Origin of the sequence: Flavobacterium collinsii (assembly GCF_902804485.1) — a bacterium.
Lineage (GTDB): Bacteria > Bacteroidota > Bacteroidia > Flavobacteriales > Flavobacteriaceae > Flavobacterium > Flavobacterium collinsii.
The window spans coordinates 1-57,671 of sequence record NZ_CADCST010000119.1; the positions used below are offsets into that span (position 1 = coordinate 1).

The window sequence follows — 57,671 nt, forward strand, 5'->3', positions numbered from 1 at the left end:
AAATATAGAAAGCCTTATTTTTCGAAACCTTACGCTACAAGCACCACTATCCTGTTTTGACCTATAATTTATATTATGTAAAATAGAAAATTCAGGTTACTGCTCTAAGCTGATAGATTCTCAGTTAAAGAATTTCTGAATAATTCCATGAAACGCTTTAAAATGAGTTGTTTGTAATATTATGTACTCTTTGCATTCTAAATCAACTATCAAAAACAAATCAAAATTGTGTTTTTGAATCGTAATAAATCATTTTAAAGCCTTTAAAACGACAATATTTAACATTTCTTTAAAATAATTATATTCTGACTAAGATGCTTTCATTGTACCATATTATTTTATTATTTTTACATTCGATACTTTAAAAAAATTATCAAACATATGAATACAATTGCTGAGCATATTGCAGATTTTTTAAAAGAATACCCGCCATTTGATAATTTAACTTTTCAGGAATTATCTGATATTGCAACGAACATTCGTGTTATCAATTTAGAAAAACATGCAGTATTGTTTCAAAACAATGACCTGCTTCACGATAGCTTTTATGTTGTGGCTTCAGGTATTGTAAATCTGACTACAATTGCTGATGCTGAGGAAACTATTATAAACAAATGTCATGAAGGTGATATTTTTGGTTTACGCCCGTTTTTTGCCAAGAATAATTATATGATGACAGCTAAAGCACGTGAGGAAAGTATTATTTATGCTATTCCAATTGCTGTTTTTAGACCATTTGTTGCGAATAATTCAGATGTTTTGAATTTTTTACTTGAGAATTTTGCTATAAATTCAAGACATGCAAAGGATAATGTACATTCTAATGGAAAATTGATTTCTGATACTGCTTTTTATGTAGATCAGCAATCAGAAATGCAGTATATTCAATCCTTAGCTTATAACAATTCGCCTTTAACAACAGAATCTAATCATATTATAAAAGATGTTGCCATTTTGATGACTGAATCAATGGTAGATAATATTGTGATTTGTGAAAAGAATAATCCGATTGGTATTGTAACCAATGCCGATTTATCGTCAAAAATTGCTACAGGCCGCTATCCTATTACAGAAACGATCGATAAGATTATGTCTTCGCCGGTAGTTACCGTTATTGAAAATGTGTCGTTGGCTGAAGCACAATTGTTGATGTTAAAACATAATGTTACTCATTTATGTGTTACCAAAGATGGTACTAGTAAATCTGCGGTAAAAGGAATTATTTCTGAACATGATTTAATTGTAGCACAAGCCAGTAACCCTGGTGTTTTAATTAAAGAAGTGAAGCGTTCGCAGTTACCGAAAGATCTAAAACAAATACGAGATCGTTTGTCAGATTTGATTCAGAATTCGATTCAGAAGAATATTCCAATTTCACATGTCAGTAATATTGCCAGTGAAATTAATCTGGCCATTATTAAGCGTGCGGTAGAGCTTTCTATTTTAGATTTGGGCTCCCCTCCTGCTCGTTTTGCATGGTTAAGTATTGGTAGTCAGGGGCGAAAAGAACAGCTTTTGCTTACCGATCAGGACAGTATTCTGATTTTTGAAGATGTAGCTCCTGATAAATACAGAGAGGTTAAAGATTACTTTTTAAGGCTGGCTAAAAGAACGACTTCGATCCTTGAAAAAGTAGGTTACGAACTTTGTCCAAACGGACATATGGGGAGCAATATGCTTTGGTGTAAGTCATTGACTGATTGGACAAAACAGTACAACAGCTGGATGAATACTCCAGGTGAAAATAGTAACGATCTGAGCAGTATTTTCTTTGATTATGAGATTGTTTTTGGGGAACCAAAAATTGAAGAAGTTATCGAAAATGTGATCTTTAAAAATGCGGTAAACAATACTTTGTTTTTTGACTTTTTAGGGAATGACGCTTTAAAACGTAATTCTCCTTTAAGTTTTTTCAAAAAATTTATTGTTGAAGAAGAAGGACCACATAAAACAAAATTTGATATTAAAACCCGTGCATTAATGCCTTTGATTGATTCAGCTCGTTTGCTGATTTTAAATGCTAATATAAAGGGGATTAAAAATACTTATTTGAGATTCAAACAATTGGCTATTACAGATTCTAAAAATGCCGAAATTTATTTAAGCTGCGCTGAGGCCTTTTTGACCTTGTCAAAGTTTAGAACTGTTGAAGGTTTGAAGAATGATGATTCCGGACAATATATTAATTTAAGGGAATTGTCTAAGACAGACAAAGAAAAGTTAAAAAATGCCTTAACCCCAATGAAAGACCTTGAGGAATTAATTAAGAGTAAATTTCAACTTACACAATTCTCATAAAGTATGCTAGACTGGATTAAAAATATCAACAAAGAGTATCCGGACTTTTGGAAGGAGTACTTGACGAAATTTGAAGTTAAACCCAACAGGTTTGTGGTGTTGTCTACAGAGACTTCCGGATTAAATCCTAATAAAGATGTTATTCTGTCTTTGGGGGCTTTTTCGGTTATTGATGACAGCATTGTGATCAAAGACAATTTTGAGGCTGTTTTACTGCAATATAAATTTTTGCAGGATAACGGACTCTCGAATGAATTTATCATTGAGAGCAAAATGATGAAGATGCCGGAACCTGATGCGATGGAGGCTTTGATTAATTTTATAGGAAATTCGATTCTGGTTGGGCATCATATTAATTTTGATATTGAAATGCTAAATGCAGCATTAGAACGTCTGGATTGTGGAAGATTAAAAAACGAAGCTTTGGATGTTGATATGATGTACCGAAAATTAATGGATATTAACGACAAGCAATTTTCTCTGGATGATTTAAGCGAGATTTATAAAATTCCAAAAAGCGACAGAAATTCTTCTGCAGAAGATGCGTATAAAATTGCCCTATTGTTTCTGAAACTAAAATCGAGATTGGGAATTAAATAGGAAGTTTGATTCACCATAAATAATTGTTGGAGTAAAACGGATTTAAATTTTGTTTTATAAGTATTGGGCAATGAATCAAAACCATAACAAAAAGAAAAAAGGAAATCACTGAAAAGTATTTCTTTTTTTTTGGCTAAACATATCTGGTCTATCAGACATAAAGGATAATTAATAAGTATTGTAAATCCGACAATCCCGAGGCTTTGGGATTGTCGGATTTGTTATTTTAAAGATTTTTAGTTTTGTAAGCCTTTGATTTTGTTTGTTTTTTGTGGCGGCAAAAAGAAATGACGTAAATGCCCCTATTGTTGTCATTTACGTACAGTATTGTCTTTTGTAAGTAATCGCATCTTTGTCTTGTTAGTTTAATTAAAAATTAACAGAAAAAGTAGAACAAAATGACCACTGTAAATTCTTATCTGGCTTTCAACGGTAATTGTCTTAAAGTAAAGACGTTCTGTAGAAAATGTCTGAACAGTCAGATTATATTTCAAGTGATTGGTGAATCCCCGGGATGTTTACTTCGCGGCAAATAAAAATTAGCAATAAATACAAAGACCTTTTTAATTAACCAATTTAACAAAAATGAAAATGATATTCGTAAAAATAATAACGGTATTGGTAGCTATAGTTTCAATAGCTCTGGTAGTAGCGATGTTTACTAAAAATAAATATACTATAAGAAGAGAAATAATCATCGATAAACCCAAAGCGGAAGTTTTTGATTTTATAAAATTGAATCGAAATCAAAAATTGTACAGTAAATGGCTATTGCTGGATCCGGCTACAAAAATCGAGATAACAGGTACTGACGGAACTGCGGGTTCTGTTCTGACTTTTGAAAGCAAACACCATAAGACTGGTAAAGGAGAATGGGAAATAAAAAAAGCAGAGAATGACAGAATCGATTTTGAACTTCGTTTTCTGGCGCCTTATGTATTTACGGCAAATGGGCATATGGAAACAAAAAGTTTAACCGGAAATCAAACAAAGCTAATCTGGATTTATAATAGCGGAATGAACTGGCCTAAGAATTTTATGCTTATTTTCTTTGATATGGATAAAATAATTGGAGCTGATATAGAAGAAAGCCTAACGAACATAAAAACGATTGTAGAAAAATAAACGATAACCATTAAAATTACAAAATTATGTCATTTCAAGCTTATTTAACCAATATTAAAACAAAGACAGGAAAAGGTCCTGATGATTTTAAAAAACTTTCAGATGAAAAAGGATTTTCAGTCAGTGGAGAATTAAAACCTGAAGTAAAAGCAACCGAAATTGTGAGCTGGCTAAAAACAGATTTTGATTTAGGTCACGGACACGCAATGGCAATTTATGCGCTTCTTAAAGGATTAAGGAAGTAAAGAAATAATTGATATAAAAAAAGCTGTCGAATGGACAGCTTTTTTTGTGAAGATACTAGATCTTTCCTTTTGTAATTTCTTCTACAATTTCAGGGTTTAGCAGTGTTGACGTATCTCCAAAATTTGAAAGATCGCCTTCGGCTATCTTACGCAAAATTCTACGCATAATTTTTCCGGAACGTGTTTTTGGTAAACCAGAAACAAACTGAATTTTATCCAGTTTTGCAATTGGTCCGATGTGATCAGAAATATACTGATTGATCTCTTTACTAAGATTCGACCTGTCTCTAACTTCTCCTGTCTCTTTCAGAATTACAAAACCATATAATGCATTTCCTTTAATATCGTGAGGGAATCCAACAATCGCAGATTCAGCTACTGCAGGATGCTCGTTGATTGCATCTTCAATTGGAGCTGTTCCTAAATTATGACCGGATACAATCACAACATCGTCTACTCTACCAGTGATTCTGTAGTATCCAACTTCGTCTCTTAAAGCACCATCTCCTGTAAAATATTTTCCGGGGAAAGCAGAGAAATAAGTGTCTTTGTAACGTTGGTGATCTCCCCAAATAGTTCTGGCGATCCCAGGCCATGGAAATTTAATACATAAACTACCAACAACCTGATTTCCTTCTATTTCATTGCGTTTTTCATCCATTAATACTGGCTGGATTCCAGGTAATGGCAAAGTCGCGTAGGTTGGTTTTGTTGGTGTTACAAATGCAATTGGCGAAATCATAATTCCACCAGTTTCCGTTTGCCACCAGGTATCGACCACCGGACATCTTTTGTCCCCAACGTGATCATTGAACCAGTGCCATGCTTCTTCGTTGATTGGTTCTCCAACGGATCCGATTACTTTAAGTGATTTTAGAGGATATTTTTGGATATAATCTAAACTTTCTTTTGCAAGCGAACGAATTGCAGTTGGTGCTGTATAGAATTGTGTGATTTTATGTTTTTCGATAATGTCCCAAAAACGGCTGAAATCAGGATAAGATGGAACTCCTTCAAAAATTACAGTGGTTCCTCCGTTTAATAACGGTCCGTATAAAATATAAGAGTGTCCTGTAATCCATCCAATATCCGCAGTACACCAGAAAATATCATTTTCTTCGTGATTGAAAACATTTTTAAAAGTATAGGCGGTGTAAACCATATATCCGGCTGTGGTATGTACCATTCCTTTTGGTTTACCTGTCGAACCTGAAGTGTAAAGAATAAATAACGGATCCTCAGCGTCCATTATTTCGGCTACACTATTGTCCATAGCGCTATCTAATAAAGGTTGTAACCATTCGTCACGACCTTCTTTCATTTTGATTTGAGTATTGGTTCTTTTTACGACCAAAACTTTAGTAACTGACGGACAGGTCTCTAATGCCTCGTCAACGATTCCTTTAAGGTCAATGTTTTTATTACCTCTGTATCCTCCATCAGATGTAATAACCATTTTACATTCGCAATCATTTATTCTGGCAGATACAGCAGAAGCTGAAAATCCAGCAAAAACAACCGAGTGAATGGCTCCAATTCTGGCGCAGGCTAATACTGCCACAGCCAGTTCAGGAATCATTGGTAAGTAAATACAAACTCTGTCTCCTTTACGAACACCCTGCTCACGCAAAACGTTCGCCATTTTTGAAACTCTTTCGTATAATTCATTATACGTTATGTGTAAGGCGTTTTCAGATGGATCGTTCGGTTCAAAAATGATAGCCGTTTTTTCTCCTCTTTTGCTTAAATGCCTGTCAATGCAATTTTTGGTAATGTTAACTTTTGCCTCCGTAAACCACTTTACTTCTGCATCCCCCATATTAAAGTCAACTACTTTTTCCCATTGTTGGTACCAGGTAAAATTTTCCTCAGCTATTTTCCCCCAAAATTTCCTAGGTTCCCTTATAGACTTATTGTAATGTTTAAAATATTGTTCTAAATTTTCAATTTTATAATAACTCATACGTTTTTGGAATTTTTTTATAAATGTATTAAATATCAGTGTATTCTTAAAATTATTTAATTCATAAATAATAGTAAAAAAAAACACATATTAAAAAAAATATTGCTTTTTAATAGGTATAATTTAAAAAATAGCTTTTTGAAGAAAAAAAGCATATTTGCGAAAAAGGCACGATAAATGAATACCATGCCTTTTCAATTTTAACAATTTCAATAACAATTAATTTTGTACTTCTGGTGTGACAATGTTCTGTCATATTTTGAAAATAGTAGCAGCTTTATTAATTAAAATGAAACTTTCAACAAGTATATTTAGTGTCAAATATACTCCCCTTCATTAGGGATTAGCTTCACTTAACTAACATACTTACTTACGGAAGTTAAGTGAATGCAATATGCATCTATATCCATTTTTCTTAATAAGTGCTTACTAATTCAAAATATTACATAGAACAGAGATACAGTGCAAATTCCACAATCAAATATGTGGTAATTCCCAATTTATTATCCAATTTTTTTCATTGCAGTCATTGATTCTCTCAACCATGCTCCTACTTCTTCGATAGGATGTTGACGAACTTCTTTGTTTACAGCAATTAATATAGCATTATCTACTCCGTTTGAGGTAGAGAATGGTTTTCCGATTACGTTTGTTTCTACAGTTTTCATGAACTCAGTCAATAACGGTTTGCAGGCATGGTCAAATAAATAACAACCATATTCAGCTGTGTCTGAGATAACACGGTTCATTTCGAATAATTTTTTTCTTGCAATAGTGTTTGCGATTAAAGGCAATTCGTGTAATGATTCGTAATAAGCTGACTCTTCGATAATTCCTGCTTCTGTCATTGTCTCGAAAGCTAGTTCAACACCTGCTTTTACCATGGCAATCATTAGGACTCCATTATCAAAATATTCTTGTTCTGAAATTGGAGCTTCTTGCGGAGCTGTCTTTTCAAAGTTTGTTTCGCCTGTTGCAGCTCTCCATTTCAATAAGTTTACATCATCATTAGCCCAGTCAATCATCATGGTTCTGGAGAATTCTCCTGAAATAATATCATCTTGATGTTTTTGGAATAATGGTCTCATGATGTCTTTTAATTCTTCAGCAATTTCGTAAGCTTCGATTTTTGCAGGATTTGAAAGACGGTCCATCATATTGGTAATACCACCATGTTTCAAAGCTTCTGTGATGGTTTCCCATCCGTATTGAATTAATTTTGAAGCATATGCTTTATCGATTCCTTTCTCCACCATTTTATCAAAACATAAAATAGAACCGGTTTGCAATAATCCACAAAGGATGGTTTGCTCTCCCATTAGATCTGATTTTACTTCAGCAACAAATGACGATTTTAATACTCCTGCTTTGTGACCTCCTGTGGCTACAGCATAAGCTTTTGCCTGATCTAAACCAAAACCGTTTGGATCATTCTCCGGGTGAACAGCGATAAGTGTTGGTACACCAAATCCTCTTTTATATTCTTCACGAACTTCAGAGCCCGGGCATTTTGGAGCGCACATAATTACAGTGATGTCTTTACGAATCTGCATTCCTTCTTCCACAATATTGAATCCGTGAGAATACGATAAAGTTGATCCGTTTTTCATTAAAGGCATAATGGCAGTAACTACAGCAGTGTGTTGTTTGTCTGGTGTTAAATTACAAACTAAGTCAGCAGTTGGAATTAATTCTTCATAAGTACCTACTTTAAATCCGTTTTCCGTAGCATTTTTATAAGATGCTCTTTTTTCAGAAATTGCATCTGCACGTAACGCGTATGAAATGTCTAAACCGGAATCTCTCATGTTTAAACCCTGATTCAAACCTTGTGCTCCACAGCCTACAATGACAACTTTTTTTCCTGCTAGTGCCGAAATTCCATCTGCAAATTCTGATTGCTCCATAAATTCGCAAACTCCTAATTGCTCTAATTGTAATCTAAGTGGTAATGTGTTGAAATAATTTGCCATTTTTTTTTATAATATTTAATGAATGTTGTAATTTAATAATTGATTAATAGATGGAACGCTACTATTTGAATGTTTCTAATAGCGTTGAAATTTCCATTTTTTCTTTTGATACCGATATTCTGCCGGAACGTACAAACTGCATGATGCCGTAAGGTTTGAATTTTGAATATAATTCTTCAATTTCAGAACGTCTTCCGGATTTCGAAATCACAAAGAAGTCACGAGATACCGTTACAATTGTAGACTGACTGTCCTTGATAATGTTTTGAATTTGCTTTTCATCAAATAACAAACTTGAAGCAATTTTAAACAAAGCGTTTTCTAAATAAATGGTTTCTTCATCGGTGTGATAGAATGCCTTTATAACTTCGATTTGTTTTTCAATTTGTCCTACGATATTTTTGACCCATTTTTCTGTTGTTTCGACCACAATAATGAATCTGGAAACACTGTCAATTTCTGATTCAGAAACGTTTAGACTTAATATGTTGATGTGACGCTTTAAGAATATTCCGGATATTCTGTTTAATAACCCCACATTATTTTCTGAGTATACCGATATGGTAAATGTTCTGTTTTCCATTTGTTTTTTTAGTTTATTTTGTTTTAAGTTTCATGTTTCAATTTGTTGAACCTGAAACCTGAAACTTGAAACCTGAAACTTTTTCTTTAGCTTAATCTAATTTCAGAAACACATGCTCCCGTTGGAATCATTGGGAATACGTTGTTTTCTTTTTCTACCATAACTTCTAAGAAATAAGAATCTTTTGAAGCCAGCATTTCTGCGACGGCAGCATCTAAATCCTCTCTTTGTGTTACTTTTTTAGATTTGATATAATACCCTTCAGCAATAGCAACAAAATTTGGATTGATCATTTTTGTTGATGCGTATCTGTTGTCAAAAAACAATTCCTGCCACTGACGTACCATCCCTAAAAATTCATTGTTTAAGATGACAATTTTTACGGGCACCTTAGTCTGAAAAATCGTTCCCAGTTCCTGAATGTTCATTTGAAAACCTCCATCACCAATAATAGCCACTACCTCTCGATCTGGTTTTCCCATTTTAGCGCCGATGGCTGCAGGCAAAGCAAATCCCATGGTTCCTAATCCTCCCGAAGTGATGTTGCTTTTGGTCGAATTAAATTTGGCATAACGACAGGCAAACATTTGGTGCTGTCCAACATCAGAAACGATAATGGCATCCCCTTTCGAGTGTTTGTTAATCATTTCAATAGTTTCACCCATTGAAATTCCTTTATTATTGGTTGGATTTAATTCTTCTTTAATAACAGAATCATATTCAATTTTCTGTAGTTCTTTAAATTCGTTATGCCATAAATCGTGTGATTTTGACTCTATTAACGGCAATAAAGCAACTAACGCTTCTTTCACATCTCCAAGAACGGCTACTTCTGTTTTTACGTTTTTGTCAATTTCGGCAGGGTCAATTTCAAAGTGAACTACTTTTGCCTGTTTAGCATAAGTATTTAGGTTTCCGGTTACACGGTCGTCAAAACGCATTCCGAGAGCGATTAAAACGTCACATTCGTTTGTTAGTAAATTTGGTCCGTAGTTTCCATGCATTCCTAACATTCCCACATTTAAAGGATGATCTGTTGGAAGGGCCGAAAGACCTAAAATAGTCCAGGCAGCCGGAATTCCAGATTTTTCAACTAAAGCTTTAAATTCGGCTTCAGCCTGACCCAGAATTATTCCCTGACCAAACACGATAAAAGGTTTTTTAGCGCTATTGATTAAAGCAGCGGCCTCTGCCACTTTGTCTAATTTTAGTTTTGGAACGGGTGTATAACTTCTGATTCCAGTACATTTTTCATAGCTAAAATCAAATTTGTCAAACTGCGCGTTTTTAGTGATATCAATTAATACAGGTCCCGGACGTCCGGAGCGTGCAATGTAGAATGCTTTTGCGATGATTTCAGGTATCTCCGCAGCTTCGGTAACCTGATAGTTCCACTTTGTTACCGGAGTCGAAATCCCGATAATATCGGTTTCCTGAAAAGCATCAGATCCTAACAAATGTTTTCCAACCTGACCTGTAATACAAACCATTGGTGTTGAATCGATTTGAGCATCGGCAATTCCCGTAACCAGGTTTGTTGCTCCCGGTCCTGAGGTTGCAATAGCTACCCCTACTTTTCCCGTCGCTCTGGCGTATCCCTGAGCGGCATGTGTAGCACCTTGTTCGTGGCGTACCAAAACATGGTGCAGTTGATCCTGAAATTTATATAATTCATCGTAAACTGGCATAATTGCTCCTCCCGGATAACCGTAAAGCAAGTCCACACCTTCTTCTAACAAACATCTTATAACGGCTTCAGCCCCTGATATTTTCATAGTATATTGTTTTTTCAATGTCAATAATCAATTTCAAAATTTAATGGCAATGTTAAAATCAATTTAAAACTGATTCTTTATTTTTCTACTTTTTATTGCAATTGAACTTTGTTATTTTATTGATATTGTCATTGTTTTTTGAAATTGTTATTGTAAAATTATTTATCGGTAACGCAACCTGTTGAAGCGCTTGAGACCGATCTGGCGTATTTAAGCAAAACTCCTTTGTTTACTTTTAAAGGAGGCTGAATCCAATTCTCTTTACGAGCCGCAAATTCTTCGTCAGATATTTTCAGGCTGATCGTATTCTTTACAGCATCAATAGCAATTAAATCACCATCTTTTACCAGTGCAATACCACCACCATCATAAGCCTCTGGTGTAATGTGTCCTACCACAAAGCCATGTGAACCTCCAGAGAACCTACCGTCTGTAATAAGAGCACAGCTGCTTCCTAATCCGGCTCCAATAATGGCCGATGTTGGTTTTAGCATCTCAGGCATCCCCGGACCACCTTTTGGTCCACAATACCTAATGACGACTACATTACCGGGTTTAATTTTTCCGGCTTCAAGACCAGGAATTACTTCAAACTCACCTTCAAAAACAACTGCAGGGCCTTCAAAGTACTCTCCTTCTTTTCCGCTGATTTTTGCAACAGCACCTTCAGAGGCGAGATTTCCATACAACACCTGAATGTTTCCGGTTGGTTTTAAAGCTTTTTGTATTTCATGTATTACTTGTTGTCCATCTTGTAAATCCGGAGTTGAAGCTAAGTTTTCGGCAACTGTTTTTCCGGTTACGGTTAAACAATCTCCATGAATAAGTCCAACTTTTAGTAAATATTTCATAACCGAAGGAATACCTCCTGCTTCGTGAATATCTTCCATCATATATTTACCGCTTGGTTTCATATCTGCTAGTACCGGAGTTCTGTCATTAATTGCCTGAAAGTCGTCAAGCGTAATTTCAACATCTACTGCATGTGCCATAGCTATTAAATGCATTACAGCATTTGTTGAACCTCCTAAAACTGCTACAATTGTAATGGCATTTTCAAAAGCCTTACGAGTCATAATGTCTCTTGGCTTAATATCTTTTTCCAATAAAACTTTAATGGCGGCTCCTGCAGCAAGACATTCGTCTCTTTTTTCCTGACTTAATGCAGGATTTGAAGAGCTGTATGGTAAACTCATTCCCAAGGCTTCAATTGCCGAAGACATTGTATTGGCCGTATACATTCCTCCACAGGCACCAGCGCCCGGGCAGGCATTTTGAATAACTCCTTTAAAATCTTCCGGAGTAATTTCGTTTTTCACTTTTTTTCCTAAAGCTTCAAAAGCTGAAACAATATTAAGAGATTCACCTTTCCATTTTCCGGAGTGAATAGATCCTCCGTAGACCATAAGAGACGGACGATTTAGTCTTCCCATTGCTATTAACGCTCCAGGCATATTTTTATCACAACCCGGAATTGCGATGATACTATCGTACCACTGTGCTCCCGCAACTGTTTCGATAGAATCGGCAATTACATCACGGGAAACTAACGAATAACGCATTCCTTCAGTTCCGTTCGATATTCCGTCACTTACACCAATGGTATTAAAAATAAGTCCGACCAGATTTGCGTCCCAAACACCTTTTTTAACATCTTTTGCTAAATCATTCAGGTGCATGTTGCAGGTATTACCATCGTAACCCATGCTCACAATACCGACCTGTGCTTTTTTCAAATCTTCTTCAGTTAAACCAATACCATACAACATGGCTTGCGCTGCAGGTTGTGTTTGATCTTGAGTGATGGTTTTGCTGTACTTATTTAATTCCATTATTGTGTTATTTGTTTTAATTTTTGTTCAAAAAAAAACCTTCCAGTATTTGGAAGGTTTGTAATATAGTTTTTCAATTATATTTATACCATTCCCCGTGCAGATGTGATAATCACATTTACAGTAATGACAGAAATAATAATAATTGAGTTTTGCACTTTCTTTTTTTTAGTGTGACAAAAGTATGAAAACTTAAATGACTAAAAAAACAAAATCTCAACATTTTACATACTTCTTGTTATTTATTCTAATTTTTAACAGAAAACCTTATACAATTGTTGATTGTCCGATATGAACGTTATCATTATTAAAATATAGCAAATCGTCTTTGCTGAAGATGAAATTAGAAACAAACTCCCCTACTTCGTTTGTACCGAATTTTGAATCTGGTTTTAAATCAACAGTAACTACTTTGAATTCGATCGCTTTTTCGACAGCTTTATAAATCATACTGGCTTCTTTAAACAAGCCAAAATGTTCCAGTAACATTGCTGCAGATAAAATTGACGCAATCGGATTGGCAATATTTTTTCCTTTCGCCTGAGGATAGGATCCGTGAATAGGCTCAAAAAGGGCGTTTTTCTCTCCTAAAGATGCAGAGGCCAATAAGCCGATAGATCCTGTTATGACACTCGCTTCGTCTGAAAGAATATCTCCAAACAGATTTTCGGTCAAAATCACGTCAAACTGTTTTGGATTTAGTATCAATTGCATGGCTGCATTATCCACAAACAAAAAGTCTAAAGCTACATCTGGATAACTTTGACCTACTTTTTGAACCACTTTTCTCCATAATCTGGAAGTTTCCAAAACGTTGGCTTTGTCTACCATTGTTAGTTTCTTGCGTCGGTTTTGTGCAGATTTAAAGGCTAGATGTGCAATTCGACTGATTTCTTCTTCTGAATACTCACATAAGTCTGAAGCGTGTGTTCCTTCTTCATTTAGTGTTTTTGCTCCAAAATAAGCTCCTCCTGTTAATTCTCTAAAAATAGTAAAATCAGCACCGTCGATAATTTCTCTTTTTAATGGAGAAGCATCGATGAGTGATTTATAAGGCTTTATTGGTCGAATGTTGGCAAACAATCCCAGTTCTTTACGCAGTTTCAACAATCCCTGCTCCGGACGAACCTTTGCCGATGGATTATTATCATATTTAGGATCTCCAATGGCTCCAAACAATACAGCATCTGTGTTTAAACAAAGATTTAAAGTCTGCTCCGGTAACGGATTCCCTGTTTTGTCAATGGCAATTGCTCCCATGAGCGCCTCTTCAAAAACAAATTCATGATTGTATACCTCACCAATAGCATATAAAGCTTTCTTGGCTTGTAAAATTACCTCTGGTCCAATTCCGTCTCCTGGTAAAACTGCTATTTTCAAATTCATAACGTCTCGTTCTTTATGTATTTAAATCCTTTTTTTCTTTATTCTATTCTCTTTATTCTATTCTCTTTATTCTATTTTCTTTATTCTATTCTCTTTCCTCTTTATTCTCTTTTCAACTAGTTTCGGATCAATTCTCCTTGAATTTTAGAAGCTTCGATAATTTGATGGATATCGGCATCTATTACTTCTTTTTTAATATCAGCGAATTTCAAAAATTCAATATATACCAAATCCAACTGTACTTTAGTAAGCTCGTAGCCTACTTTTTTAGCACGATAAGCGAGTGCAGCTCTTCCACTTCTTGCTGTTAATATAATAGAGGACTCATTTACACCTACATCCAACGGGTCCATGATTTCGTATGTTGCTCTGTTTTTGATTACACCATCCTGATGAATTCCTGAACTGTGTGCAAAAGCATTTGCTCCAACAATGGCTTTATTTGGCTGTACGATCATTCCCATGCTTTCAGAAACCAAACGGCTCATCTCGTTCAGTTCTCTTGTGTTGATATTGGTGTCTAGATTTAAATAAGGATGTTGTTTGAAAATCATTACTACTTCTTCAAGTGCTGTGTTTCCAGCTCTTTCTCCAATACCATTAATGGTACATTCTATTTGTCTTGCTCCGTTTATAGCTCCTGCGATTGAATTTGCAGTAGCCATTCCTAAATCGTTATGACAGTGGCAGGAAAGGATCACATTTTCGATGCCTTTTACGTTTTCTTTTAGGTATTTAATTTTTGCTCCGTATTCTTCGGGAAGACAGTATCCTGTTGTATCCGGTATGTTTAGTACAGTTGCTCCGGATTTAATGACTTCTTCGCAAACTTTTGCAAGGAAAGCATTATCAGTTCTTCCGGCATCTTCTGCATAAAATTCAACATCTTCTACATAGGATTTTGCATGAGCTACAGCAAATTTTGCTCTTGCAATAATATCTTCTCTTGTGGTATTTAGTTTATGGAGTATATGAGATTCAGATGTTCCGATTCCGGTGTGGATTCTAGGTTTTTTAGCGTGCTTGAGGGCAGCTGCAGCAACATCAATGTCATTTTTTACGGCTCTTGTTAGTCCGCAGACGGTTGCATTTTCTACAATTTTACAAATCTCAGAGACCGATAAAAAATCGCCGGGACTTGACACAGGAAAACCTGCTTCGATAATGTCAACTCCCATTTTATCAAGTCGTTCTGCGATAACTAATTTTTGTTTCGTATCTAACTTACATCCTGGAACCTGCTCACCATCGCGCAAAGTGGTGTCAAAAATTTGAACTTTCTCTCTATTCATATTCGTTTATTTAATGTAATTTCACATCTCGATAACAAATATATATTGTACTTTGCCGGCACCAAATTCATTTTACTGAAATTATACTGTTCATAAAACAATTTAAAGCAGGTTAATTAACTAAAAATCAATAAGTTATATTATTATATTTTACAATGGCTAACCATCAAAAAGATTTCTTATTTGTATTAATAAAATCACTTTCTAAATCCGAAAAAAGACAGTTTAAGATTTTTGCAAGCCGTTTAGAGACGAGTTCGAATACTAAATTCATCGAATTATTTAACATCTTAGATAAATCTGAAACCTATGATGAAAAGCTTATTTTAAAGAGCGGAATCATTAAGAAAGTTCAATTATCTAACTTGAAATCATACTTGTACAAGCAAATTTTGGTAAGTATACGTTTGAATATTCCGAGTCAGAATATTCGATATCAGTTGCGGGAGCAAATAGATTTTGCCGTTATTTTATACAATAAAGGTTTGTACAGACAGAGTTTAAAAATTCTGGATAAAACAAAACTTCTGGCTCTTGAAAATGACGAGAAATATATGGCTTATGAGATTGTAGAGTTCGAAAAACTAATCGAATCACAATATATTACGCGAAGTATTCAGGGGCGCGCAGACGAATTGGTAATTCAGGCGAAAGAACTGAATTATCGCAACACCATTTCAAGTAAATTATCGAATTTATCACTGCAGTTGTACGGAATCATGTTAAAAACCGGTTATGTAAAAAGTGATGAAGAATACAAGTATATTGATGATTATTTCAACAAACATATTTCAAAATTAGATGAAAGTAAGTTTGGCTTTAGGGAGAAATACTGGTTTTACAATGCCAATCTTTGGCGAAGTTTTCTGGTTCAGGACTTCTTAGCGAGTTACAAATATGCTTATAAATGGGTAAGATTGTTTTATGACAATCCTAATATGATTTATTTGAATCCTGTTTTTTTCCTAAAAGGGAATCATTATTTTTTGGAGTCTTTGTATATGCTGAAGTATCAGTCGAACTTTAAGAAGTATTTGACGCTATTAGAAGAGACGATCGCAGATCCTAAGTTTCCGGTAAATGATAACATTGCGTCGTTGTCTTTTTTATACGTTTATAACAATAAGTTAAATCTGCACATACTTGAAGGTACTTTTGCCGAAAGCGAATATTTGATTCCGGAGATTTTAGAAAGGATAAAGCTTCACAGTGAGCATCTTGATGAGCATCACGAGATGTTGTTTTACTATAAAATTGCCTCCATCTATTTTGGAAACGAAAAGTACAATGAGTCGATTAATTATTTAGACAAGATCATTAACAATAAGAATTTATCGATGCGTGAGGATTTAATGTGTTTTGCAAGGCTTTTGTCATTGATTGCGCATTATGAATTGGGTAAAGATTACTATCTGGAAAATCATTTAAAGAATACTTATAAGTTCTTATTAAAAATGAATGATTTACATGAAGTTCAGAAGGAGATTATCAAGTTCCTGAAGAATCTGAACAACTTCTACCCTGCCGATATTAAGAAAGAGTTCATCAAAATGCGTGCGCGTTTCATCGAACTCGAGAAAAATACCTATGAGAAAAGAGCTTTCCTGTATCTGGATATTATTTCATGGCTGGAAAGTAAAATAGACAATAGAAAGATTGCTGATATTATTAAAGAGAAAGCGAAACTGAATAGTAGATAATGATTAGATAATAAGGTAATTTGATAATAAGGTTATGACACAAAAAAATCCCAAATTCCTTTAGATTGGAATTTGAGATTTTTATATTGAACTTTATCAATTTTTTATTCGATTATATTCGAAGTTTTTACATAGAAATCTTTATCTACTTCTACTTTTCTATCTTCATTAGTGGTCTTTTCAGACTGCCATTCGGTTGTTGGTTTTAGCCACGTTTCAACTCCGTTTAATTTTACTCGAACCGGCATATCAAACTTTGCGACACAATTTGTCCAATGATATCCAAAAGTTCCGTTTTTAAACATGTATTCAAAAACCGGAATTTGAGTAGTTGTTAAATATTGAGCAAAAACTCTATTGAAATTGATTCCTGATTGCTCATTAATATAATCCTGGATTTGTTTTCCGGTAACTGTTTGATGATAAAAAGTTTTATTTAACCCTCTCAAAATTGATTTCCACTTTGCATCATCGTTTATAATCTGACGAATCATGTGCAGCATATTTGCCCCTTTTGGATACATATCGCCTGAGCCTTCATTGTTTACATCATAATGACCAATTATTGGTTTGTCATTGCTAATGCCTTTTCTGCATCCGATTATATATTCTGCTGCAGCATCTTTTCCATAGTAATACTCCAGAAACAGACTTTCTGAATAGTTAGTAAAGCTCTCGTGAACCCACATATCGGCAATATCCTTGTAGGTAATGTTGTTTGCAAACCATTCATGACCAGATTCATGAATAATGATAAAATCAAATTTTAATCCCCAGCCTGTTCCGCTTAAATCACGACCCAAATAACCATTTTTATAGCCATTTCCATAAGTTACACTGCTTTGATGCTCCATTCCTAAATAAGGCACTTCGACCAGCTTGTAACTGTCTTCGTAAAAAGGATAAGGTCCAAACCAGTTTTCAAATGCTTTAAGCATTCTTGGTACATCTTTGAATTGTTCTTTTGCCAAAGCGAGGTTGTCTCTTAAGACATAGTAATTGCAGTCTAAATCTCCTTTTTCACCTTTGTATACCTCTGAGAAATTAACGTAATCTCCAATATTAATGTTTACTCCGTAGTTATTGATTGGGTTTGAAACGTACCAATTGAATGTTTTTGTACCGTCTTTCTCTTTTTTAACACTTTTTAATCTTCCGTTCGAAACATCTGTAAGATCTCCCGGAACATTCACGCTGATTAACATGTTTTCGACTTCATCATACATGTGATCTTTGTTTGGCCACCAGACGCTGGCACCCAATCCCTGACAGGATGAAGCAATAAAATCTTTACCATTTTTATCTTTTTTCCAGCTGATTCCTCCATCCCACGGAGCCTTAACAGCTTCTCTAGGTTTTCCTCCAAAAGAAACTACTATTTCTTTTATATCCCCTACTTTTTGGTTTTCAAGCAAAGTGATAAAAAAAGCATTTCCGTCTCTTTTAAACTTTAACTCCTTTCCGTTCTGCGTTACTTTAGATATCTGCATCGGTTCCTGCAAATCAATCTGCATGGTATTGTAGTCGGTTAAAACGGTATAGCGAATTGTATTTGAACCCGAAATAGTTCGTTCTTTTGGGTTAACTTTTACATCCAGATGATAGTATTTTAAATCCCACCAGGCTCTTTCTTTTGTAATGCTTCCGCGTAAAGTGTCCTGATGTGTAAAAACAGTTTCAGGCTTATTCAAAAGTCCTTGTGCATTAGCTGTAAAACCGAATAAAAAGGCGATAAAAACGCCACCGAAGTATTTTTTCATACGTAGTAGATATTTTCTTTTTGTCGAAATAAAAAGGCTTTTTAAGCCGCTTATATTTGAACAAATGTAAACATTCGAATCAAGTTTTAGCGGATTTTATATCGGCGATTGAGAGAATTTAATGTTAAAATTAGTTTATTCTTCTGTATTTTAGCGAATCAAATTTAGATCTGCTATTTATGAGAATCATTAAAATCACTGTGTTACTATGTTTGATGTGCTCGATCACAACTTATTCGCAAAATATTCCTGTTCATAAAACAACTGAAAAAGTAGCTATCGATGGCAATTTATCCGAGTGGAAAACTCCCTTTTTCGGACCGTTTGTAGTTCATGATTCAGGGAAAAAAGCAGCACAGGACACCTATATTTCTTTTTCATGGAATAATGAAAACCTATATATAGCCTATCGTTCTACAGATTCTAAAATAGTTGGTAAAGCACAACAAAAAGATAGCGAGATTTTTAGCACAGACGATTTAGTCGAAATCTTTATAGATCCTGATGGCGATGGTCAGAATTACTTGGAAATTGGGGTTAATGCTTACTCATCTTACTACGATTTACTGCTTAACTGTATCTCTCCACTTTGTGGTGGCTGGAACATGAATATAGCATTTGATGTTTTGGGAATAGAAGCACAAAGTAAAATAACTCCTGAAGGTTTTAATACTGAAATTAAGATTCCATTCTCCAGTTTGAACAGCATCAAAAATGGTAATTTTTCAACTCCAAAAGCAGGTACAAAATGGAAAGGAAATGTTTTTAGAATTGATTATGGTAATACAACGGAATACCTTGCTTTACAGTCTTATAAAAGTCTAAAATTTGGTTTCCATCAACCACAGGAATTTGTCGTTTTTGAGTTTACTGAATAAGCCGACACTAAAAAAGTTTTGAAAAAATTAAGAATTACTATTCTTTAATATTCTAATGGTATTTATTCCACTAAAAAGAAAAAACAAACCAAATAAAAAAACACTAATTACAAATAAAATTGGCGCCTTTCCAAATTCATTTTGAAATAGAAAATAACATCCTGCGCTAAACAGTATCATAAAACTTCCCAAGTATATTTTTGTTTTGGATTCTTTTTCTATAAATCTTCTTTCAATTGGAAGTATCTTTTTAATCTTTGGAACTAGAATTTTTGGAATCCCTAAACCACTATCTAAAACCATAATTTTTACTTGACTATAATTTTTATAATTATAAAAATCTTGTGAAGTGTTAGCGAATTTGCCCTGACTTATTACGGTATCCATAATGTCTTCTAAAAGAAAAAAAAGTTCATTTTCGGTTAAACTTTTATTGTTTAAATAATCCTGTTTAAGTAATTCAATCTGCTTTTTAAGAAATTCCATCTCCGTTTCCATTTTTTTCTTTTTTTTGCAAATGTAAAAAGTAAAGATAGAAATAGAAAGTATTTTAATAATATTTAACTTTCAAATAAGTTGTAAAACCTTTCAATTATCAAAAAATGGAAATCAAAAAACTAATTTTGATTTCCTTAAATTTTTATTATTGGAAATGATTTACTTCTGACGTTTCTTCAAAACATTCACTACATCTTTTAGTTCAAAACCTTTTGCCTGTAATAAAATCAGATAATGAAAGAGTAAATCAGCGCTTTCGCTTAAGAACAAATCATCGTTATCATCTTTGGCTTCAATGACTACTTCTACGGCCTCTTCTCCTACTTTTTGGGCTATTTTATTGATGCCTTTTTCGAACAAAGAAGCTACATAACTTTTTTCGGAATCGGCATTTGCTCTTCGCGCTTTAATAGTGTTTTCTAGTTGAGAAATGAAACCAAAATTTTCTTTGTTTTCTTCCTGCCAACAGGTATCAGCGCCTGTGTGACATGTTGGTCCTACAGGTTTTGCCTGAATAAGAAGGGTGTCGCCATCACAGTCGTTTTTAATGCTCACAAGCTCGAGAAAGTTACCACTCTCCTCGCCTTTTGTCCACAATCTTTGCTTGGATCGGCTGAAAAAAGTTACTTTTTGTGTTTCTATTGTTTTTTGAAGTGATTCTTCGTTCATATACCCCAGCATCAGAACATTCTTGGTTTCTGCATCCTGAATGATTGCCGGAATTAATCCGTGTGCGCTTTTTATATCTACATTCATATGTTATTCTTGATTTTAGAGTTCAGGTTTTAGATTGCTGAATTCTTTTTGTTTTTTAATTATATCATACTCTTTATTATTCTAGACTTTAGATTGCAAGAATCTTTCTTCTTTTCTCTATTTTCTACTCTCTAAACCCTAACTTCAATCCCATTATTCCTAAGTTCTTCCTTCAAAGTCTTAATCTCAATCTCTTTAAAGTGAAAAACACTCGCTGCCAGTGCTGCATCAGCTTTGCCTATTTTAAATGAATCGACAAAATGCTGAATATTTCCTGCGCCACCCGAAGCAATTATCGGAATATTGATAAGTTCTGAAAGTTTGGCTAGAGCTTCATTTGCAAAACCATTTTTTGTACCGTCATTGTCCATCGAAGTGAATAATATTTCACCTGCACCACGTTCTGCCACTTCAATTGCCCAATCGAATAGGTTTAACTCAGTTGGTACTTTACCGCCAACTAAATGCACAATCCATTGCCCGTCTATTTGTTTGGCATCGATAGCGACTACAACGCACTGACTCCCGAACTTTTGAGCCAAATCATTAATCAATTGCGGATTTTTAACTGCCGATGAATTGATCGAAACTTTATCAGCACCATTATTCAGCAGTATTTCAACATCTTCGATACTTGAAATTCCGCCACCTACGGTAAATGGAATGTTGATTTTCTCTGCGACACTTCGTACCATATTAACCAACGTTTTACGACGTTCTTCGGTAGCCGAAATATCTAGAAAAACCAATTCATCCGCACCTTCCGCCGAATAAATTTCTGCCAGTTCAACGGGATCACCTGCATCGCGAAGATCAACGAAGTTCACTCCTTTTACCGTTCTTCCGTTTTTTATATCCAAACAGGGTATGATTCTTTTTGCTAACATTTATTTAATGTATTAATTAGGTAATTAGATTACTCTTTAGTTATCTAATTGATCAATTATAAGATTCTCTAATTTTATCTATTCGAATACCAGACGAAGAAAAGTTCTCTCGTAACTTAGTATACAGCGGGAATCTTCCGCAATTTTAAAAGTTTCAATACATTCCTGATCTTCCAAAATTAATCTTCGATAGTTTTCATATTCAGCTAAACTGGGGAAGGAAAACATTGCAAACGCAATATTATTAGCTCCTTCAGAAGGCATGAAATAACCATGATGCTGACCGCCAAATCGGTTTACTAGTTTAATCCATCTTTTCCCATAATCTTCGAAAACAGCCAGTTGGAAGGGGTCTATTGTGTATTTTAAATGACAAGTAACCATATGTTTTTATTTTCTAATTATATAATTTTCTAATTGTTTCAGGGTAATGCGTCCTTCGTAAATTGCCTTCCCAATAATAGTTCCTTCGCAGCCAAGTTCGGCTAGTTTGGGCAATTCATCGAACGTTGAAATCCCGCCTGATGCGATTAATTTTACGTCGTAGGCTTCGCTTAGTATTTTTTGATACAAATCAAAACTTGGACCTTGAAGCATTCCATCTTTTGCAATATCTGTACAAATAACGTATTGAATTCCTTTGTTTTGATACTCCTGAATGAACGGAATCAAATCTTCGTCTGAATTTTCTAACCATCCCGAAACGGCTATTTTTTCGTCTTTAGCGTCAGCGCCTAGTATAATTTTTCCGGAACCATATTGAAAGATCCATTTTTGGAATATTTCTTTATTTTTTACAGCAATACTTCCGCCTGTAATTTGGTTTGCCCCACTTTCAAAAGCAATTCTTAAATCCTCATCTGATTTTAAACCACCACCGAAATCAATTTGAAGACTGGTTTGTGTCGCAATTTGCTCCAGGATTTTATAGTTTATAATTTTACTTGATTTTGCTCCGTCCAAGTCAACTAAATGCAAATATTCAATTCCATGTGCTTCAAAGGTTTTCGCCACTTCCAGTGGATTTTCATTATAAATTATTTTGGTACTGTAATCGCCCTTCGACAAGCGAACACATTTTCCGTCAATGATATCTATGGCAGGTATTATTCTCATTTTTTTTTATTTAAAGATTTAAAAATTAAATAATTTAAAGAGTTTCTGGGGTTAACCATTCAATCTTTAAATTTTTTAATCATTCAATTTTAGAAAGTTTTCAAGGATTTTCTCCCCAACATCACCACTCTTTTCAGGGTGAAATTGCGTTCCATAAAAATTATCTTTTTGTAATGCCGATGCGTAGTCCACATCATAGTTTGTTGTTGCGATCATATATTTGCAATTTGGCGCATAGAAGCTGTGTACCAGGTACATAAATTCATTTTCAGCAATGTCTTTAAACAGATCAGATTTTAGATTATAAATCTGATTCCACCCCATTTGTGGCACTTTTACTTTTGAAGTAAATTTAATGACGTCGACATCAAAAATCCCTAAACCTTTAGTGTTTCCCTCTTCAGTCGATTTGCACATTAATTGCATGCCCAGACAAATGCCTAAAACGGGTTGTTTCAAATTTGGAATCAAATGATCCAGTCCGCTTTCTCGAAGTTTTGCCATCGCTGAACTTGCTTCTCCCACTCCCGGGAAGATTACTCTGTCGGCCTTTTGGATTTCATCGGCATTATTGCTTAAAACGGCTTTATAACCAAGCCTTTCAATTGCAAACATAATACTCTGAATATTTCCCGCTCCGTAATTTATGATTACTATTTTCATTAAAAAAGCTTTATGCTTTAAGCGCTAAGCTTTAGACCTATTGCCTACTGCTTATAGCTTATTGCGTTTTACAACATTCCTTTAGTTGAAGGAAGAATCATTTTTTCTGTATCTCTTTTTACTGCTACTTTTATTGCTTTTGCAAAAGCTTTAAAGATGGCTTCGATTTTGTGGTGCTCGTTTGTTCCTTCAGCTTTGATGTTTATGTTTGCTTTTGCACCATCTGAGAATGATTTAAAGAAGTGAAAAAACATTTCTGTTGGCATTTTACCGACCATTTCGCGTTTGAATTCGGTTTCCCAAACCAGCCAGTTTCTTCCGCCAAAGTCGATTGCGACCTGTGCCAGACAATCATCCATAGGCAAACAAAAGCCATAACGTTCGATTCCGAGTTTATTTCCTAGTGCTTTGGCGAAAACTTCTCCCAAAGCAATTGCTGTATCTTCAATGGTGTGGTGTTCATCAACCTCCAAGTCACCTTTTACGAGAATTTCCAGGTCCATTTGTCCGTGGCGGGAAATTTGATCTAACATGTGATCAAAGAAAGCAATTCCAGTTTCGATTTTGCTTTTTCCGGTACCGTCCAGGTTTAAGTTAATAAATATATCCGTTTCATTGGTTTTGCGTGTAATTGAAGCAGAACGTGCTTCCAGTTTTAAAAACTCATAGATCGTTTTCCAGCTCATGGTCTGAAGAATGATCGTTTCATCTAACTCTTCGCGTTTAGATGAGATTTCATTACTTCCGATTCCATCGTTATCATTGATAAAGATTGCTTTTGCACCTAAATTTTTGGCCAATTCAACATCAGTTAAGCGATCCCCTAAAACAAAGGAATTTACCAGATCATATTCCGGATTATTAATATACTTTGTCAACATTCCAGTTCTGGGTTTGCGAGTTGGCGCATTATCTTCCGGAAATGACCTGTCTATAAAAATTTCGTCGAACAAAACACCTTCATTTTCAAAGGCTTTTAAAATAAAATTTTGTGTTGGCCAAAATGTATCTTCAGGAAAACTATCTGTTCCTAGTCCGTCCTGATTCGTAACCATAGCCAGTTCATAATCTAATTCATTGGCAATTTTAGCCAGATACTGAAACGCTTTTGGATAAAATTCTACTTTCTCTAAAGCATCTAACTGGTAATTTTCAGGTTCTAAAACGATCGTTCCGTCACGATCGATAAAAAGTACTTTTTTCATATTTTATATTTTTGTGACCTCTGTCGTCACTTTTATATTTCCTAATCTCTCAATCTGTGCGTAAGAATCTATTTCAACGAATTTATTTCCTTTATCAAAACAGCGTTTTCTTCTTTTGTTCCAATAGTCAAACGCAGACAATTTTCGCATAGTGGCTGGTTGGTTCTGTTTCGAATTACAATTCCTCTCTCAATAAGCTGTTTGTATCTTTTATTGGCGTCATCAACTTTTATCAATACAAAATTAGCTTCGGTCGGATATACTTTTTCAATAAAATTCACTTGAAGTAAAACTTTAATTAATTCTTCTCTTTGCTCAATAATTGAATATATTTCCTGTTTTATTTTATCAGAATCGTTCAATCGGCTTATTGCTCTTTGTTGTGTTAGTTCGTTTACATTATACGGAGGTTTTATTTTGTTCAACACTGAAATTACAGCTTCAGATCCATAACAAATTCCCAAACGAATTCCGGCCAATCCATACGCTTTTGAAAGAGTTTGTGTAATGATTAAGTTTGGATATTCGTCGATCTCAATTAGCCAGCTTTCTTTTTTCGAGAAATCAATATAAGCCTCATCAATCACTATAAGTCCATGAAAATTTTGAAGCAATTTCACAACACTTTCGTCTGAAAAAGAGTTTCCTGTTGGGTTGTTTGGAGAGCATAAAAAGATAATTTTTGTTTGCTCATCGACGGCATCTAAAATTTGATCTACTTGTGGCTGAAAATCGCTTGAAAGCAATACCTCTCTGTTTTCAATTGCATTAATATTTGCCAAAACGCTGTACATTCCGTATGTCGGAGGTAATGAGATAATATTGTCGATTTTCGGTTCGCAGAAAGCTCTGAATAGTAAATCCAGAACTTCATCGCTCCCGTTTCCTAATAAAATCTGATTTGATTTCACTTTGTTATTCTTTGCCAGTAGTGCTTTAACCGAATTCTGCTGTGGATCCGGATAACGATTCACTCCATTCTGAAATGGATTTTCATTGGCATCCAGAAAAATCATTTCGGCAGTATCAAAATCTTCAAACTCATCACGTGCTGATGAATAGGGTTTCAAAGATTTTACGTTTTCTCTTGTTATTGTGTTTATGTCGAATTTCATTTCTTTTCTTTTTAGAGAATAGAGTCAAGAACAAAGAGAGTAGACTTCTTGTCTGGTTTGTAATTTTAGTATTCTTACTTCTATTCTCTTTGTTCTATTCTCTTTGTTCTATTCTCTTTGTTCTATTCTCTTGATTCTATTCTCTTGATTCTATTCTCTTGATTCTATTCTCTTCCCTCCAAACTCTTTAATCTCAATGTCACTGCATTCTTATGTGCTTGTAACCCTTCGGCTTCAGCCATAATTTCGATCGCACTGCCAATGTTTTGAATTCCTTTTTCGGAGATTTTCTGAAAAGTCATTGCTTTCATGAAACTATCCAGATTTACTCCGCTGTAATTTTTAGCGTAGCCATTTGTCGGCAAGGTGTGATTAGTCCCGGATGCATAATCGCCCGCACTTTCAGGAGTATAATTCCCAATAAAAACAGAACCTGCATTTACAATTCCGTTGCAATAGAAATCATCGTATTCTGAACAGATTATAAAGTGTTCTGGCCCGTATTCGTTGATTAGATCCAAAGCAATCTGATCGTTTTCTACATAAATTAGTTTTGAATTTTCAATGGCTTTTTTGGCAATCGCTTTTCGCGGAAGTTCTTCAATCTGAATTTGTACTTCCTTTTCAACCGCTTCAATTAGTTTTTTAGAAGTCGAAACTAGAATTACCTGACTGTCAGTTCCGTGCTCTGCTTGTGATAGTAAATCTGAAGCTACAAAGGCAGGAACGGCGGTATCATCGGCAACTACAAGTAATTCTGAAGGTCCTGCCGGCATATCGATTGCTACTCCAAACTGAGTAGCGAGTTGTTTTGCCACGGTTACAAATTGATTTCCGGGTCCAAAGATTTTATATACTTTCGGAATTGATTTTGTTCCGAATGTCATTCCGGCAATGGCCTGGATTCCGCCAACTTTCAATATTTTGGTTACGCCGCATAAATTAGCTGCGTATAAAATAGCGGGATTTATTTTCCCTGATTTGTCTGGTGGAGAACATAGTACAATTTCTTTGCAGCCTGCAATTTCAGCTGGAACTGCCAACATTAAAACGGTTGAAAATAAAGGAGCTGTTCCGCCCGGAATGTATAAGCCAATTTTCTGAATAGGTCTTTTCTCCTGCCAACAGTTTACTCCTTCTGTGGTCTCGATTAGAATTTTCTCTGTTTTTTGAGCGGTATGAAACTTATAAATATTTTCTTTTGCTAATTGAACAGCTAATTTTAATTCATTAGATACCGAATTAACGGCTTCCTCAATTTCTTCTGGTGAAACTTCGTAGTTATCTAAAGCAATTCCGTCAAAAATTGAAGTGTATTTTGCTACGGCTTCGTCCCCTTTTTTCTGTACTTCTTTAAAGATTTCTTTAACTGTAACTTCGATATCATCGATCGTTTTAGTTGGTCTTTTTAGTATTTCTGACCAGGTGTCTGGTTTTGGATTGTTTATTTTATTCATTTTTTTTAATGCTTTAGGCTTTAAGCTTTAGGCTATAAGCAGTTTTGTTTTTTCTTTAATCTGTCAGCATATAGCTTAAAGCTTATTGCTTACAGCGCACGAAGTGCATTAAAGAACCATTTTTTCGATTGGGCAAACTAAAATTCCTTCGGCTCCGGCATCTTTTAATTTGTCAATTACATCCCAAAAGGTATCTTTGTCAATTACCGAATGAACACTACTCCATCCTTCCTGAGCCAATGGCAGGACGGTAAGGCTTCGAAGAACAGGCAGGATTTTTCCAATTTCTTCAATTTTTTCGTTTGGAACGTTCATCAGTATGTATTTTGAATTACGTGCTCTTAAAACGGACTGGATTCTAAATTTTAAGGTGTCAATGTGTTTTTGAATCTCTGGAGATACTTTTGGAGAAACTGCTAAAACCGCTTCACTTTTCAGAATTACTTCGACCTCTTTCAGGTTGTTTTTGAATAAAGTGCTTCCACTGGATACGATATCTACAATGGCATCGGCTAGTCCTATATTGGGAGCAATTTCGACAGAACCTGAAATCTGGTGAATATCAACTGTTAATCCAAAAGAGTTAAAATACTCATTAACGGTATTGGGATAAGAGGTCGCTACACGCAAACCAGCCAAATCTTTTATGGAGTTATATTCAAAGGCTTTAGGGACAGCTACAGATACTTTGCATTTAGAGAATCCGAGTTTTTGAATGACTTCGATGTGCTTGGCTTTTTCAACTAGCAAATTATCACCAACTATAGCCAAATCTACAACTCCATCAATCAGATATTGTGGAATGTCTGAATTTCTAAGGTATAAAACTTCTAAGGGAAAATTAGAAGCTTCGGCTTTTAACTGATCATTGCCATTGTTGATCGAAATACCACAATCTTTAAGGATTTGAATGCTGTCTTCGTTTAAGCGACCTGATTTTTGAATTGCAATTTTTAATGTACTCATTTTTTAGTTTTTTTGTTAAATTAATAGTCTGAGTACAAAGAAGTGGTATAAAAAAACCCGTTTGATGTACTCAAACGGGTTTTAAAATATGATGATTTACACGCATACCATTAACACATCGCCTGAGAGCAATAATGAAAATGATGATGATGTAATTGAATAGAAATCATGAGTTGTTTTGTTTTTTAATTCTTTGATTCGGTTGCAAATATAATAGTTATTTTCATAAAAAAGCAATTTTTAATTTAACTTAACGATAGTTTATTGTTAAATAAATGTTCAGGCCTTGATTTTATTAGTTTTTCAAAATTTACGATAACGTTTTCTTATTTTGATTGAAATACAAAATAACAGTTGTCCCCACTCCTATTTCGCTTTCAATTTTAAATTTAATATGGAGTAATTCTGTAACCCTTTTTACAATTGAAAGTCCTAATCCGGTTCCTTTAATTTCAGGGTGTTCTGTAGAGTTTGATCTGAAGAACGGACTAAAAATAGCGTCTAAATCCTGTTTTGCTATTCCGATTCCGTTATCCGAAATGCTGCAGACTATTTTTTCATTTTGTTCCGAAAGTAAAATGGTCACTTCTCCTCCACTATGCGAGTATTTGATCGCATTAGAGATAATATTTCGAAGTATGGTAATGACTAAAAAGTTATCCGATTGTATGTAATAATCCTGAGCAACATCAAATTTGACTTTGATATTTTGGCTGTTAATTTTCTCTGAGTTTAATCTGAAAACGTCTAAAATGACTGAATTTAAGTATACCGGTTCCGTGCTGATGTCTTTTTTCTGATTTTCAAAACGAGCCATTAATAACAACTGGTCTACAAGCATATTTAAATGGTCAACTTCTTTAATGCAATAGTTAATTTTATCTTCATATTCCTTGTTATCACGAGGTTTACGAATTAAAACCTCAAGTGTTCCTTTTATAACGGTAAGTGGTGTTCTTAGCTCATGAGAGGCATCGGAGGTAAACTCTTTTTCGCGCTCAATTGCATCTTCAATTCGGTTTAAAAGATTGTTTATAGTTTTGGACAGCGTATACAGTTCGTCCTTCGTTTTAGGAAGGGCAATACGTGTTTTTAGATTGTCTTTTGTAATAACCTTCGAAGTATTAATTATGGTGTTTATTGGTTTTATACTTCTTCCTGCAAAGAATCGGGCAATAAAAAACAATAATATTAAAATACCCAGAAAGGAGAGACACATGATGTCGAAGAGATTGTTCAGTACCATTTTAGAGTCGGCCAATGACATGGCTACAATTACATACCCTATTTTTTTGTCTTTAAGGTGAAGCGGAACTTGAATTTGTCTAATGGCATGATCTCCCATTTTAGTGTCAAACAGCTCAAAATCTTCCACAGAATCATTAAATTTGAGTGTTTGTGTTTTTAAGTTTGGTGCTTTTTCAATTATTTTTTTGTTGAGATCCAGAAACTCTACAAACACAGGGTTTACATCTACAGTATTGTGCTCTCTTTCGTTCCATTCTTCCTCATCTATTAAAATTATTTTACCCTTAACCTCTTTGATTTCCTGGAGATGGTTTTGAATTTCAACTTTGATTTTTTCATCAATATGACTGTAAACGGTGTGTTTTACGATAGAATATATAACAGAAAAAACGGCCAGGATTAATAGGCCGGTTGTAATGATATAGTTTAATGCAATTCTGTTTTTAAAAGAAAGCTGTGTCATTTATAGATCGTTTGCGATATAGCCAATACCGCGAATTGTTTTAATATAATCTTCTTCAATTTTTAAGTTGAGTTTCTTTCTGATGGCGTTCATGAAAACATCAATTACGCCTGTGTCGTATTCAAAATTAATTTCCCAAACATCTTTTAGAATCTGATTTCGTGTACAGACTTTTCCTTTGTTCTGAATTAAATATTTTAGGAGTTCAAATTCTCTTTGAGTCAGGGCGATTTCTTCATTGTTTTTTAGGACAATATGTTTCAATAAATCGATTTTGATAGTGCCCAGAGTCAGGTTTTCCGGGCCTTTTTGATTTCTAAAGTGAACTTTAATGCGTTCCACCAGTTCTTCAAAGCTAAATGGTTTTTTGATGTAATCGTTGGCTCCGGCCTTTAAGCCTTCAATAGTTTCCTGAACAGTATCTTTTGCTGTGAGGAAAATGATTGGAGTTTTCTGATCCTTAACTCTTATGGCTCTGCACAAATCTAATCCGTTAATTTTAGGCAGCATCCAATCTAATAAAATTAAATCAAACTGCTGGCTGTGTATCAATTCAAAACCTTTAGAGCCATCATTGGCTGTAGTAATTTGATATCCTTCTTCCTGCAGTCCTTGTTGCAAAAACTGAACAATGCCTAACTCATCTTCAACTATTAGAATGTGCATTTTACTGATGTCTTTAAGATTAAACTATGAATTTTTAAGCTCAAAGATAAAACTTTTGTAGTCAGAATAGGTTTAATACCATGAGAATAGCGGAAAAAAGTTAGGCTTAAGGAAACTTTAAGTTAACACTAAGTAAGGCAAAAGGATAACTTTATTCTGAATTAAGCTATTGCCATTATTTTTGCCTCAATAAGGAGCAAGATTTCCATATTATGCGTTAAAACATGTCGATTATTAGTTATGAATGAGAAAAAGTGTGTTATTTTTGTTAATTTTATAATCTTGCAAATGATTTACCTTTTAAAATTAATAATTATCTGAATAAAAAAAAGAATAAATGACCCTTTTAAAAAAGTTTTCCCCATTCTACAACCTCGCTCTGTTTTATTTTATTATTAGCTTTCTGTTAAGAATTGTTTTATTCTTTCATCCTATAACACAAAGTTCATTTACTATTATAGAGAGTTTAAAAATCTTTGTCTTAGGACTTGTTTCTGATTTTTTTGTTTTTGTTGTCGCCAGTGTTTTTTTATGGTTGTATTTAATTTTTATATCAAACTCTAAATACAACAAACCCTCTGGTTATATTATTTTAGGAGTTTTTGCTACTTTGTTTGTTTATGTGGCTTCAGGAAAAAGTATTTTTGACGAATACGGCGGTGCATTGCCTCTAATTGTTCTGATTTTTATCGGAATTAAGATGGTACTTTTTTCACTTTTACTGTTTCTTCCTAAACTAAGAGCTAAAATTAGATATTGGTTATTTGCATTTGTGATATTCTTATATGTTTTATTAATTCTGCAAAACGGATTAAGTGAGTATTTCTTTTGGAACGAATTTGGTGTAAAGTATAATTTTATTGCGGTAAATTATTTAATTTATACCAATGAGGTTATTGGTAACATCATGGAGTCCTACCCTGTTATTCCATTGTTTTCCGCTTTATTTTTAGTAACGGGAATTGTAACTTACTTTATTATTAAAAGATCGAGAAACTATATTGATGCTATTCCAACCATAAGTGAAAAAGTAAAGATTAGTCTTGTGTATCTTAGTTTATTTGCTGTTTCTTTAATAGCTATCCCTACAATAGCAAAATCTGAAAATTCAAAGAATGTGTTTGTCAACGAATTACAGGCAAACGGCATCTACAAGTTCTTCCTGGCATTTCAGAATAGCAAACTGGATTATTTTACATTTTATAAAACGTTACCTAATGAGGAGGCTTTTGCAATTCTAAAGCAACAGTTTCCTGCTATTAAGGGACAATCTACTCAAAGAACCATTACCGGCGATTCTCTTGAAATTCATAAAAATGTGGTGCTTATTACTATTGAAAGCTATAGTGCCGATTTCATGAAAATGTATGGAAATGAGCAAAATATCACTCCCTTCTTAGACAGTCTGGCTCAAAAAAGCCTTCTTTTTACGAATTTGTATGCGACAGGGAACAGAACAGTTCGCGGACTGGAAGCTGTGACTTTATGTTTGCCTCCAACTGCAGGTGAAAGTGTGGTGAAAAGAGAAGATAACAAGAATAAATTTTCGACCGGAGCTGTTTTCAAGCAAAAGGGATACAATGTGAAATACTTGTATGGTGGAGATGCTTTTTTTGATAATATGCAGGATTTCTTTTCCGGAAACGCTTATGAGATCGTAGATAAATCTAGTTTTTCTCCAGAAGAAATTACTTTTTCAAATGTCTGGGGTGTTTGCGATGAAGACATGTATAACAAAGCGATAAAGGTGATGAATGCTGAAGTAAAGGCGAATAGACCTTTCTTTAATCATATTATGACGGTAAGCAATCACAGGCCATTTACGTATCCGAATAATAAAATTGATATTCCAGGTGATGCCAAATCACGTGAAGGCGGTGTAAAATATACGGATTATTCGTTAAAAAGGTTCTTTGCAATGGCAAGCAAGCAATCTTGGTACAAAAATACCATTTTTGTAATTGTAGCCGACCACTGTGCCTCAAGCGCAGGAAAAACTGAGCTTCCTTTAGATAAGTATAGAATTCCGGGGTTTATTTATGATCCGAATAGAAAACCTCAAAAATACAATCAGTTAATGTCTCAGATCGATGTGATGCCTACTCTTTTTGGCTTATTGAATTTTAATTACGAAAGTAAGTTTTTTGGTCAGGATGTTTTAAAATCGGATTATAAACCTAGAGCATTTATTGCCACCTATCAGGACATGGGTCTAATTAAAGACAATGTTCTGACGATTTTGTCACCTAAGCAGCAGGTAAAACAATTTAATGTGCAAATTAATTCTAAACCGGGTATTGCTCCTGAATTTCAAATTGATTACAACGAAACGCCGATGAAAACGGAGAGACCTGATCTTGTAAAAGAAACCATTTCTTTTTATCAAACAGCTTCTTATATGCTTAAAGAGAAGAAGTATCAGCGTTAGTCTCCAGTCTCAGTATTCAGTCTCAGTATTCACTCTCAGTCGCAGTATTCAGTTGTGCTCACAGTTGAATGCTGCTTACTATTGTGGTATTGATCGCAGATGAAGTCTAAAATAAAATTAAGTAAGAAATATTGCAAAAAAACAGCCTCAGATTCATTAGAATTTGAGGCTGTTCTCATTATAATAATTAGCTATAATCTGTAAACTAAACACAGTACAGAGACTGCGACTGAGACTGAATACTTATATAGTAAACTATTTAATCATTCTGATTTTTCATTCCAAATAAGTTTCCTTGTTGAAATAATCTGGCGTCATCTTTTAAGGCTTGATTATTTCTTTGTGTCAGCTCAAATGCATCTAAGTCACTTAAATCAGGTTTTCCTGCATTTACCCAAGCTGTATACCAAAAACTTGCTGTTGCTGCAATGGCTTTTTTCATTTGATTCTCCACCATTCCGTTTAATTCTTTGTGCAGTTTTTTAGCATATTCGTCAGAGAAAACAGCTGTATTGTATTTGCTCTTTAGTACTTTCCCTTCAGCATCCATTTTAAAAGTCTCATTTTCCGGAGTTGTCGTTCTTAGCTTTTTATCTACATCCAGCAAAGGCTGAACTAAACTGTGAGTATCATTAATCATATCCCAAGTTGCTTTGTGGACATCCTCATAGTACTGCGCTTGCGGAACGTTTAGTCTGTAGTTTTTAACAAATAATTCAGGAAGTCTGCTTTCCCAAAGAGAGTGAATTCCCTTTTGGTCGCTCAATTGTCCGTCATGATTTGAAGAAGTATGCAATGGCATGTGTGCATCACCAACGTAATGACCTAAATCTGCTGCTAAAAACAAGATTTCAGCTCTATTCTTCTCTTTAAAAGCTTTCGTCAATTTTACCATCATCTCTTCGATATACCAAGGCAGGATTCCGTTCTCGTTTAAGAATTTGGCATCGTACTTTTGCTTTGCTGCTTCTAAAGTCTGTGGGAAATCTGCTGGGTTACCAAAACTTTCCATGTCAAAATAGTGTCTTGGATTTTCGTCTTTATAATTTAAGGCATATTTTCTAATGTCTGGTACAGAAGCTTCTTGTGTAATAAAATCTATATGATTATAGAAGAATACCTGAAGCGGGTGTGGTAAAGCCATAACTGCGGCTTTATTAATGCGTTCGTGACCAACCACTCCCCAGGATAATGTCAAAAAACCAATTGCTAATGCGAATAATGCAATTAGTCTTGGTTTCATTTTTAAGTTTTTCATTTTTATTTTTGTTAGAGGTGCAAATTTATTTTATTTATGTACATTTCAAAGTGAATAATCGTAAAGATTGCAAAATTAACTTCATTTATTTTTTTTTGAATCCGAAGTAATTGAAATTCAAATTAAAAGTTTCTTCGTAAATTCGTTACTTTTTATCAAAATCTAAAAATATGCGCCTGATTTCTATAGGAATTCTTTTCCTGCTCTATACTTCCAGCAGTTTTGCACAAGAAGATATTGTCGAATTGAAAAATGTTCAAGATACTATTCTAAACACCAAAAGAACATTACAGGTAGCGGATCCGTTCGATCCGGTTAAAACGATGCAGCAATTGTTTCCGGGTAAAATATACAATCTCTCCGACCATAACACTTTTATAAGCTGGAAATGCAGCAATTGCAAACTTGCCGCCTATATTGATGTCAATGGTGTCGAAGGCGATCAGTTGTTTCCTTATGAAAATGGCGTTGCAACCAGGGTTTTGGGCACTCTTGATTATACAGATTCCAAAGGGAATCAGTTTAAATTGCTTCTTTTTAATCATTCTTTTTACGACGAAGACGGGTTGCAGACAGGGAGATTTTCCGGAGGACTTGTTGGCGTTGCTAAGTTTGCAAAAAACAACAAAACCTGGCAAATGAGGTCTTTTCAACCTGGGATTGCGGCCTTTGGCTCTTTTGCTCAGGCGCCTTCTCCAAAATTGGTAGAAATTGGAGAAGATCAGTACGCTTTTACACTCACCCACGTAAATGGTGGTGCGGGCGGTCCATTTGAGGGGATTCTCTATCTGATAGCCGGATTTGACGGAAAATACCAATCTATTTTAGAATCTTACAATTACAAACTCACCAATGTTGCCAGTGTGGAATGGTCGGGTTCCTATAAGGTGGTAAATGATACGGTTAAAAAACACTTTAGGGATATTATCGTTAAAACAAGTGGTTCATTTAGCAAAGCTGCCCAAGCTAATGATGAATTTGAAGTCATTTTACCCGACGAAATTGTTGCAATGGCCAAAACTAAAAAGAAGTTTAATTTCGAGATCGAAAGACATTATTCGTTTAAAGGAAAACAGTATAAGCTGATTGATAAGCCTGTTGTTAGATTCTCGAATGTGAAATAGATATTTCTCTTTAGTGGAAAAATAGTATAGATACAAGCCCCAGAACTGCAATAAATATCCAAAGAAAAATTCCCTGTAACAAAGGCATCACTCCTACTGATTTTAAAGTGGTCACATTCAAAGTAGCGCCAATCAAGAATAAAGTAATCGTTAAACCAACTTTAGCGATAGCCACAATATGTGGCGCAAGGATAGCGGTTTGTGGCACATAGGTATTGAAAAGCATTGCCAGAATAAATAGACCTATAAAATACGGAATCTTAATTTTAGAATTTTTGTTCTTGAAAAGCACCGCTGTTAAAAGAGATATTGGGATGATCCACAGCGCTCTGGCAAGTTTTACGGTAGTAGCAATCTGTAAAGCTTCAGCACCGTATTTATTAGCCGCTCCTACTACAGAACTAGTATCATGAATAGCAATAGCACACCACAATCCAAAATCTTTTTGCGACAAATCAAGTTGATGACCTATAAAGGGGAACACAAACAATGCTATCGAATTGAGTATAAAAATAACGCCCAAAGCAATTGAGGTCTGATTTTCATTAGATTTAATTACCGGTGCTATGGCCGCAATGGCACTTCCTCCGCAAATAGCAGTTCCACAAGAGATTAAGTGTGATGTTTTCTTTTCGGTTTTGAACCATTTTCCTAGAAAAGTCCCTAGAATTAAGGTACTGAAAATAGAAAATATGGTAAGTACAAAACCTTCTTTTCCGGCCGATAATGCTGCTGTGGCATTCATTCCGAAACCTAAACCTACAACTGAAAATTGAAGTAGAAAAGTGATGGCTACAGCATTGAATTTTACAAAAGGATTCCCAAAAACATTTACAAGCACTACACCCAGTAATAAAGCTATTGGAGGTGAAATGATCGAGAATAAACACAATACAATTATAAAAGCAAATAATGCTTGTTGCAGATGTTGATTGATTTCAAATAAATGAGCCGAGGTATGTTGCGTTGTTTTCAAAATAAGTAATTTGATATTTCTTGTACAAAGGTCAGTCGTTTATATCATAATTACCAATTGTAAAACACGATAGGCTATAACTCTAAGTTATAATAAGAAGAGATGTTTTGAATAAATAGCTCTGACAAGGCATTCGGTTTTCCTAGTAAAGTAATGATGTAAAAATAACGCTCAACCGATAAACCGGCTACGTCAAGAATCATTAATTCATTATTTTTTAGTTCTTTGTCTACTGCATGTATTGACATAAAAGCCAAACAATCGGAATTTAGCAAATAAGATTTAATGCTTTCAGTACTGCCTAACTGCATTTCGATTTGTAGATCACTTATTTTTACATTGAGTTGTTTTAAAGCATATTCTATAACTTCAAGTGTTCCAGATCCACGCTCACGGGTGATGAATTTCATCGATTTTAAATCTTCCAATGAAAGTTCATTTTGTTTTATCATCGGATTTTTGGTATTGCACACCAGTACCAGTTCATCTTTTAAAAACGGAGTATATTTAATCGATTGGTTTTTGGATTGTCCTTCGACAATTCCTATTTCGATTTCTTTATTGATTAAGGCATTCTCAATTTGTTCTGTATTTCCGTTGAGCAAATTGACTTTAATGTCTTTCTGTTTTTGATGAAAACGTGCTAAAACTGGCGAAATGATATACTGAGAAATTGTGGTACTTGCTCCTAACCTCAGTAATCCTTGACGCTCGTTAATAAAAGAGCTCATTTCAAAGTCTATTTCTCGATAGATTTCAAAGATGCTTTTGGTGTGTTTCAGCAGGATTTCTCCAGCCGGAGTTAAAGCAATTTTGGAACCGTTACGCTCAAAAAGTTTGGTTTTATAGGTTTCTTCCAGTTCCTGAATGTGTTTGGAAACTGCTGGCTGAGAAATATACAATTCTGATGCCGCTTTAGTAAAATTAAGGCGGATTGCAACAGTGTAGAATACTTTTAGCCTGAAATCCATATAGTTTTAATATTTAAAAAAAAATTAATTCATTTCTTCCGGCAATAATACTTTGATATCATTACCAAAATTATCAATATTACATATGATACCTTGCTTATATTTCGTTCCTGAAATATCCTTATAATGTATCCAGAATATTATATCATTTAAATTTTTATTAAAATCTTCAATCAAATAATTTAACAAATATGGTTCACTTCCTTTTTTTAAATATTTTTGCTTCGGTGGAAATATAGAAATTTGGAACGCATTTGAAGTTTGCCTATTTTCAATTGATATATCTAAAGCTGTATTGTCATTTTCATTAGAAATTTCAATTGTAAATATTTTTCCATTAGTATTTTCTTCAGGTATTATTATTTTATCTGAAATTGTGAAGTTTAGATTAGGTCTTATGCTTTCTCTAAATCTTAAGCTTTCTATTTTAAATAGTTCATTTTGAGTTCTTTGGACTTCTTTTTGGGATTGTAAAGTTTTGTACAAATAAAAAGCCGTAAGGGATGTTATTAAAAACATAAACCAATCAGAAACTGTTCCCCAAATATCAGGATCAAAATGTGTCATATTTAATAAAAATGATTCTAACATTAAAAAGAATAACTAATTTATGTGAAAATAAAATTCGTGTTTATTCGTGAAATTTGTGGCAAAAAATCCTTTACAACAGCCCATTATACTTCCTTACAAACCACTCTACTGTCAATACCAAAGCAATTAAAATCAACAGCCAAACCCAATCAATCAAAGGGGTTTTGGTGGAAACATTTTTTTCAATCGATTTGTATTCTTTATTCTCCAAAAGTTGTTGAATTAAATCATCTGCCTGATTTTCAAAGAAAGCTTTTCCATTGGTTTGAAGTGCCAGTTGTTTTAATTTCTGAACATCCGGATTTACAAATTGTTTTTCGATATCAAAATCTAAAATTTCAAAATGCCCTGAATAAGCCGTGTTTGTATTCAATTCTTTTACCGTAAAGTTATACTTTCCCGTTGATAATCCGTCCAGATTGACAGAGAAGGAATTGTTTCCTTTTAGTAAATCATAGTTTTTAACTTGTTTGGTCTCAGTATTTGTTACTGTAATAGTTAGTCTTGCCTTTTCGTCAAACTCATAATTTTTATTAAAATACTGGGCGTTGATGACAATAGCCTCACCGGAATTATAAAAGCTTTCGTGCGTAACAACCAACGATTTTTTGGTGGTTGTGGAAGCCAGGTACTGAATGGTTTTATCTATAAAAATATCGTATTTTTCAAACGACTGATTGTCAATATGACTTTGTAAACGCCACTTCCAGCTATTTTCTCCTAGAAGAAAAGCGGTTCTCTTTCCATGATCCTCAGTAAAGGCCAATAATGGGGCGTTTGTAGCAACGTTTCTTATTTTTGAAGAAAGTAGAACAGATGCATTTCCGTTAGTTGTAACTGTTCCGAATAAATTTTGCAGGGGCGGAAAATTTTCAAAACCAATATTGTCTACTGCAAATAAATTAAATTGCGATTGAAATTCGCAGAGATAATCTTCCCTTTGTCCGCTCATTTTAAACACTAGGTTTTTTTGCTGTTGGTTCAGATAGTTAAAATCTGTATTGTTACCGGTAATGATAAAGGTATTTGTCGCTGCCAGTTTGTTGTTGTCAAATATTGCTTTAAAGGCAGTGGTTGGCTGATACAAAACTAAAACTGACACTTCTTGTAACTGGTTAATATCGTTTGGCTTAACGAGGATTACTTTACGTTGTGCATTCGTTTCAATCGAACGTTTTAAGGCTGCAATATCGGGATGATTTATGGCAGAAACGATTGCAATGGTCGATTTTTGATCGATAATTTCGACGGCAAAATTCTTGATATTATTGTAGTTGTTTTTCTCTTTGATATTTGAAGAAACTGCTGCCTTAAAAATTTGTAAACCTACTTTATCGGCTGGTAAAAGCAAGTTTAAGGTTGCTGTTTTTTTAGAAGGAGAAAGAGAAACTTTTTCTTTGGCAACGACCTTCCCTCCTTGTGATATTGTAAAATCGGTATTTACGGTTTGACTTCCTGCATATTGAAGAAATACTTCTACCGGAAATTTATTCTTGTGAAAAGCGTATTTGTTTACGTTAAGCTGATTGATTTTAAGATCTAAAAAAGTGGTTGTATCTCCCACAACCAAAGGATAAACTTTATTGGCAGGATCAAAACGATAGACATAATCGTTTCCTGTAGTCTGATTTCCATCAGTAATGATGACGGTTGGAAAAATCAGATTTTTGTTGATGCTTTTTAAATTTTTAGCTACTTCATCTAGATTAGTTTGTTTTCCTTTAAAGTCAAATTTCTCAGAAGGCTTAAAATCGGCATCAAACTGATAAGATTGAATTTCAAATTTTTCACGTAACGCAGGATTTGTAATTAATTTCTGATGCAGTTCGACTGCTTTTTGATCTGATTCCAAAGCGGTAATTGAACTTGAATTGTCTACAGCAATTGCAAGTGGTGTTTTGGTAATCTCAAGCGAATTTTTGGTCATTATTGGGTTTATCAATAAAACCAGCAGTCCAAAAATGGCTAAAAAGCGTAAAAAAGCCAAAAACCAAATCACATTGGATTTGTTTTTGGCTTTAAAAAAATATTGAAAATACGACAAACCAACCGCAATTACTAAAGAAAGTAATATTAATAGAATCGTGTTTATAGTCATATTTTGTTTGGTTTACGGTTGTGGTTTACAGTTTACAGCCACAGTTTTCAGAACCTGAGAACTAATAATGAGGATCAGGAATAAAACTGTAAACTGAGAATGAGAACTGAGACTTTTTTAAGTAAGCATTCCTCCGCAAACATTAAGTACTTGTCCTGTAACGTAAGAACTCAGGTCTGAAGCTAAGAAAAGACAAGCATTGGCAACATCTTCTGCACTTCCTCCTCTTTTTAATGGAATTCCATCTCTCCATCCTTTTACTACATCTTCATTTAATTTTGCAGTCATCTCCGTTTCAATAAAACCAGGAGCAATTGCATTGCAACGAATATTACGTGATCCTAACTCTAATGCAACAGATTTAGTAAAACCAATTGCACCTGCTTTTGAAGCTGCATAGTTTGTTTGTCCTGCATTTCCTGAAACCCCTACTACTGAACTAATATTGATAATAGAACCCGAACGTTGTTTCAAAAAGGTTTTTTGAATTGCTTTTGTCATATTAAATACAGATTTCAGGTTTACATCGATAACCTGATCGAAATCTGCTTCAGACATACGCATTAAGAGGTTGTCTTTTGTAATTCCGGCATTGTTAATTAAGATATCTACGGTTCCGAAATCAGCTAAAACTGCATCAACAAAAGTTTGTGCTTCATTAAAATCGGCAGCATTTGATTGGTATCCTTTTGCTTTAATTCCTAAACCGTTCAATTCAGCTTCTAAAGCTTCTGCAGAAGCTACAGATGAGCTGTATGTAAAAGCAACGTTTGCGCCATGTTTAGCAAAAACTTCAGCAATTCCTCTTCCAATTCCACGACTAGCGCCCGTAATAATGGCAACTTTTCCTTCTAGTAATTTCATATTCAAAATTAATGTTAATATTATTTCCAGCTAACCGGCTATTTACTTTCTCTTGAAAAAAGGGTAAAAAACGGTGCTGTGAATGACTTGTCAAATATATGATAATTCCCTTTTTAAAAAAATTAAGTCACGGCATAATTTAGGATTAAGAATGATTCTTTACTGATAATCATAAAAAAACCGTTTCATAATTTGAAACGGTTTTTCTTAATCTATAAAAAAATGCTCTTTAAAAGTCATTTATTCAACTTTTTGCATTGGTTGAATATTTTTCTTTAAGGAAGTCACATTTTAAAAACTACTCACAAATCACACCATCTATTGTTGCTCTGCATATTGGTTCTACAGGTTGTTCAGGAGGGAGCATAATACATGGTCCGTTATAAGGAAAAGGTGTCCATGGAATAGTACATCTTACTCCACCGCTTCCGTTTACTCTTTTTAATTCTTCTTTGCCTAGTACTTCAACTCCTGAGAAATTTAAAATAGTTTTTAACATTATAAAATTGGTTGTTTAATAGTTGGTTAGCTCAATCATTTTTTGTCCCTTGAGTTTCAGACCTAAAGATATTCTTAAATTACATATAAGTTTGGTTTTTAAATCAAGTAAAACGAGTTGTTCTGATTTCTCACTTAAAAAAGCAGCCCGTTAGGGCTGCCTCAACTCAAAATAAAATAAAATAAAATAAAGACAAAACGCATTGTAGTTTGTAGCTGCTCTTTCTAAAAGACTACAATGCATTTTTACGTTTAACTTAAAGCAGCCAGGTTGTCATTCTAAATGAACTTGATGCACTAGTAAACGTATAAACTGTATTGATATATCCTAACTTGAAGTTTTCTTTTTTGACAAAAACACCAGTGGTATTGACAAGATTTTTATCAAAACTAGCCAAGAATGCAGGAGCTGCAGCAGTTGTGTTTCCGTTCCAAGACTTATGTTTTAGAATGATCTTTTGGTTCGGTGCGTCTTCCACAACATCTATGTAGTGAAAAATTGCTGGCTGACCACCTGCGAACGTATAATAAATGAAATTTCCAAGCGAGTGATTCAAATAAAGCTGAACGGATGTTATGGTTACACCTTTAGGTAAACTTGCGTTAATTTTTGCTAGCTCATTTATAAACAATTGCGAGTTTGTTGATGCATCCTCTGTATAATCATCAACATAATAACCAAATCTGGCAGAAATTTTCCCCGGAAGCAGTATCTTATAATCATCTGTTAATCTTGGTGGAACATTACTAAATTTAAGAGTTGCACTTACTCCGCCAGTTCCGGTTGCTACAAAATTATTAGTAGCGGTATCGTATACAAAATTAGTTAGTTTTTGACCTTTTACTGTAAGTGCTGGTTTTATTGTAGCTCCGGTTGGTGTAAAAGCCAAAGCTAAATTCTGAACGTCGTTTGACCCTGCCAATAAAGATGTTGCCACTCCAAAACGCGCAGCTGTATTATAATCAAAATCATAGTTTTGAACTGTAGATCCATCATTAATCTGTAACAATCTATAAAGCGGGCTTACTTCATCTCCTGTTATGGCATTTATTATTGGCGTGTTTTTAGCTAAATCTGTCCAATCTTTTGCTGTCGCTTTTACAAAACGAACTTCGTGTCCGTTTCTATTGGTTCTAAAAATAATGTCTCCATTTTTTTGTCCATAATAAAAGAATTGAAAATCTCCTAAATATCCTTTGGCTAAAAGTGCGGCTGTTGGAGAATTATTTGCATCAGACAAAAGATGTATTCTGTTTTCGGTTGTAAAAACTAAACTTACAGTGCTACCAACCTGAATTTCGTACTGACTTTTGTAAGTTCCTGTCAGACTATTAAAATCGGAGGCCATATCTACTTTTCCTTCTGGAAGAAATTTAAATAAATGTGTCCACCCTCCTAATTGTGTGCTGTCTGTATAATAAACTGCTTTCCATCCTTCTGAAGATGAAAGTAAAACATCGTTCAGCTCTTTTTGACGGGAACTTAATCTTTCTGTAGCATTTTTATCAAATTTAGCGTCTACTTCTGTGCTTGTACAAGACCCCAGTAATAAAGCTATAAAAGAAATCGCTAAATACTTATATATATTTTTTGCTTTCATAATATGATTTTTATAAAATTTATTGTCCTTAGTTATTAACTACAACATCAGTGTTTTTTTGAGCTTCATCTCTTAAGGCATAGAAATCTATATTAAAAGAATCCTTATAATACTTTACAACCAATGCTTCTTTTGCTTTAATATTTGCTTTTGCAGTAGCATCTGTAACACCCGCCAAAATGGCATCGTATTCTGCTTTTGAACTGGTTAAAATTGTAGCGGCAGTTTCGGCAAAATCTTCATAAATGTTTAATCTTGCATAACTGGTTATAAAACCTAATGATCTTGAAGTTGAAAGTGCTTCTGTATACCATGTAGAAGTATAACCTACCGGAGTTAACTTTGACCAGGCCTGCTCATCAAATGGCTTAGTCTGGTTCAAAATATGCACATATTCATGCTGAATGGTGTGAATAAATTGTGTAACATTAGCTCTGTTTTTCTTATTAAGTTTATCTACCTCAAATAGCGTAACTCTTTGACCGGCTTCTGCTAATCCCAGAGTCACTGTTCCGTTAGTGTTTAAATTAACACCTCCAACAAGTACAAATTCTCTTGGAGCAATTTTCTTTACAAAATTCACTCCACCAATCTTGGTGTAACTGTCCACCCAGATTTTCTTTACCACTTCCATTGCCGGCTGAACTTTATCTACTTGTGGTGGGAATAGATATTTAGTATTATCAACTAAATTTTGATTCCACTCATAATATACATTTATGTTATAAGGGTTTAAGAAAGTGGTCCCAATCCATTTATCTAAATCTGTTTTTGACAGTGCTGAAAAATCAAATTGACTTTCTTTTGGCTGCACTTCATGAGCACAAGAAGCTAGAAGTAAAACCCCTGCCATTAATGCTATTTTATATGTTTTTACTATTTTCATACTATACTTTAATTAAAAATTATCTAGGATTTTTTTCAATACCATTATCTGAAGCTCTAAGCGGAATTTGTAACGCTCTTCGTTTGTCGTCTTTCTCTAAAACGTTTTTTCGAATTACTTTACCGAACTCAAGTGTATTATGAGTTACAACCAGATTAAAACGTTTGATATCAAACCATCTAAGTCCTTCACGTAAAAAATCTTTTCTTCTTGCCTCTGCTAATGCTTTTATATAGGAAGCCTGAAGTGGGCTTAAGGTATAGAACGGAGTAAACTCATTTGAGATTACCGGATATTTAGCCTGTACTAGTGATTCATTGAATAGATCTGTTGCAGCATTGTATCCTGATGTTCTGGTTCCTAAAAAGTATCCTAATTCAATATTAGCTTCTGCCATCCTATTCTTCATGACTAATGCTTCAATTCTGTTCAGATACAACTCGTCATTGCTAAGTAAAACGGTAGCAGTATAAGGCTCTCCAATACCAGATGTTAGGTTTGTAACTTTAAAATGTTCGTAAAGTTTGGGAACCACAACCAATACTCCGCTGTAATATTGACCCTGAGCTTTAATTAAATTTGGTTTACCCCACATATTGGTTTGATTTCCTAATATTTCATCTGACTTATTTCCTGCAAGAGCAAATCGGTAAGCACCTGCTCTGTTTGCAATTGAGTTAGGATAAGCAATTAAGAGATTGGTTTCTTGCTCTGCTTTAGAGTATTCTAAAGACATTTGAGAGAAAGGAACAGCATTAAATGCAAGATAACTTCTAATTTTAGTTGGTTTAGAACCAAGTCCTTCAGAAAATTCAAGAACTTTGTCCCAATCCCCTTTTATTAAGTAAAAACGACATGCCAAGGCTCTGGCAGCATCCCTGTTGAAGTGAAACTTAGGTTCTTTATAATCATTTGTTACATATTTTAAACCTTCTATAATGTCTTGTTCTACAAAATCGAAAACTTCTTTTACTGTATTACGTTTGTATTGTACCAATAAGGCTGTTTCCGGCTTTGTAATATACGGAACTCCTAAATCTGATCCCGCAGTTGCAGGATTGTAACGATTCGCCCATAATGAAACCAACATAAAATGAGAATAGGCTCTCGCAATCAAAGCCTCCCCTTTTTGTGGATTTAAACTTGTTGGACTGCCTAATTTTTCAATGGCATCCAATGCCTGATTTGCGGCCGCTATAGCTTCGTATGATCCGATCCAAAATCCATTTTCAGTATCTGTTCCGATCTGATTTTGCATTTCCCAATTATAGCTGTTATCATTGTTTACATTCGCAGCCTGTTTTAACTCTGAGTCAAAAACATTATCAGACATAGCTTCTGCAAGTGCAAAATAGGAAGCGTTAGGATAGGCTGTAACTAATAATTCGGATATTTTCTCAGGTGTATCTATCTGCGTTCTGTTATCTGGTACTTCTGAAAGGAAATCATCACAACTGCTAAAACCAATCAGCAATAATAGTGATAGTGTTATTTTTATATTTTTCATAATCAATTTTAGTATTAGAATGAAATATTTATTGCAAAAGTATATTGTGCTGTAATAGGGAAAGCTACCCCTCCTGTATTACGGAATTCAGGATCTTGTCCGTTTAATTTTTTGTCTGAATAGATCAGCCATGGATTAACTGCGGATCCTTTAAGGGTAAAGCTGCTAACGCCTAACTTTCTCTTAAAATCACTTGGAAATTCCCAGCCAAGAGAAATATTCTTTAACCTTACAAAATCACCGCTTGCAATTCTAACATCAGAAAAATTATAAGTATTGTAGGCAATCTGTAAGTCATTCTCACCATAATTTCTATTCAACAATCTATCTGCAATAACTGGTACATTGGTGAAGTTTTCGTCTCCTGGATTGATCCATCTGTTTGCAAATTCTTTTGTAAAAACAGTCTGATCTGTGTAAACATTATTATACACTGGATTCAATCTGATTTTGTTTCCTCCTGATCCTACGATGAAAACATATAATGACCAGTTTTTGTAAGTAAACGTATTGGCAAGACCAATAGATTTATTTGGTTCAACAGATCCTTCGTATTTTAAATATTTCATTACATTGTTAGTATCCTGAAAATTAGCTTCTGTAATATTATTTTCAGCACCATCCTGTAATTTAAAAGTTGGCAATCCTTCAGGATTCAGACCTGTAAACTGATAAGAATAAAGTGAGTTTCTAGGATGTCCTACTGTGTTACCTCCATTTGAGGCTATCAAATCAAATACTGCTGGTTTGTTGGCTAATTTTGTAATTTTTTGATCATAAACAGAAAAGTTTAATGTTGTAGACCATTTAAAATCTTTCGAAGCAATATTCTGAGTAGTAAAACCAAACTCGACACCTTTAGTCTCCATATCAGCATTGTTACCCTGTTTAACAGATTGTCCTCCAACACCGGAAGTAATTACATAATCAATAAGATCAAATGCTTTACGTCTGTAAACATCTGTAGTTACTTGTACTCTGTTTCTGAACAATCCAAGATCTAAACCAATATTAGTTTCAAATTGTTTCTCCCATGTCAAATCTGCATTCTGTAAATCCGAAATGTTTATTGCATTTTCTCTGTCTCCGGTATTAAAACGGTTTGTGATAAAACTTCTGTAAATCGCCAATGAATTTGTAGCAGGACCTGCTGTTGCTGTTAAACCGTATGAAGCTCTAAGTGCCAAAGTGTTAACAGATTCAACATTCTTCATGAAATTTTCTTCTTTAATATTCCATTTACCACTTAAGGTGTAAGTAGGAAGCCATCTTGATGATCCTGTATCTCCTTGTCTGTTAGACCCGTCATAACGACCTGTAATAGATCCTGTATAACGACGATCGTAAGTATATCCTACTTTTCCAAAGAAACCAACTGTTCTCTCTCTTTCAGCTCCAAAATCGTAGTAAGAGTTTCCTTCGTTTACTAACTTTTCAATTAATTTAGGGTCAATAAAAGCACTAAGCCCTTTTTCATATTGAATTCCTGCAGCAGTAAAATTGTCATTATTTCTGTCTACTGATCTAAACTCCGTACCAAAGAAACCTTCTAATTCATGTTTGTCATTCAAGGTGTTTCTGTAGGTAATACTATTTCTAACATTATAAGAAGTCATATCGTTGGTGTATTTTCTTAAAAATCCACCATTTGGCAATACAGATATTTTAGGTGCTGTTAAATCATTTGGATTTTGGTACAAGAACACATTATCCTTTTGGATTTGAGTATTTAGAGTCGCACCAACACCTGCATTATATGCCCCTACTACATTTGAATCTTCGTAAATTTTATGCTCTCTTGATGTATTGGCATAACGCGCAGAACCCGTAAAGTTATAGGTCAAATTTTTATTTATTTTATAATCTATGTCAGCTTGAAAACGAATATCGTTTACTTTTATCCCCATAGTATTATTTTTCAACTCCTTTAAGATGTTCATAGGAGCCCAGTTGTTTTGGTAGTATTCGTAATTACCATTTTCATCATAAGGTCTAAGCGTTCTGCTTGTACTTAATACATAATTAAAAGGGTTAATATCAAAATCTCTTGTTATCTTACCAAACACAGCATCATTTTTACTTTCATATGTACCTGGCGCTTCCTGATCACGTATAGAAGCAAGTGTCGATAAAGTAATGTTTAATCTGTCGTTAATAAAGAATGTTCCTTTTAAGTTTGATGACAATTGTTTTACATTATCAGCTAAAGTCCATCCCGGATCTGTATAGTATCCTAGAGAACCGTAAAATGTATTATTTTTTCCACCACCTGAAAAACTTAAGGAGTGATTCTGTGTGATAGATGGTCTGAATAAAACTTTAAACCAGTCTGTATTTGCTAACTCATATTTTTGCAAAAATTCATTGATGTATGGCTGCTCATTTCTAACACCATACTGACCGTTAGATTCATTATAACGATTAACTTCTTTAGCCAAAATACCATAAACACCACTAAATCTTGCAGTAATAGACGAACTTTGATTAAGGTAACCTTTGGTTCTCATCTCTTGAAAAATACTCATTGATTCCTGAGAATTTAAAATATCATACTGAGTATAACTCGGTACAGTTCTCACTGTATTTTCAACAGAATAGGTCACTTTTAGAGGAGAATCTCTACGTCCTTGTTTAGTAGTTACAACTACTACCCCATTTAAAGATCTTGAACCATAGATTGAAGTAGCCGAAGCATCTTTAAGAATTTCAATACTTTGAATATCATTTGCATTCAAACCTGCTACTGCAGAACTTAATAATGTTGCTGAATTTCCAGATGCTAAATCAGCAAATGAAACGTTGATAATATCTTCCTGAACAACCCCGTCAATAACCCATAAAGGTTTTGTATCTCCGAAAATAGAAGAAGATCCACGAACAGTAATTTTTGGCGTCGAACCAAAAGATCCTGTAACGTTTTGTACAGTAACACCGGCAGCTTTACCTTCAATCATTCTGCTCACATCTACAACACCATCGACTTTTAATTCACTGCCGGAAATTTTACTGATTGCTCCTGTAAAAGTTCTTTTTGAAGTTTTTTCGTAACCTGTAGTAACTACAACTTCTTTTAGATTTTGCCCTGCTTCATTTAAAACGATAACCGGATTTGTATTACTTATTCCTATTTCTTTTGTTTCCATTCCAACATAAGAAATTACAAGTCTGTCACTGTTAGTTGGCATTTCGATAGAAAATTTACCATCAAAATCTGTTAATACCGCAATCTTAGTTCCTTTTGCTAATACGGTAGCTCCAGGTAATGGACTACCACTAACATCTGTAACTGTACCCTTAATAATCGGACCTGCAGCAGTTAAGCTTTCAAATACTGAATTTGATGTTTCAGCACTTGTAAAAGGAACTGCTGATCCATTTTTCTGCAGAATTATCTGATTGCTGACTTCGGTATAAGTGATATTAAATGGCAATAAAATTCGATTCAAAATACTCGACAATGCTTCATCGTTAGCATCTATGCTAACTTTCTGATTCAGTTGTGGTAATCTTGAATTGTAAGAAAATTTTACGTTTGCAGACTTTTGTAATTTAGACAATGTATTGTCTAAAGTTAAATTTGTAATATTAATTGTAACTTTAGTATCTAGTTTTTTTTGCCCATTTACATCATTTGCCATGGCAACACTTGAAAACACAAGTGCCAGAACAAACTGAAATAGTGTTATTTTCATGATTCGATGGAGTAATCGTTGTTTAACAACTGGTTTTTTCATAATTTTGGTTTGTTTTGATTAATACTGATTCGAGTGTATTTTTAGAAACGTACTCAATTGCTCTTTACAGAGAGCGATTTGATTCCCTTAAGTGTCGATAATGTTACAGCATTTCGGCACTTTTTTTCTGCATTCTCTTTTACATAGGCATAATTATTAATTTTGGTTTTGGTTATTTTTGGTTGTTTTTATTTTTAAATTCCAACTTTACAATTACAGTTATAAAGCAAGATTAATTACATCCTTCAGATATTATAATAATTTGATTTCCATTCATTTCAAAAGTGCTATTGTTACCAATACTATTACAGACAATTTTTAGTTTTTCCATCAAAGGCTGGTCACTAAGAGAAGTTGTAAGATGACAGTCTTTTAGTTTGTTTTTTGGATAGTCAATATCCACGAGATAAGCCTGTTCTATTGTTTCAAAAATTTGCGATACAGGAATATCTGTAAACTCAAAACTCAGTTGTTCAATATTCCCGACACTGCGGGTAAGAACCACATCCTGGGTTATATTTGTAATTTTGTTAAAGCTTAAATCTTTTCTCTGAAAACGAAGTGCCTGATTAGGCAATAAAACAACTTCTTCCTGATCCGATCTGGAAACGAGATCATTAGATTTTACCCTTACTTTACCGGTGCGAACAAGAACTTCAACATTAGGTTGATCAGAATAAGCTTTGACTCTAAAACTAGTCCCGACTACCTTCGTAACAATTTCATTTGCGTAAACGAAAAAAGGCTTTTTAGGATTTTTACTAATTTCAAAGAAACCTTCGCCGGATAAATACACCTTTCTTTCGTTTCCGGTAAAGATCTTAGGATAACTTAGTTTACTGTTAGGCTGCAGCAAAACAGAACTGCCGTCAGATAAAGTAATAATCTGTGCTTTGTCTGAGTTATTCGTTTGTTCTACTAATCCCTCATTATTTTCATTGATAAGTTCGTTGTAGGTTACTACTTTGCTATCAGGTGTAATTTGGTTATTGTAAAACCAAAGGGATCCTAAGCCAATAATCAAAGCCGCAGCAATACCGCTAAGAAAATATTTTTTAAGAAATTTTATTTTTGAGATTGGAGTTGAATTATTATCGTTTTCTTTCTCTTCGATTTTAATCCAAGTGGCCTGCAAAGCATGATGAAGATCTGCTGGAGATATTGAATGCTCTGGTACTTTCATTGCCAGTAACAAGACTCTCGCATCTTCCACCAACTTAGCACGCTTACGACTTTCTAATGTCCATTCTTCCCAGCCATCATTGTCAATTTTAAACAAAATCCATGACTGGAATGATTCGTCAGATAAGAAATCTTCAATTTCGGTATATTTATTACGTTTTTGCATCTAGAAATAGGGTTACAAAAACATAGAGGACGGTTTTCTTATTATATACTCACCAAATTATGATTTTTTTTCAATTCTGTATAAATAAAATTAAAAAGTAACTGAAGAAAGAAGAAGAATTAACGAAACACTACCCTTCCATTCTTTGCGAAGAGTAAGTAAACCGCGGTGTAGTAAGTTACTTGCTGATTGATAATTTACCTCCAGCATATCGGCAATTTGATCAACTGTTAAGCCTTGGTGATATCTTAAATACAAGGCCTCTTTTTGTCTTGCCGGTAGATTGTTTAATAATTTGTTCAAATGAACTACTTTTTCTTTTGTAGCATAATCGTCATCCATCAGATCGTGTTCTACCGAGAATTCTAAAAGAAAAGCAATGGAATCTGTGCTTGCTGACTTGCGGAAAATATGATCGCGTTCGTACAAGCGTGCAATACGCTTGCGCACACTCGACAATAAATAGGCTTTTACTACAACTGAACTTTGAAGCCCGTTTTTGTAAACCCAGATGTCGGTAAAAACATCCTGAACACAATCCTGCACCTTTTCAGCATTTGGAGAAAGCGAATTTCCGTAGTTTACCAAATCACCATAGTATTTTTCAAACAACAGAGAGAATGATTTTTCATCTCCATTTTTCAAGTTAGTCCAAAGCGTAAGATCGTCAGAAGTTTTGAATTGTAGAGTTTTGGTATTCATATAAAATCGCAATAGAATTCTTGAAAATAAGCACTAGTTTTTAACACAAAGAATAAGATTTGTTAACATTATTCTTTATATCTGTGCGATAAATATATAAAAGCAAACATATAAAACAAATTTTAGTAAACAAATAAAACATACGAATTTACGTGCTAATGAAGGCTTTTTTTGTTGAAAACACGGGGTTTAGACTAAAAAAACAAAATCGAAAGTATTGTTTTATTTTTTTCAAATGTCAGATTTTACTACTAAAGTTTTTTTAGTTTTTTTTTAACATTATCTTTAATAACAGTTTTAGCTTTGTTCTAATTTGTTACATTGTTACAATTTTAGCTTTACTTGAAAAATAAGTCTTTATTGTTAAATTCAAATTGCAAATTGAAATATAATAAAAAAATAAACCGGAGATTGACAAGAGAATCGTAAGCAAAGCTCTATTTTTTTAAAAGGATAATCTATTTGAAATACGGATATAATATCTGACAAAAGGAATATTTTACGGGATATTTTTTTATCTTTGAAACTCAGCCAAGACCTTATCTTTGAGTCTTTAGAAAATTGACAATTGTTATGGAACAGAAAATACATCAGGGAAGAAACGTAAAACGTTTTAGAGAAATGCTTAACATAAAGCAGGAAGCATTAGCGTATGATCTGGGAGAAGAATGGAATCAGAAGAAAATCTCTATGCTGGAGCAGAAAGAAGTAATTGAAGATAGTTTATTGAAACAAATTTCTGCACTACTAAAGATTCCTGTTGAAGCTTTTCAGAATTTTGATGAAGAACAAGCGATAAATATTATTTCTAACACATTTGATAATTGTCAGCAACCTGCATCTGTATTTTACAATTCTACCATTAATCAAATTGATCAATTCGTTAAGCTTCATGAGGAAAAGATTGCGTTATATGAGCGCATGTTGAAAGAGAAAGATGAAATGATGGCGAGGCTTGAAAAATTATTCAATAAGTAACTATTTAACACATAGTCCCGATACATCGGGATATGTTTGCTAAAAGAATACAAAAGAAACATGTTTCTCACACCTAGTAGTCTCTGTGTATTTTCAATAAGTGAAACGCCTTTTATATTTAGGGAGATATGACCTAAGCATGCTCTTGCCCTTTCAGGGCAATATGTCGCATTCATTTAGTCATAGTGTGCTGCACTATGTTGGTGCTTTAGGGCTTACAGCCCACTTAATCGAAAAGTTTTACAGCAAATCCAATATTCTTTCTTTAAAGAATATTAGTCAAGTATTTTTTTTAAGAGTATCAAATCTATGTCTCTATGTCTTTAAAAATAGCTAGCAATAACAAGGCTTGAATAATTATTCAATAAATAAATAATTATTCAATAAATAAATAATTATTCACATATATTAATTACACAAAGTGATCTTTCGAGTCTTTTTCTGATTTTATATACCTGCTCTGAAAGAGCCTTAGCGGTAGAATAGTGCTTCGCACTATTTAATGGTTAAATGTTTTTTTTTTTTTTTAAGCCCTGAAAGGGCGAAAGATAAACCTCAAACAAAAGACGCGTTAATAATTGTGTATACTTTTTTTTAAGAAAACAAACACTCCTTTTATTGAGAGCGATATAATCTAAGCATGCTCTTGCCCCTTCTGGGCAATGTATCACATTCATTTAGTCATAGTGCATTGCACTATGTTTGCGCTTTAGAGCTTACAGCCAATTTAATCCAAAAGTTTTACAGGAAATCTAATATTCTTTCTATAACGAATATTAGTGAAGCGCCTTTTATAAGTACATCAAGTCTATGGCTCTATGTGTTTTAAAAAAAAAAGCCTTACTAAAATATTTAGCAAGGCTTTCGACAATTTTATATTGAAGTTTCTTCTAGAAAGCTACATTCCATCTTGGTAATTTTGCGTTTTCATCTAAGAAGTTTTGCAAAACCTGTCCTTCTACAGTGGTTGGAATTCCTTTTACATCTGCAGTAAAAGTTTCATACCAAACTACTTCAAGTGCAGTAATATTCTCTAGCTTCATTTGTGCTGGCCAAGAGTATTTTCTTCCGGTTTTAGCAAATTGGTGTCCGTTTACGATTTTGTCGTATAAACCACCGTTTTTACTTTTTAAGGTACCATCGTTTTGAACAGTTCCTGTAGAACCTACCATGATTAATTCTTTTGCATCTCCTTCAACTGCATAGACTACAAAAACACCTGCACCTGCTTCAGGGGCATTACAAACTTGCTCTAAACTGTCTTCAATTGTAAAAGTAAAACTATTGCTTACTTTAAATTTTTCTAATTCTTTGTACATATTTCTTTTTTTAGCTTCTAAGGTACTGAGGTTCTTAGATACTAAGTTTTTTCTATTTATACCCCAGCATTTTAAAATGTAAAAAAGTCTCAAGTAATATTGAGACTTTTTTTGGAATTTATTATTTCAAATATTGGAGATTATCCAAGTACTTCTTTTACTTTTTTACCAATTTCAGCTGGTGAATCAACAACGTGGATTCCGTTGTCTCTCATGATTTGTTTTTTAGCAGCAGCTGTATCGTCAGAACCACCAACAATAGCACCTGCGTGACCCATTGTTCTACCTGCAGGAGCAGTTTCTCCAGCAATAAAACCAACAACTGGCTTACGGTTACCATCAGCTCTTACCCATTTAGCAGCATCAGCTTCTAATTGACCACCGATTTCACCAATCATAATGATGATTTCAGTTTCAGGGTCGTTCATTAATAATTCAACAGCCTCTTTAGTTGTAGTCCCAATAATTGGATCTCCACCAATACCAATAGCTGTAGTAATTCCTAAACCTTGTTTTACAACCTGGTCAGCAGCTTCATAAGTTAAAGTTCCTGATTTAGAAACGATCCCAACTGTTCCTTTTTTGAAAACGAAACCTGGCATAATACCAACTTTAGCTTCACCCGGAGTGATTACTCCTGGACAGTTTGGTCCGATTAATCTAGAATTTCTTTCTTTAACATAGTTATTCGCTTTAATCATATCTGCTACAGGAATTCCTTCTGTAATAGCAATAATTACTTTAATTCCAGCGTCAGCAGCTTCCATAATTGCATCAGCAGCAAAAGCTGGCGGAACAAAAATGATAGATGTATCAGCTCCGGCTTGTTCTACAGCATCTTTTACTGTGTTAAAAACCGGACGATCTAAATGGCTTGTTCCTCCTTTTCCAGGAGTTACACCACCAACAACATTAGTACCGTACTCAATCATTTGAGAAGCGTGGAAAGTTCCTTCGCTTCCTGTAAATCCTTGAACAATTATTTTGGAATCTTTATTAACTAAAACACTCATGATATATATTTTATGTAGTTTTTAAAATTGTGATGCAAAAGTAAGGTTTTGTAACGTATTTTAACCTTTTTGTCGTCAAAAAAATTAAGAAAATTGACTCATTTGATAACCGCGATATAATTTATCATCTTTTATTTGCCAAATTGTGGTAAAATGAGCTAATAACATCTCTTCTCTCGGGTTTTCAATCGTTTTTACAAAATGAGAATATCGTATTGAAACCAAATCATCTTCTGCAATAATGTGGCTAATTCTGACCTTAGAACGCACATAAGCACGACTCAGCTCGTTTGCCATAGCAGTCATCGAATCGTAATCCATTTCGATTAGTCCTTTAGTGCTGTTCCAATCTAACTTTACCTCAGGATGAAGGTAAGTTTTCATGATTTCGCTATCAATTAAGGCATCAGACTTGTAAAATTTTTGAACAAATTCTTTTATAGACATAATTACTTCAATTTATTTAGAATTTCAGGAATCTTTTTGATATTGGCCAATTGTTTTAACTTTTCTCTTGATTCTTCGATTGGAGTACCGAAATATGATTTTCCTCCTTCAACCGATTTAGTAACTCCCGTTTGTCCCATAATAACAGCTTTCGCTCCTATTGTGATTCCGCTGGTTGTTCCTACTTGTCCCCAAATTGTAACTTCATCTTCAATTACGACACAACCAGCAATACCTGTTTGCGATGCAATTAAACATTTTTTACCAATCACAGTATCATGTCCTACATGTACCTGATTGTCAAGTTTTGTACCTTCTCCAATAGTCGTATCACCGGTAACACCTTTGTCGATTGTACAAAGTGCTCCAATACCTACATTGTTTTCGATAACTACTCTTCCACCTGAAACCAACTGATCAAAGCCATCGGGGCGTTTTTTATAATAAAACGCGTCAGCTCCTAAAATGGTTCCGGCGTGGATCATTACATTATCTCCAATTACGGTATGATCATAAATAGTAACATTTGGATGAATCAAACAGTTTTTTCCGATTGTAACATGGTTTCCAATGAAACAATTAGGCTGAATAATTGTTCCTTCTCCAATAGTTGCAGAAAGAGCAATCGATACACTTGTGCCTTGAAAAGGTCTAAAATGTTTGGTTAGGATATTGAAATCTCTGAAAGGATCATCAGAAATTAAAAGTGCTTTACCTTCAGGGCAGTCTACTTTTTTATTAATTAAAATTATTGTAGCAGCAGATTGTAAAGCTTTATCGTAATATTTGGGATGGTCAACAAAAACAATATCACCGGGCTCAACGACATGTATCTCGTTCATGCCTAAAACGGGAAAGTTTTGGTCACCAATAAATTCGCAATCAAGCAAATTTGCAATTTCTTGTAAAGAATGAATCTTTGGAAATTTCATATATTTATTTAGTTTTCAGTCTCAGTTTTCAGTCTCAGTTTTCAATCTGCATTAACAAACTGATAACTGCGACTGAAAACTGAAAACTTATAAAAACTACTCTTTTACACGCTCCATGTAAGAACCTGAAGCAGTATCAATTTTAATTTTATCACCTTCGTTGATGAACAAAGGTACATTTACAGTTGCTCCGGTCTCTACTGTTGCAGATTTTGTAGCATTAGTAGCTGTATTTCCTTTTACTCCCGGTTCAGCATAAGTAATTTCAAGAACTACAGATGTAGGCATATCAACAGACAAAGGAAGGTCAGTTTCAGTGTTGATCTGAACCATTACGTTAGTTCCCTCTTTCAATAATCCAGGGTTATCAAGAATATTTTTATTCAAAGAAATTTGCTCGAAAGTTTCTGCATTCATAAAGTGAAACTCATCTCCTTCAGCATATAAAAACTGAAAAGTATGTGTTTCTACACGAACGTCTTCGATTTTATGTCCTGCAGAAAATGTATTATCTAATACTTTTCCTGTAGTTAAACTTTTTAATTTAGTTCTTACGAAAGCTGGGCCTTTTCCAGGTTTTACGTGAAGAAACTCAATGATTTTATAAATATCGTGGTTGTATTTGATACATAAACCGTTTCTAATATCTGATGTAGATGCCATTTGTTTTTTTATTTTAGATTTTAGAATGTAATTTTCAGATTCTAAAATCCTAAATCACATTTATTTTTTGTTTTGTTTTTGTTGAATCGGTTAACTTTTGACTGTTTTTTCGATTAAACAAATAAACGAATAAACAATTAAACGATTTTTTAATAGTTTCCGGAGTAACCTTTCATAATTCCTCTTGATGAATTTCTGATAAAATCAAGAATTTCATCTCTCTCAGGAGTAGCTTCCATTTCAGCCTCAATAATACTTAAAGCTTGTGTTGTATTGTAATTTTTTTGGTATAAAATTCGATAGATTTCCTGAATTTCTCTGATTTTCTCAGTGCTGAAACCTCTTCTTCTTAAACCTACTGAATTGATACCGACATAAGATAACGGCTCTTTTGCGGCTTTGGTATAAGGAGGAACATCTTTTCTAACCAAAGATCCACCCGAAATCATAGCATGATCTCCAATATGGATAAATTGATGAATCGCTGCCAAACCACCAATTACTGCGTGATTTCCAACTACAACGTGACCTGCCAATGCTACTCCGTTTACGATAATGGCATTATTACCAATTTCGCAGTCGTGAGCAATGTGAGCATACGCCATAACCAAACAATTGTTTCCAAGAATAGTTTGTCCGGAAGCAACTGTACCTCTGTTTATAGTTACACATTCTCTAATGGTACAATTGTCCCCTATGATAGCAAGAGAATCTTCTCCTCCAAATTTCAAATCTTGTGGTACCGCAGAAATAACCGCTCCTGGAAAAATATTGCAATTTTTACCAATTCGGGCTCCTTCCATGATCGTCACATTTGAACCAATCCAAGTACCATCACCAATAATTACATTATTGTGGATTGTTGTAAAAGGCTCAATTACAACATTTTTAGCGATTTTAGCGCCAGGATGAACATATGCTAATGGTTGATTCATATGTGTTTTTTATATTTTAAATTAAAATAATCTAATTTGGGCAACAAACCTAAACAATAAAATTGATTAATTATTATTGTTTTCTAGCAATTTGAGCCATTAATTCTGCCTCGGTCACTAATTTTCCATTTGCGTAAGCATTTGCCTGCATATGACAGATTCCTCTTCTGATTGGAGAAATCAATTCACATTTGAAAATTAATGTATCACCTGGCAATACTTTGTGTTTAAACTTAACATTGTCAATTTTCATGAAATAAGTTAAGTAATTCTCCGGATCCGGAACTGTACTCAAAACCAAAATTCCACCCGTTTGCGCCATTGCTTCAACAATTAAAACTCCCGGCA

General features: G+C 34.2%; 49 protein-coding genes (1 of these 49 running past the window's edge). 9 read left to right on the top strand and 40 right to left on the bottom strand.

What is annotated here, in order from left to right:
* The first annotated feature begins 381 nt into the window (after window positions 1-381).
* From FLA105534_RS19300 to FLA105534_RS19315, 4 genes are all read left to right on the top strand, one after another.
* Window positions 382-2,298: a DUF294 nucleotidyltransferase-like domain-containing protein gene (locus tag FLA105534_RS19300; protein WP_173967720.1), complete on the top strand. Its 1,917-nt coding sequence runs from the start codon at window positions 382-384 to the stop codon at window positions 2,296-2,298.
* 3 nt (window positions 2,299-2,301) lie between these two features.
* On the top strand, window positions 2,302-2,898 hold the full coding sequence (locus tag FLA105534_RS19305) for a 3'-5' exonuclease (RefSeq protein ID WP_173967721.1): 597 nt from the start codon (window positions 2,302-2,304) through the stop codon (window positions 2,896-2,898).
* Window positions 2,899-3,483: 585 nt separating this feature from the next.
* Complete coding sequence (locus tag FLA105534_RS19310) at window positions 3,484-4,023, top strand: SRPBCC family protein (RefSeq protein WP_173967722.1); 540 nt, start codon at window positions 3,484-3,486, stop codon at window positions 4,021-4,023.
* Window positions 4,024-4,049: 26 nt separating this feature from the next.
* Window positions 4,050-4,268 (top strand): DUF4287 domain-containing protein, encoded by a 219-nt coding sequence (locus FLA105534_RS19315; RefSeq protein WP_070908068.1) that lies wholly within the window; start codon window positions 4,050-4,052, stop codon window positions 4,266-4,268.
* 55 nt (window positions 4,269-4,323) lie between these two features.
* Here FLA105534_RS19315 and acs read toward each other — a convergent pair whose 3' ends face one another.
* The 7 genes from acs to FLA105534_RS19350 form a co-directional block, all read right to left on the bottom strand.
* Window positions 4,324-6,231, bottom strand: a complete 1,908-nt coding sequence (gene acs, locus FLA105534_RS19320) for an acetate--CoA ligase (protein WP_173967723.1) — start codon at window positions 6,229-6,231, stop codon at window positions 4,324-4,326.
* Window positions 6,232-6,734: 503 nt separating this feature from the next.
* Complete coding sequence (gene ilvC, locus FLA105534_RS19325; RefSeq protein WP_173967724.1) at window positions 6,735-8,204, bottom strand: ketol-acid reductoisomerase; 1,470 nt, start codon at window positions 8,202-8,204, stop codon at window positions 6,735-6,737.
* Between the two features lie 61 nt (window positions 8,205-8,265).
* Window positions 8,266-8,787 (bottom strand): acetolactate synthase small subunit, encoded by a 522-nt coding sequence (gene ilvN, locus FLA105534_RS19330; protein WP_173967725.1) that lies wholly within the window; start codon window positions 8,785-8,787, stop codon window positions 8,266-8,268.
* 86 nt (window positions 8,788-8,873) lie between these two features.
* Window positions 8,874-10,562 carry a biosynthetic-type acetolactate synthase large subunit gene (gene ilvB / locus FLA105534_RS19335; RefSeq protein ID WP_173967726.1) on the bottom strand — a complete coding sequence of 563 codons (1,689 nt, stop codon included), beginning with the start codon at window positions 10,560-10,562 and terminating at the stop codon, window positions 8,874-8,876.
* A gap of 158 nt (window positions 10,563-10,720) precedes the next feature.
* Complete coding sequence (gene ilvD, locus FLA105534_RS19340) at window positions 10,721-12,394, bottom strand: dihydroxy-acid dehydratase (RefSeq protein ID WP_173967727.1); 1,674 nt, start codon at window positions 12,392-12,394, stop codon at window positions 10,721-10,723.
* A 267-nt stretch (window positions 12,395-12,661) separates the two neighbouring features.
* Entirely contained in the window at window positions 12,662-13,780 is a 1,119-nt protein-coding gene (gene leuB / locus FLA105534_RS19345) for a 3-isopropylmalate dehydrogenase (protein ID WP_173967728.1), read from the bottom strand.
* Between the two features lie 116 nt (window positions 13,781-13,896).
* Window positions 13,897-15,072 carry a 2-isopropylmalate synthase gene (locus FLA105534_RS19350; protein ID WP_173967729.1) on the bottom strand — a complete coding sequence of 392 codons (1,176 nt, stop codon included), beginning with the start codon at window positions 15,070-15,072 and terminating at the stop codon, window positions 13,897-13,899.
* Between the two features lie 155 nt (window positions 15,073-15,227).
* Here FLA105534_RS19350 and FLA105534_RS19355 point away from each other — a divergent pair, with 155 nt between their 5' ends.
* The gene (locus FLA105534_RS19355) at window positions 15,228-16,772 is read left to right on the top strand and encodes a hypothetical protein (protein WP_173967730.1); all 1,545 of its coding nucleotides are present in this window, start codon (window positions 15,228-15,230) and stop codon (window positions 16,770-16,772) included.
* Between the two features lie 104 nt (window positions 16,773-16,876).
* On the opposite strand, the gene FLA105534_RS19360 is transcribed toward FLA105534_RS19355, so the two are convergent.
* Window positions 16,877-18,532: a M1 family metallopeptidase gene (locus FLA105534_RS19360; protein ID WP_173967731.1), complete on the bottom strand. Its 1,656-nt coding sequence runs from the start codon at window positions 18,530-18,532 to the stop codon at window positions 16,877-16,879.
* 179 nt (window positions 18,533-18,711) lie between these two features.
* Here FLA105534_RS19360 and FLA105534_RS19365 point away from each other — a divergent pair, with 179 nt between their 5' ends.
* Complete coding sequence (locus FLA105534_RS19365; protein WP_173967732.1) at window positions 18,712-19,410, top strand: carbohydrate-binding family 9-like protein; 699 nt, start codon at window positions 18,712-18,714, stop codon at window positions 19,408-19,410.
* A gap of 27 nt (window positions 19,411-19,437) precedes the next feature.
* Here FLA105534_RS19365 and FLA105534_RS19370 read toward each other — a convergent pair whose 3' ends face one another.
* The 12 genes from FLA105534_RS19370 to FLA105534_RS19425 all read right to left on the bottom strand — a co-directional run bounded on the left by FLA105534_RS19370 (window position 19,438) and on the right by FLA105534_RS19425 (window position 30,450).
* On the bottom strand, window positions 19,438-19,896 hold the full coding sequence (locus FLA105534_RS19370) for a hypothetical protein (RefSeq protein ID WP_173967733.1): 459 nt from the start codon (window positions 19,894-19,896) through the stop codon (window positions 19,438-19,440).
* 171 nt (window positions 19,897-20,067) lie between these two features.
* Complete coding sequence (gene hisIE / locus FLA105534_RS19375) at window positions 20,068-20,664, bottom strand: bifunctional phosphoribosyl-AMP cyclohydrolase/phosphoribosyl-ATP diphosphatase HisIE (protein ID WP_173967734.1); 597 nt, start codon at window positions 20,662-20,664, stop codon at window positions 20,068-20,070.
* Between the two features lie 131 nt (window positions 20,665-20,795).
* The gene (gene hisF, locus FLA105534_RS19380; RefSeq protein WP_173967735.1) at window positions 20,796-21,551 is read right to left on the bottom strand and encodes an imidazole glycerol phosphate synthase subunit HisF; all 756 of its coding nucleotides are present in this window, start codon (window positions 21,549-21,551) and stop codon (window positions 20,796-20,798) included.
* Window positions 21,552-21,629: 78 nt separating this feature from the next.
* Entirely contained in the window at window positions 21,630-21,935 is a 306-nt protein-coding gene (locus tag FLA105534_RS19385; RefSeq protein ID WP_173967736.1) for an NIPSNAP family protein, read from the bottom strand.
* A gap of 6 nt (window positions 21,936-21,941) precedes the next feature.
* On the bottom strand, window positions 21,942-22,667 hold the full coding sequence (hisA, locus tag FLA105534_RS19390; RefSeq protein ID WP_173967737.1) for a 1-(5-phosphoribosyl)-5-[(5-phosphoribosylamino)methylideneamino]imidazole-4-carboxamide isomerase: 726 nt from the start codon (window positions 22,665-22,667) through the stop codon (window positions 21,942-21,944).
* 75 nt (window positions 22,668-22,742) lie between these two features.
* The gene (gene hisH / locus FLA105534_RS19395) at window positions 22,743-23,330 is read right to left on the bottom strand and encodes an imidazole glycerol phosphate synthase subunit HisH (RefSeq protein WP_173967738.1); all 588 of its coding nucleotides are present in this window, start codon (window positions 23,328-23,330) and stop codon (window positions 22,743-22,745) included.
* A gap of 68 nt (window positions 23,331-23,398) precedes the next feature.
* Window positions 23,399-24,535 carry a bifunctional histidinol-phosphatase/imidazoleglycerol-phosphate dehydratase HisB gene (hisB, locus tag FLA105534_RS19400; RefSeq protein WP_173967739.1) on the bottom strand — a complete coding sequence of 379 codons (1,137 nt, stop codon included), beginning with the start codon at window positions 24,533-24,535 and terminating at the stop codon, window positions 23,399-23,401.
* Window positions 24,536-24,603: 68 nt separating this feature from the next.
* A complete protein-coding gene (gene hisC / locus FLA105534_RS19405) occupies window positions 24,604-25,650 on the bottom strand; it encodes a histidinol-phosphate transaminase (protein WP_173967740.1) in 1,047 nt (348 codons plus the stop codon).
* 164 nt (window positions 25,651-25,814) lie between these two features.
* On the bottom strand, window positions 25,815-27,107 hold the full coding sequence (hisD, locus tag FLA105534_RS19410; RefSeq protein WP_173967741.1) for a histidinol dehydrogenase: 1,293 nt from the start codon (window positions 27,105-27,107) through the stop codon (window positions 25,815-25,817).
* Window positions 27,108-27,215: 108 nt separating this feature from the next.
* On the bottom strand, window positions 27,216-28,073 hold the full coding sequence (gene hisG, locus FLA105534_RS19415; protein WP_173967742.1) for an ATP phosphoribosyltransferase: 858 nt from the start codon (window positions 28,071-28,073) through the stop codon (window positions 27,216-27,218).
* 310 nt (window positions 28,074-28,383) lie between these two features.
* Complete coding sequence (locus FLA105534_RS19420) at window positions 28,384-29,784, bottom strand: sensor histidine kinase (protein ID WP_173967743.1); 1,401 nt, start codon at window positions 29,782-29,784, stop codon at window positions 28,384-28,386.
* Window positions 29,785-30,450, bottom strand: a complete 666-nt coding sequence (locus tag FLA105534_RS19425; RefSeq protein WP_173967744.1) for a response regulator transcription factor — start codon at window positions 30,448-30,450, stop codon at window positions 29,785-29,787.
* A 337-nt stretch (window positions 30,451-30,787) separates the two neighbouring features.
* Here FLA105534_RS19425 and FLA105534_RS19430 point away from each other — a divergent pair, with 337 nt between their 5' ends.
* Entirely contained in the window at window positions 30,788-32,878 is a 2,091-nt protein-coding gene (locus tag FLA105534_RS19430; RefSeq protein ID WP_173967745.1) for an LTA synthase family protein, read from the top strand.
* A 259-nt stretch (window positions 32,879-33,137) separates the two neighbouring features.
* On the opposite strand, the gene FLA105534_RS19435 is transcribed toward FLA105534_RS19430, so the two are convergent.
* Window positions 33,138-34,136: a zinc dependent phospholipase C family protein gene (locus FLA105534_RS19435; protein WP_173967746.1), complete on the bottom strand. Its 999-nt coding sequence runs from the start codon at window positions 34,134-34,136 to the stop codon at window positions 33,138-33,140.
* A 170-nt stretch (window positions 34,137-34,306) separates the two neighbouring features.
* Here FLA105534_RS19435 and FLA105534_RS19440 point away from each other — a divergent pair, with 170 nt between their 5' ends.
* Window positions 34,307-35,260 carry a hypothetical protein gene (locus FLA105534_RS19440; RefSeq protein WP_173967747.1) on the top strand — a complete coding sequence of 318 codons (954 nt, stop codon included), beginning with the start codon at window positions 34,307-34,309 and terminating at the stop codon, window positions 35,258-35,260.
* Window positions 35,261-35,270: 10 nt separating this feature from the next.
* Here FLA105534_RS19440 and FLA105534_RS19445 read toward each other — a convergent pair whose 3' ends face one another.
* The 12 genes from FLA105534_RS19445 to FLA105534_RS19500 all read right to left on the bottom strand — a co-directional run bounded on the left by FLA105534_RS19445 (window position 35,271) and on the right by FLA105534_RS19500 (window position 51,036).
* On the bottom strand, window positions 35,271-36,236 hold the full coding sequence (locus FLA105534_RS19445; protein ID WP_173967748.1) for a YeiH family protein: 966 nt from the start codon (window positions 36,234-36,236) through the stop codon (window positions 35,271-35,273).
* Window positions 36,237-36,310: 74 nt separating this feature from the next.
* Window positions 36,311-37,207, bottom strand: coding sequence for a LysR family transcriptional regulator (locus FLA105534_RS19450; RefSeq protein WP_173967749.1), 897 nt, complete (start codon window positions 37,205-37,207; stop codon window positions 36,311-36,313).
* Between the two features lie 24 nt (window positions 37,208-37,231).
* On the bottom strand, window positions 37,232-37,774 hold the full coding sequence (locus FLA105534_RS19455) for a hypothetical protein (RefSeq protein ID WP_173967750.1): 543 nt from the start codon (window positions 37,772-37,774) through the stop codon (window positions 37,232-37,234).
* 94 nt (window positions 37,775-37,868) lie between these two features.
* The gene (locus FLA105534_RS19460) at window positions 37,869-39,896 is read right to left on the bottom strand and encodes a hypothetical protein (RefSeq protein ID WP_173967751.1); all 2,028 of its coding nucleotides are present in this window, start codon (window positions 39,894-39,896) and stop codon (window positions 37,869-37,871) included.
* A gap of 117 nt (window positions 39,897-40,013) precedes the next feature.
* Entirely contained in the window at window positions 40,014-40,760 is a 747-nt protein-coding gene (fabG, locus tag FLA105534_RS19465; protein ID WP_173967752.1) for a 3-oxoacyl-[acyl-carrier-protein] reductase, read from the bottom strand.
* A 298-nt stretch (window positions 40,761-41,058) separates the two neighbouring features.
* Window positions 41,059-41,259 (bottom strand): hypothetical protein, encoded by a 201-nt coding sequence (locus FLA105534_RS19470; protein WP_173967753.1) that lies wholly within the window; start codon window positions 41,257-41,259, stop codon window positions 41,059-41,061.
* Between the two features lie 256 nt (window positions 41,260-41,515).
* Window positions 41,516-42,859, bottom strand: a complete 1,344-nt coding sequence (locus tag FLA105534_RS19475; protein ID WP_173967754.1) for a DUF4302 domain-containing protein — start codon at window positions 42,857-42,859, stop codon at window positions 41,516-41,518.
* Window positions 42,860-42,887: 28 nt separating this feature from the next.
* Window positions 42,888-43,745, bottom strand: a complete 858-nt coding sequence (locus tag FLA105534_RS19480) for a zinc-binding metallopeptidase (RefSeq protein ID WP_173967755.1) — start codon at window positions 43,743-43,745, stop codon at window positions 42,888-42,890.
* 19 nt (window positions 43,746-43,764) lie between these two features.
* On the bottom strand, window positions 43,765-45,252 hold the full coding sequence (locus tag FLA105534_RS19485; RefSeq protein WP_173967756.1) for a RagB/SusD family nutrient uptake outer membrane protein: 1,488 nt from the start codon (window positions 45,250-45,252) through the stop codon (window positions 43,765-43,767).
* A gap of 14 nt (window positions 45,253-45,266) precedes the next feature.
* On the bottom strand, window positions 45,267-48,986 hold the full coding sequence (locus FLA105534_RS19490) for a SusC/RagA family TonB-linked outer membrane protein (protein WP_173967757.1): 3,720 nt from the start codon (window positions 48,984-48,986) through the stop codon (window positions 45,267-45,269).
* Between the two features lie 232 nt (window positions 48,987-49,218).
* Window positions 49,219-50,334 (bottom strand): FecR family protein, encoded by a 1,116-nt coding sequence (locus tag FLA105534_RS19495; protein ID WP_173967758.1) that lies wholly within the window; start codon window positions 50,332-50,334, stop codon window positions 49,219-49,221.
* Window positions 50,335-50,424: 90 nt separating this feature from the next.
* The gene (locus tag FLA105534_RS19500; protein WP_173967759.1) at window positions 50,425-51,036 is read right to left on the bottom strand and encodes an RNA polymerase sigma factor; all 612 of its coding nucleotides are present in this window, start codon (window positions 51,034-51,036) and stop codon (window positions 50,425-50,427) included.
* Window positions 51,037-51,609: 573 nt separating this feature from the next.
* Here FLA105534_RS19500 and FLA105534_RS19505 point away from each other — a divergent pair.
* Complete coding sequence (locus FLA105534_RS19505) at window positions 51,610-52,014, top strand: helix-turn-helix domain-containing protein (protein WP_173967760.1); 405 nt, start codon at window positions 51,610-51,612, stop codon at window positions 52,012-52,014.
* An 890-nt stretch (window positions 52,015-52,904) separates the two neighbouring features.
* On the opposite strand, the gene FLA105534_RS19510 is transcribed toward FLA105534_RS19505, so the two are convergent.
* The 7 genes from FLA105534_RS19510 to FLA105534_RS19540 form a co-directional block, all read right to left on the bottom strand.
* The gene (locus FLA105534_RS19510; RefSeq protein ID WP_173967761.1) at window positions 52,905-53,333 is read right to left on the bottom strand and encodes a hypothetical protein; all 429 of its coding nucleotides are present in this window, start codon (window positions 53,331-53,333) and stop codon (window positions 52,905-52,907) included.
* Between the two features lie 140 nt (window positions 53,334-53,473).
* Entirely contained in the window at window positions 53,474-54,346 is an 873-nt protein-coding gene (gene sucD / locus FLA105534_RS19515) for a succinate--CoA ligase subunit alpha (protein WP_017497509.1), read from the bottom strand.
* Between the two features lie 84 nt (window positions 54,347-54,430).
* Entirely contained in the window at window positions 54,431-54,793 is a 363-nt protein-coding gene (locus tag FLA105534_RS19520; protein ID WP_173967762.1) for a nuclear transport factor 2 family protein, read from the bottom strand.
* Between the two features lie 2 nt (window positions 54,794-54,795).
* On the bottom strand, window positions 54,796-55,725 hold the full coding sequence (locus FLA105534_RS19525; RefSeq protein ID WP_173967763.1) for a UDP-3-O-(3-hydroxymyristoyl)glucosamine N-acyltransferase: 930 nt from the start codon (window positions 55,723-55,725) through the stop codon (window positions 54,796-54,798).
* 96 nt (window positions 55,726-55,821) lie between these two features.
* On the bottom strand, window positions 55,822-56,388 hold the full coding sequence (gene efp, locus FLA105534_RS19530) for an elongation factor P (protein ID WP_173967764.1): 567 nt from the start codon (window positions 56,386-56,388) through the stop codon (window positions 55,822-55,824).
* Between the two features lie 149 nt (window positions 56,389-56,537).
* Entirely contained in the window at window positions 56,538-57,323 is a 786-nt protein-coding gene (gene lpxA / locus FLA105534_RS19535) for an acyl-ACP--UDP-N-acetylglucosamine O-acyltransferase (protein WP_017497513.1), read from the bottom strand.
* 73 nt (window positions 57,324-57,396) lie between these two features.
* Window positions 57,397-57,671 carry the final stretch of a bifunctional UDP-3-O-[3-hydroxymyristoyl] N-acetylglucosamine deacetylase/3-hydroxyacyl-ACP dehydratase gene (locus FLA105534_RS19540; protein ID WP_173967765.1) on the bottom strand. Its footprint extends 1,114 nt past the window's final position, so 275 of the gene's 1,389 nt are visible here — the last part of the coding sequence; its start codon lies off the right edge, out of view; it ends in the stop codon at window positions 57,397-57,399.

Bases quoted from the DNA above. Each gene is read 5' to 3' on its own strand.
- FLA105534_RS19505 (WP_173967760.1), top strand. From the start codon at position 51,610: ATGGAACAGAAAATACATCAGGGAAGAAACGTAAAACGTTTTAGAGAA.
- ilvB (WP_173967726.1), bottom strand. From the start codon at position 10,562: ATGAAAATATCAGGGGCTGAAGCCGTTATAAGATGTTTGTTAGAAGAA.
- FLA105534_RS19490 (WP_173967757.1), bottom strand. From the start codon at position 48,986: ATGAAAAAACCAGTTGTTAAACAACGATTACTCCATCGAATCATGAAA.
- FLA105534_RS19430 (WP_173967745.1), top strand. From the start codon at position 30,788: ATGACCCTTTTAAAAAAGTTTTCCCCATTCTACAACCTCGCTCTGTTT.
- FLA105534_RS19370 (WP_173967733.1), bottom strand. From the start codon at position 19,896: ATGGAATTTCTTAAAAAGCAGATTGAATTACTTAAACAGGATTATTTA.
- FLA105534_RS19360 (WP_173967731.1), bottom strand. From the start codon at position 18,532: ATGAAAAAATACTTCGGTGGCGTTTTTATCGCCTTTTTATTCGGTTTT.
- FLA105534_RS19305 (WP_173967721.1), top strand. From the start codon at position 2,302: ATGCTAGACTGGATTAAAAATATCAACAAAGAGTATCCGGACTTTTGG.
- acs (WP_173967723.1), bottom strand. From the start codon at position 6,231: ATGAGTTATTATAAAATTGAAAATTTAGAACAATATTTTAAACATTAC.
- FLA105534_RS19365 (WP_173967732.1), top strand. From the start codon at position 18,712: ATGAGAATCATTAAAATCACTGTGTTACTATGTTTGATGTGCTCGATC.
- FLA105534_RS19440 (WP_173967747.1), top strand. From the start codon at position 34,307: ATGCGCCTGATTTCTATAGGAATTCTTTTCCTGCTCTATACTTCCAGC.
- FLA105534_RS19420 (WP_173967743.1), bottom strand. From the start codon at position 29,784: ATGACACAGCTTTCTTTTAAAAACAGAATTGCATTAAACTATATCATT.
- FLA105534_RS19475 (WP_173967754.1), bottom strand. From the start codon at position 42,859: ATGAAAGCAAAAAATATATATAAGTATTTAGCGATTTCTTTTATAGCT.
- FLA105534_RS19495 (WP_173967758.1), bottom strand. From the start codon at position 50,334: ATGCAAAAACGTAATAAATATACCGAAATTGAAGATTTCTTATCTGAC.
- FLA105534_RS19435 (WP_173967746.1), bottom strand. From the start codon at position 34,136: ATGAAAAACTTAAAAATGAAACCAAGACTAATTGCATTATTCGCATTA.
- FLA105534_RS19310 (WP_173967722.1), top strand. From the start codon at position 3,484: ATGAAAATGATATTCGTAAAAATAATAACGGTATTGGTAGCTATAGTT.
- lpxA (WP_017497513.1), bottom strand. From the start codon at position 57,323: ATGAATCAACCATTAGCATATGTTCATCCTGGCGCTAAAATCGCTAAA.
- FLA105534_RS19460 (WP_173967751.1), bottom strand. From the start codon at position 39,896: ATGACTATAAACACGATTCTATTAATATTACTTTCTTTAGTAATTGCG.
- FLA105534_RS19385 (WP_173967736.1), bottom strand. From the start codon at position 21,935: ATGGTTACTTGTCATTTAAAATACACAATAGACCCCTTCCAACTGGCT.
- FLA105534_RS19500 (WP_173967759.1), bottom strand. From the start codon at position 51,036: ATGAATACCAAAACTCTACAATTCAAAACTTCTGACGATCTTACGCTT.
- FLA105534_RS19455 (WP_173967750.1), bottom strand. From the start codon at position 37,774: ATGACACATTTTGATCCTGATATTTGGGGAACAGTTTCTGATTGGTTT.
- hisB (WP_173967739.1), bottom strand. From the start codon at position 24,535: ATGAAAAAAGTACTTTTTATCGATCGTGACGGAACGATCGTTTTAGAA.
- fabG (WP_173967752.1), bottom strand. From the start codon at position 40,760: ATGAAATTACTAGAAGGAAAAGTTGCCATTATTACGGGCGCTAGTCGT.
- FLA105534_RS19355 (WP_173967730.1), top strand. From the start codon at position 15,228: ATGGCTAACCATCAAAAAGATTTCTTATTTGTATTAATAAAATCACTT.
- FLA105534_RS19425 (WP_173967744.1), bottom strand. From the start codon at position 30,450: ATGCACATTCTAATAGTTGAAGATGAGTTAGGCATTGTTCAGTTTTTG.
- hisD (WP_173967741.1), bottom strand. From the start codon at position 27,107: ATGAATAAAATAAACAATCCAAAACCAGACACCTGGTCAGAAATACTA.
- hisC (WP_173967740.1), bottom strand. From the start codon at position 25,650: ATGAAATTCGACATAAACACAATAACAAGAGAAAACGTAAAATCTTTG.
- hisH (WP_173967738.1), bottom strand. From the start codon at position 23,330: ATGAAAATAGTAATCATAAATTACGGAGCGGGAAATATTCAGAGTATT.
- hisF (WP_173967735.1), bottom strand. From the start codon at position 21,551: ATGTTAGCAAAAAGAATCATACCCTGTTTGGATATAAAAAACGGAAGA.
- ilvN (WP_173967725.1), bottom strand. From the start codon at position 8,787: ATGGAAAACAGAACATTTACCATATCGGTATACTCAGAAAATAATGTG.
- FLA105534_RS19350 (WP_173967729.1), bottom strand. From the start codon at position 15,072: ATGAATAGAGAGAAAGTTCAAATTTTTGACACCACTTTGCGCGATGGT.
- FLA105534_RS19510 (WP_173967761.1), bottom strand. From the start codon at position 53,333: ATGTACAAAGAATTAGAAAAATTTAAAGTAAGCAATAGTTTTACTTTT.
- ilvD (WP_173967727.1), bottom strand. From the start codon at position 12,394: ATGGAATTAAATAAGTACAGCAAAACCATCACTCAAGATCAAACACAA.
- FLA105534_RS19450 (WP_173967749.1), bottom strand. From the start codon at position 37,207: ATGGATTTCAGGCTAAAAGTATTCTACACTGTTGCAATCCGCCTTAAT.
- FLA105534_RS19520 (WP_173967762.1), bottom strand. From the start codon at position 54,793: ATGTCTATAAAAGAATTTGTTCAAAAATTTTACAAGTCTGATGCCTTA.
- FLA105534_RS19315 (WP_070908068.1), top strand. From the start codon at position 4,050: ATGTCATTTCAAGCTTATTTAACCAATATTAAAACAAAGACAGGAAAA.
- FLA105534_RS19525 (WP_173967763.1), bottom strand. From the start codon at position 55,725: ATGAAATTTCCAAAGATTCATTCTTTACAAGAAATTGCAAATTTGCTT.
- FLA105534_RS19470 (WP_173967753.1), bottom strand. From the start codon at position 41,259: ATGTTAAAAACTATTTTAAATTTCTCAGGAGTTGAAGTACTAGGCAAA.
- hisG (WP_173967742.1), bottom strand. From the start codon at position 28,073: ATGAGTACATTAAAAATTGCAATTCAAAAATCAGGTCGCTTAAACGAA.
- hisIE (WP_173967734.1), bottom strand. From the start codon at position 20,664: ATGAATGTAGATATAAAAAGCGCACACGGATTAATTCCGGCAATCATT.
- efp (WP_173967764.1), bottom strand. From the start codon at position 56,388: ATGGCATCTACATCAGATATTAGAAACGGTTTATGTATCAAATACAAC.
- FLA105534_RS19485 (WP_173967756.1), bottom strand. From the start codon at position 45,252: ATGAAAAATATAAAAATAACACTATCACTATTATTGCTGATTGGTTTT.
- sucD (WP_017497509.1), bottom strand. From the start codon at position 54,346: ATGAGTGTTTTAGTTAATAAAGATTCCAAAATAATTGTTCAAGGATTT.
- hisA (WP_173967737.1), bottom strand. From the start codon at position 22,667: ATGAGAATAATACCTGCCATAGATATCATTGACGGAAAATGTGTTCGC.
- leuB (WP_173967728.1), bottom strand. From the start codon at position 13,780: ATGAATTTGAAAATAGCAGTTTTACCAGGAGACGGAATTGGACCAGAG.
- FLA105534_RS19480 (WP_173967755.1), bottom strand. From the start codon at position 43,745: ATGAAAATAGTAAAAACATATAAAATAGCATTAATGGCAGGGGTTTTA.
- FLA105534_RS19300 (WP_173967720.1), top strand. From the start codon at position 382: ATGAATACAATTGCTGAGCATATTGCAGATTTTTTAAAAGAATACCCG.
- ilvC (WP_173967724.1), bottom strand. From the start codon at position 8,204: ATGGCAAATTATTTCAACACATTACCACTTAGATTACAATTAGAGCAA.